Here is a 57,671-nt window from a genome sequence, read left to right on the forward strand (position 1 = left end):
CGTTTTCAATCGCCGGCTGCGCCGGGGCGCTGGTCAGGACGCTGAAGTCCCACGCCGCATCCGCCGTGCCGCTTACCTGCGGGCCTTCATTGCCCGCCGCGTCCACCGCCGCGACCGTCAGGGCGTGTGCCCCGCTGCTCATCGCGCTGTCCGGCGTCCAGCTCCACTTGCCGTCCGCCTCTACCGCTGCGCTGCCGATCAGCTTGCCACTGTCGTAGATATTGACGTAACTGATGTCTGCGGTAGTCGTGCCTGAGTAGGTCGGACGTGCATCGTCAGTGACAGAGCCATCTTCAATCTTGCCCTGTACCGGACCGACGTCATCTGTCAGTGTGATGCTGTCCGCCACCAAACCCGATGTCTGGTTATCCGGCACCGAGGTGTCAACGGTAAAGCTCCAGTCGCCGTCTGCCTGCGGGCCTTCGTTGCCCGCCGCGTCCACCGCCGCAACCGTCAGGTCGTGAGAGGTGCCGTCCGCCATATCCTGCTCCGGCGTCCAGCTCCACTTGCCGTCCGCGTCCACCGCTGCGCTGCCGACGAACTCGCCGTTGTCATAGATATTGACGTGATCGATGTCGGCGGTTGCGTCGCCGGAAAGAGTCGGCCGCGCGTCATCGGTGACCGAGCCGCTGGCAATCTCGCCGGTGATCGCACCGACGTCGTCCGTCAGGGTGATGCTGTCGATGACCAGGCCTGAGGTCTGGTTATCCGGCGGCGTGCTGTCGCCGGGGCCGTCGATCACAACGCTGTTGCTGTTGCCCGCCTCGTCGGTGGCTTCCACCACGACGTCTTTGGCGTCCACGCCCGCCGGATTCGGCTGGATGCTCCAGTGACCATCCGCGTCCGCCACCGTGCTGGTCACGCTGTCGCTGACCGGATCGGTGATCACGATCACCGCGCCCGGCTCTGCGTTACCGGCCAGCTCGTCCTCGGTGTTGTTCGTGATTTCCGGAGCCGCCGTGCTGGTGTCAACGGTAAAGCTCCAGTCGCCGTCTGCCTGCGGGCCTTCGTTGCCCGCCGCGTCCACCGCCGCAATCGTCAGGTCGTGGGAGGTGCCGTCCGCCATATCCTGCTCCGGCGTCCAGCTCCACTTGCCGTCCGCGTCCACCGCTGCGCTGCCGACGAGCTCGCCGTTATCATAGATATTGACGTGATCGATGTCGGCGGTTGCGTCGCCGGAGAAGGTTGGCCGTGCGTCGTCGGTGACCGAGCCGCTGGCAATCTCGCCGGTGATCGCACCGACGTCGTCGGTCAGGGTGATGCTGTCGATGACCAGGCCCGAGGTCTGGTTATCCGGCGGCGTGCTGTCTGTCGGGCCGTCGATCACAACGCTGTTGCTGTTGCCCGCCTCGTCGGTGGCTTCCACCACGACGTCTTTGGCGTCCACGCCCGCCGGATTCGGCTGGATGCTCCAGTGGCCGTCAGCATCCGCCACCGTGCTGGTCACGCTGTCGCTGACCGGATCGGTGATCACGATCACCGCGCCCGGCTCGGCGTTACCGGCCAGCTCGTCCTCGGTGTTGTTCGTGATTTCCGGAGCCGCCGTGCTGGTGTCAACGGTAAAGCTCCAGTCGCCGTCTGCCTGCGGGCCTTCGTTGCCCGCCGCATCCACCGCCGCAACCGTCAGGTCGTGAGAGGTGCCGTCCGCCATATCCTGCTCCGGCGTCCAGCTCCACTTGCCGTCCGCGTCCACCGCTGCGCTGCCGACGAGCTCGCCGTTGTCATAGATATTGACGTGATCGATGTCGGCGGTTGCGTCGCCGGAAAGGGTCGGCCGCGCGTCGTCGGTGACCGAGCCGCTGGCAATCTCGCCGGTGATCGCACCGACGTCGTCCGTCAGGGTGACTGAGTCACTGACAATGCCGGAGTTGATGTTATCTGGAGGAGTTATGTCCGGTCGGGAACCGTTGGACGGCGGAGAGACATTACCCGCAGGATCGACAACCACGATAGTTACGTCGGTATCCCCTTCATGGACAGGGTTAGGCTGGATACTCCAGTCACCATTTTCATCAACTACAACCGTGGTGGTTTCACCGGTACTGCCATCGGAAATAACCACAGTTGAACCAGGTTCTGCTTTACCTGAGATTTGTTCATCATCATTGCTATTTATAACCGCCGCTTCTGGCGAAGAGGTGTCAGTAAACTCTTCAGTCAGGCTACCGCTATTGCCCGCACTATCAGTTACCGTAACAGTGACGGTGCCATTTGGTTGTGAAGTCGGTGCTTCCACATACCAGTTACCTTCACTGTCCGTCTGGGTCGTGATCTGGGTGCCATCAGGCAGTTGAATGACAACCTGTGAGTCAGGGCTATTCGATGTTCCGGAAAACTCTGGACGACCATCATTATCACTGTCCGCAACAGGATCAAGTGTCACCGATACACTCTTAGCGGAAGAGTCATGGCCACTGCTACCACGCCCGGACGCACCAATAGCAACGCCGCCTGCCGCGCCGCCCAGCAGCATAAAAGGCAACCAACCAAAATTGTTATGACTGGCAGTCAGCGGATCGGCACTGGCATATCCTTCACCACCTAATACCTGTTCACCGCTCTGACCTTCAGTTAAAGCTGGCGGGTATTCAGCCACATCGCCGGAAGTCGGCACATATTCATAAAATTGACCGTTTTCGCCCAGCCCAATCAGATGAACGTTTTCATTATCATAATAATCTTCCAGTACAATATCAGGATGCTGAGAATCATCCTGGCTAAAGAAAAGCTGCAGATTATTGCCAACGCGCCTGGTTACAACCATTTGCGGAGCATGTCCTGTAGCGCTATCGATCAGTTCTATATTTAATGCACCCTGATGCGGAACTTTGATCGTTGTAGGATTTTCAGATTTTGTATCAACAGTGTATGAAGAGATAATACCCTTCACACCACGCAAGTTCACTTTCAACATAACAACCTTCTTAATTAACGAGGATTGATAAAATTCAATAGAAATAAGGCTTTCACAAACCCTTAATCTCTATATTCATATACTTCGAATAACCGTGATTTTATGACGAGATAATCTGCAATCCTGACATTGCTTCCAGCACAACTCTTGATTCTGGAGTCAGTGAACGGCATTATCAGAACTGATTAATAAAAAATATGGTGCCAGATTGCATCAATACAGTGAGTATGCAGCGCCCTGAGCTTTACTGCTTTTATCAGCTATCTTCACAGCATTGCTCTGAGCATGACTACTGTCAGAATTTAATAGTGAAGAAGCCACCGGGTGATTCAATAGTTTTGACTCGCCCGCTTCAGAACAAGAACGTTCATTCACTACACGCGATAACGTACGTGATTGTGCTTTGAGACTGGTTAAAACAGATTCAGCTTCCTTTGCAGGCACCAGACGCGCCGTGATTTTCTGCTGATCATTTACCGCTAACTGATAGTAATAGCGCTCACCTGATTTCAGCTCTGGTGTGGGTACTTCAATTTTTGCTGGCTGGACAAAATCATGCTGGCTGAACATAACGTCCAGTTTTTTCTGGCCAGGACACACACTAATTTCAGTCCCTCTATCACCTGACATTACGCTAGTATAGTATTGATTATTAACAAATACGTTAACGACGCGTTTTGATGCGGCAGGATTTTTTTCATCAATACGGTAGACAATAATGTGCGCACGCGGGTCGTGTATCTGCTCCGGCGCCTTGTCATTTTTGACTTCTTTAAACAACGATGGCGCAGGAGCGTTCTGCAATGGCGCCGCCTCAACATAATTGCAGTACAGGTAGCCTGTAAGTAATAAAACCATACTCAGCATTGCTCCCTGCATAAATTTAAAGGGACTATTCGATGCTTTGCATGTTAAACGTGAATTATTTTCCATATAACTCTCCTTAAGGTGCTTAATCACTATATTTAAAACACCTTATATCCGATGTTGAACAGGAGTTGACAACTCCTTAAAAAATAAAAAATGGGAAATTTAAACAGCGCAGAAGGGTGAGCCTACGCCTCTGGATAACGTTAAATCTCATTTACATTGATAACTCCTTTGTAAAGTTCAAGCAACGAGACATCATTGATAAATGCATTAAATTCTTTGTCTCCTTTCAGAGCGAACTTTCTCATCACATTATATTTATGTGCATAGATTGTTTTAACTGACAAATCTAACCTTTTTGCTGTCTGGATTACACTGTATCCTTTCTTCAAAAAACTAAGCACCTGAAGTTGCACCACGGTGATACGTGCAAATTCGCACCGTAAACAGTCTGAAGGCAGATATCCCATAACTCTTCCCTGAGTGTTTAACCAGGCCTTGGTTATTTTCTCAGTGATTAAACGTACCGAATCCCTTTTTGACACTTCAAGCAAAGATTGATAACAAAATGGTAACGGGTTTTTAATTTCCTCTCCGAAATCATCGGTAAATACCAATATGATACTGCCAGGCTTTCGCTCGCGATAAGCGGGTTGACACATATAAAGACGCCATTGCGAAACATTGATCAGGATGAAGTCAGCCTGCCGCAGGTTATGACTATCAAAACCTGATAAAAATTTTACTTCTGCATCAGATAGCAGTGCCTCCTCAATTACCTTTGATATGCCCAGTCTGAAGAAGTAATTGTCATCCGTACAAACCACATTAACATCCATTTTTTCCCTTCAGCATCACAAAATTCACGATGACAAATATTATATTCAGGTGAACTTACCGTTAATCAGTACCAATTCGCCTTTCTCTTTTAGTTCCTTGAGCACTCTGCAAATGGAACTTTTTGATAAATGAGAACTATTTTCAATAAGATATAGTGCTGAAAATCGTTTCTTTAAATGAGTCGGCAGTTTTTTCCATCTTTCAATCAAAGAAAGAACTTCATCATATGAGTTACTTTTTGGTAACTGAATGTAATTCATCAGATCAGAATACTGTCCTGATAAAATAGACATTGCGTCATTAAAAAGATCTTTCTCAAAAACCAATCGCCAGAACACGTCATAGTCAATGAAACTGACTTTTCCATAATCGACTCGTTCCAGATAGACTGGCGGCTCGTCTAAAGCTGGAGTGACGCCGACAACAAACGGAGCGGATAAGATATTCAAAACCTTATTCTCGCCTTTAAGTTTAAGTAAAAAATCGCCGTCAAGAATGAACATAACGCGACGTACATGATCTTTAGTCAAATGATAACGGCGCTTGCCTCTTGAAATTTCATCTGGATTAGCAATCTGCGTAAATCCTGCTAATGCATCGATGATCCGTTCATGATTTTCAGTCACTCTATACATATTAATTAACTCAATCTAACTGACGCATTGGTCAGTGATTAGCAACAATTCGTAAAATCAGTTTTTTATAGTCTCTTTCTCTTTCGCCTGGTGTACTCGCTTACCTGAGCTCGCCTCCATAACTCGGGCAGTTAAAAATAGTCTTTATCGGTTCCACTATAATAAAACCGTCCCAACAAAATTCAAAACCGCAATTACAAATAAATAAAGACATTCAGGCTAATAAAAGAAACAATAACCAGATCTTACACCATTCAAACGCTGTTTAGTTAGCACATAAATCTACTTTGTAGCACCTTACGGGCAGTGTTATAACTTTTTTCCTAAAAAAAGAATTTCCCATTACCATTTGAAAGATGATGTTATGAGCATGCTATTTTAAAAGCACGCATTTAAACACCTCTCTCAATTTCCCAGCATGGCTGAAAAGAAACAAATCAAATTGGCATCAATGTTAATGCTCCTTACTAAAGTTACGCTGTCAGGCAGCATTGCATGGAAGGAATTAAACCACGGCACCCATCGAACAGATACTTAAATTGATTATCTTTAAATATTTAGTTTTTTATCCTGACATATATGATTTAATTAGCTTAAATCACCAGAAACTGGCAAATGGGATTTTTCCCTTTTTAATTCCACTTCTCAAATGACATCACATTCAGGCAAGTGAAATCATTAACTCATGAATTTATGCACAAGCTTATTCATAGATAAATCAGTTTCACTGAACCGCGTTCATGGCATGCGCTTCCCGGATGCCAGATAATTTTAAGCATCAGGCATAAGCAGTGCTGTTAATGGTTAAATCCCGCATAAGAATAATGTACGCTCAAAAAATTCCAGAATACCAACAGCAGTTAATATTATGTAAAAATATAATAGCCATATCCTTGCTTACGATAACAAAAGAAGAATTATGGATGTTTTACTATTTCATTTTTTATGACCACCCATTCTAATAGCGCCGTTCGCTAGAAGCGGCATAAATAATAATATTGAAAAAATGATACATGGAGATATCGATGAGAGAGTTAACATCTTTTGAAATGCAAAACGTTTCAGGAGCAGGTTTTTTTGACTTTATTGGCGCTGTAGTTGTCGGTGCCGTTACGGGTATTAGTTCTTTTGGTCTTAAATGGGGAATGAGTGGCGGAAGCACCGGTGGCGTGTTAGGCGTTGGTATTGTCTCTGCCGGTGTAGGTCTGATTGTCGGCGCAGTCCTTGGTCTTGTTGATGGTGCTTTATATGGTGCTATGAATGGCTGGGATAGCACGGCAGGCTGGTTTAACGCGGTCGTTGAAAACCAGTTTGATCCTAATGCATCTGTAATTACAGCTTAAGGAAACAACATGCGTGAATTGAACAATAAAGAAATCGAAGGCGTTAGCGGTGGTTCATTAACTTCGGTGATCCTGGATTTCTTTAAGCAGCTAGGCGCAAGCTCAGAAGAGAAAACTGAATGGACGCGCCCAGACTCAATTCCAGCAGCGAACCCGGTTAGTGGGTCTGCCTTTGGCATGGGTATTGTTGGTGTCGCAGCAGCAGTCGTATTTGGATTGCTGATTTTCTAATTCTCTTGTGAGGAATGAATCCTCCAGGGAAGTGAACGATTATTAAATCGTTCATTAATTGATGTTATTAATTATTTTATACAAAGGAAAGTATATGAAAAAGTTATCTATGGTTGCTCTTGGTCTGATGCTGGCTGCTGCTCACGTTAATGCTGCTGAAGCTTCAGATGGCACCATTAACTTCACAGGAAATATTGCGTCTCAGACTTGTACTGTAAGCGTAAACGGCGGCGGCAGCACTGCAACCGTTACACTGCCTAAAGTAGCAAGTAGTATTTTAAGCACATCTGGTCAGACTGCAGGTAACACTCGCTTCACTATGGCGCTGAGCAATTGCTCAGCTACGACTGGTGACGTGTACGCTTACTTTGAACAAGGTGCCAACGTCAATGCTGATGGTCGTTTGACCAATACTGGTACTGCAACGAATGTTGACCTGCAGCTGCTGGATAGCGGAAATGGCGTGTTGAACGCGGGTAGCACTGAGCAGACCACCTCTCCAAAAACTGTCGCTCTGACTGCTGGTGCAGGTACTCTGACCTATTCTGCTCAGTACTATGCAACTGGTGCAGCTACTGCTGGTACCGTCTTATCAGCTGTGAACTATTCAATCAATTACCTGTAATTGATTATGGTGGGAGCATCTGTTCCCACCTCTCTTCCTCTATCATCATTTCTGTCAAAATCATGAAAAAAAAAAGTTTTAAATTTTTGATCTCCTGTCTGCTGGCTTTTACGGTGACCTCATCGGCTTTTGCCAGCGTGACGATTATCGGCACCCGGGTAATCTACCCCGCAACAGAAAAAGAAGTCACAGTCCGCTTAGATAACCATGGCAATCAACCTGCGCTGGTACAGGCCTGGATTGACAATGGAAATCCTGATGAAGCACTGGATAAAATAAACGTACCGTTTGTCTTGCTACCGCCTGTTTTCCGTATGGAGGCTAACAAAGGACAGACATTACGTATCGTTTATACCGGTTCAAACCTGCCCAAAGATAAAGAGTCGGTATTCTGGCTTAACGTACTCGACATCCCTCCTCGCGATAAAAGCCTTGCGAATCAAAATCAGTTGCAAATGGCTATTCGTAGCCGCATCAAAATTTTCTTTCGCCCAGCCCGGTTCGATGCGATGCAAGCCACAGAAGCAGCGTCGGGTCTTATCTGGCATCAAGGGGAGAAAGCGAATCAGCTGACAGCAACCAATAACTCTTCGTTTTACGTCAACGTTTCACAGATCAATGCCGAGGATAACGCGGGGCGAAAAGTAGTCAGTGAAAAGGGAGATATGCTTGCACCAGGCGAAACAAAAAGCTTCTCCCTAAAAGGATTGAACGCAAATCAAATAAAAACAAACTTTCATTATCAATATCTGGATGATTATGGCGCTGCACGCAATGTAGACGCCAAAATTAGTCAGTAACTTTGGTAACTCATCAGGGGTAATAATGATGGCAAGGATGATTAAAAATAATAAACCAACGGCAAAAATATTTTACCGATCTTTTCTGGCGCTTTTTTTAACTGCATCAACAGGCGCCGCATTTGCAGAAAATTCGTATGATTTTGACGAATCATTTGTGAAGAATTTACCGGGCGTTAAAGTTGATGTGGCCCGCTATGCAACCGGTAACCCTATTGATCCTGGTACTTATACGCTGGATATTTTCCTGAATGGTCGTCAGATTGGTCGGGAAAATGTTCAGGTCATTCGTGAAGGGGCGGGTACCAAAGCGTGCCTTTCCTATGATCTGGTCAAAAGCTTGTCACTTAAGGACACAGTTTTTAGCCCGGGACAAGCTGAAGATTTGCGCTCTGGTAAACAGTGTATGGCGCTGGAGGAGGTGGTTAAAGAGAGTCATGCAGCTATCAATTCTGCCGATATGCAGATGGATATCTCAATTCCGCAAATTTATCTGTTGCGATCTGCGCGCGGCTACGTTGCGCCAGAATTCTGGGATAAGGGTGAAACAGCACTTACGCTAACCTATAACACTAACTATTATCGCTCTGTAAATCACGGTCAGCCATATGACTCATTTTATGGCCGTGCGCTGGCGGGCTTTAACCTTGGCGGATGGATGTTCCGTCACGATGGTTCTCTCAGCTGGCAACGTCAAAAAAACAACGAGTATCATCATTACGATGCAATTAATACCTATGTCCAGCGTGATATTCCGCAAATAAAATCACGGCTGTTATTAGGTGAAGGTAATACCAGTGGCGAAATTTTCGATACGCTTTCTTTTCGTGGTGCGCAAATATCTACAGTTGACCAGATGTGGCCAGACTCTCAGCGAGGCTATGCACCAGAAATCCGCGGCGTAGCCCGAACCAACGCTCAGGTAACTGTATCGCAAAATGGCAACAAAATTTATGAAACGACGGTCTCACCAGGCCCTTTTAATATCACCGATCTTTATCCTACAGGCTACGGTGGTGATTTAGACGTGACCGTGAAAGAAGCTGACGGCGGTGAGACCCGTTTCTCAGTTCCTTACGCAGCGATGACGCGTCTGAAACGTCCGGGCATGACTTTTTATAGTCTGACCGGTGGTGTATCCCGAAAAGACAATATGGTTTATACACCTTCGGTCTATCAGGGCACTATTCAGCATGGTTTTAGCAATAGTCTGACCGGTTACTCAGGTATTCTGGGATCAGATAACTACACCTCTGTGCTGTTGGGAGGTGCATTTGGTTTACCTGTTGGTGCGATCTCACTGGATATTACTGGCGCTCAAACAAAATATGGTGATGAGAAAAAGCAAGGTGTAAGTTATCGGGCAACTTATAGTAAGAAGGTTTCTCAGACTAACACGAATTTTACTCTGGCGGCTTACCGCTTCTCATCATCCGGTTATTACAGTTTTGATAACGCATTACAAATCAATAACTATTATAAAAAAAATCATAAAAACAGTTCGTCAAATTATCTTTCGCGCCCCAAACAACGTTTTTCTATGACGGCAAGCCAAAATTTTGGGGAGTCATATGGGAATATCTATCTTACTGGTTTCGTTCAGGATTACTGGGATTCTGCCGGAACAAATACGCAATTTCAGCTGGGTTACAATAATACAATTGGTCGGGTCTCCTATACTTTATCAGCAAACCGATTATTATATTCAACCGGCGGGCATGACACTCAACTGTCACTCGACTTCTCGGTGCCAATTGGCAGCGATAGTCAAAGTTATGTAACCGGAAGTGCGACACATAATAAACAAGGTGTGAATGCACAAACAGCTGTCAATGGAGTTCTGGGTGAACATGACCAATATAACTATAACGTTGGAATAGCGCGCGATACTGATAATGAGAAGTCCGGTTCAGTTAGTGGGCAATACCGTTCGCCCTACAGTATGCTGACGGCGTCTTATACTAAAGGGGAAAACTATTATTCTGCCTCGGGTGGTATCAGCGGTGCGGTAGTCGCTTTACCTGATAGCATTAATTTCAGCGCTTATCAGTCTACGACTTATGCTGTTGTTACCGCAGAAGATGCAGAGGGCGCGCGTGTACTTGGCTATCCCAATATTGTGTTAAACGGCAGCGGCAAAGCTATTGTGCCAAACCTTAACCCGTACCGGATAAACGAACTGGCCATCGACCCAAAAGGAATTCCACTGGATGTTGAGCTTGAATCAACTCAGCAGCGCGTTATTCCTGTTGAGGGTGCAGTCGTCAGACTTGATTATAAAACCAGCAAAGGAAAGCCACTGTTAATTCGGGCTAATCAGCCGAACGGAAATGCCTTGCCATTTGGTGCAACGGTTAATGATGAAGACGGTAACCTTATCACCACTGTTTCACAGGGTGGTCAGATTTATGTGAGGTTAAATAAAGATGTCAGCCGCCTGCATATTTCCTGGGGTAAAGCAGCCAGTGATAAGTGTCTGGTTAACCTGGAGTCTGGTGTTGTTAATTCCAGTGAAAACAACACCCTTGCAAGGCTCACAACAACATGCAGCAGCGATCAATCAAAACCTGTTCGCTACGTGTCTAACGGCGAAATGAACAAAGATAATCAGGGTTAATCGGGTGACATTATGATGTTTATTAACTTAAGAAGGACACTGACCAGAATAGTCAGCATCATGATTATAGTATCTGGTTTCGTCATGCTAGCACCAATTAATGCGAACGCGGCAGATGATGTCACACTGACGTGCAAAAAATCTCTTTCTGATGCGGTATTAGATTTCCGCTCACTGGGGATAAACATTTCGGCAGCTGTTCCGGTTGGCACGGTCGTTTATAGTGGCAATTTAACAGTCACGTTCAAATGTGCCCTGGATAATCTGCAACAGTTTTTAGATGGATTAACAGCAGAGGTTTACTTAAAGCGTAAAACAATAGCTGAAGATGCACTTGGTTATGGATTGACCATTTATACCGGTTACGGTGGTGAAATGTCCACCGACGCTGCCAATATTCCTACCGGCAACAAGATCGCTACTTACGCGTTAACCAGTGGCGGTACAGTCGGTGCTTATACTGATGTCACATTGAATGTGCCTTTTCAGATTGTGCGGACGTCAAACTCGATGGCTGGCCCCAATTTGCTTCCGGACTATGTCAACGTATTTGATGTAGGCTCATTGGTATCAGGAAATGACCTGAAACTTTATGTCAGATATATTAAAAGCGGCATCACTGTGAGGGATCAAACCTGCTCAGCAGCAGGCGATGTTAACCCGAAGGTGTCATTAGGGAGTTACACAGCGAATACCAGTAGTGGGTTGGGTTCCGGTATTGGACAAACCAGCCCATCTACCGCTTTTAATCTTCAGCTTAACTGTGAGGCACTTCTTTCAGGTACCTTTGACGTTATGATGCAGTTGGATGGGGATGCGGCTGATGGGCTATCGGATGTCGGCGTAGTTTCTCTGAATTCGACCTCAACTGCCAGCGGAGTGGGTGTTCAGATTCTGAATGAAAGCCAGCAACCTGTTGCACTGGCAGCACCATACAGAGTTGCAGCTTATCCACTGTCGTCTGCATTGATAACAGTGCCCTTATATGCACGTTATTACCAGACTGCTGCCACAATAACTCCTGGTAGTGCTAACGCAGTTGCTACCTATACCATTAGTTATCAGTAACCATATGGGCTCTTCGGAGCCCTTTACCAGACTTTATAAACTGAGAAAGGATTTTATCAGTGGATAGGCCATTAAAAGGAAGGAGGTTTAAAGTTGGTGTCTCTGATGAGAGTCCTTTTATTTTTTATTCAATACAAAAAATACTCTCAACCGGATTTCACAACCTGGACATTGCAGCATACCCGGTAGAAGCAGAAAACCTTTTTGTAAAACTTAATAGCGATCCTCCTGATATATTAATTACTGATTTTTGCTTTAACTTTGAACGTAATGATTTGAACGGCGTTAGAAAACTAGAAGAAATTTACAACCATAATGCTAACCTTAAAATCATTATCTTTACGGCACAGAATAGCCCGGCCATTTTGAAAAGAATATTGCAAATTCCGGTAAATGCAATAGTGAGCAAACGTGATGATATACGGGATCTGGTAGAAGCTTTGCACTGGGTTTGCTCATCGAATTCTGAAATATTTTATTCAGAAAAGATGAAAGATCTGGCGCATTCTGCTTCAGAGGAGCCCGCACAGACTCTTTTATCACCCGCAGAAGTTGAAGTAATCAGACTTTTTGCTATCGGGTACAGTTTAATGGAGATAGCTAAAGCACGTAAACGTAGTATCAGTACGGTTGCAACGCAGAAATATAACGCCATGCGTAAACTTCAGCTGCAGTCTAATACTGATTTGATTAAATATGTCTTTGCCCAGCAACTCATTTAATTTCGGGCTTAATTTTTAAGAAACAGCGAGCATCATGAAATTTTATAATTTTAAAATTGCATTTATTGTACTGTCCTGCGTGCCATTTGGATCTTATGCGACCAGCTTACAGCAGGCTGCCCGAGCCGCATTAACCTATGACTCTGCATTGCAATCCAGCCAGATGACCAGTGAAGCCGATCAGCAAAAATACTGGCAGGGTATGGCCGGAATGTTGCCCACATTGACGCTCGAAGGAAACTGGGATCGTCAGGAACAGCCGGATAAAAAATATCAAAGTGGTGTAACAAATCACAGTTACGATCTCAGTGTCAGACAACCCCTGTTTGATATGAGTAAATATGCTGGCTGGCGTAAAGGCGTTGCTATTGCCAATACCGCTGAAGCCCAGTCAAAAAAAGCTGAAGAAAAGTTATTAAATGCGATCAGTAATGCCTACTTTTCGGTGCTCTATCAGCAGGAAGTTTTACAGGCTGCGAAAGCTGCCAGTCACAACTTCAAACAACAGCAGCAAAAACTGCAGGCCGGTATTCTGAATGGACAAAACACTCGTACAGAGCTGGATGAAGCTAAGGCCAATTACGCTCTTGCTCAGGCCAAAGAAATAGAGGCGAGTAGTCAGTTATTGCTGGCTGGAGAAGCATTTCGTCGCTTATCGGGTGTCAGCCCGGACACTGTCGAGCCGGTAAACTTTCAGTGCCTTAACGCTTCGCCCTACGCTTCTTTAACTGATGCGATTAATGCCAGCCAGCAACGTAACACTGAAATCAAAATTGCCCTGTTTCAGAATGATCAGGCCGATGCTGATGTATTGGCTGCAGATGGCGCACATATGCCTGTCGTGTCACTTTACGCCAGATATGGCAAAAACTGGAGCCGTAACGATAACGACGACAATTTACTTTATGATGCTATTTTTGGCACTAACTCTAAAAGTAATAATCTGCAGTATGGCGTTAACGTTTCTATTCCATTATTCGCGGGTGGCAGCCAGATTTCACAATCTTATGAAGCAGCCTATCGCCGTCAGGCAGCGAAATATTCCACCATGGAAGCACAACGCAAAGCGACTACAGATACACGTTCAGCATGGCTTAGTCTTACGAATGGAAAAGCGTTAATCAACGCGCAGAAAAATGCCGTCGAGTCTTCACGCGAAAAAGTGGTGTCTGTTCAATATGGCCGGGAAATGGGTTTCCGTACGGTAAATGATGAGCTTGATGCCCAGCAAAAATATTTTAGTGCGCTTAAAGATCAGGCTGAAGCTCGCTTCAATTACCTGAACGCCCTCATTAATCTGGCACAAAGTACCGGATCACTATCAATCGACATGCTGAATTTTTTTCAGTGCCGTTAATCCCTTACTCATGATGATTATATAAATGGAACAGTCACTATTCCGTCAGGAGGCACTTGATGCAGCCAACCGTGGAAACCTGGGCATTGTGGCACTCTATTGCCCACCTTATCGCTGGTTAGTTATTTCCGTTGTAGTGCTGATCACTGCCGCGACAGCGCTGTTTTTTATATTTGGCAGTTATACAAAATATGAATCCTCTACCGGAGAACTGCTGCCTAAAAATGGCATGCTGATCATTCCGCCCCCCGTAAGCGCTACGGTGGTCGATATTCCGGTAAAAGAGGGCCAGCATGTTGAAAAAGACGATGTGCTGATGGTGTTGTCATCAGAGGTTTCAACGCAGTTAGGTCAGACTCGTCAGGTTATTGCCGAGAATCTGAAAGGCCAGCGTGAAAGGCTTCAACAGGATCTGGTGACGCTTGAAAAGCTTCATCAGGTTGAAATGAAGGGCCTGACCGACACTATCGCCAGCCTGAAACTGCAACAGGAGCAGCTGAAGCTGCAATTGACACACCGTCGGAAACAGGTTTCCCTGGCGAAAATGCAGTTGGACAAGCTGGAAGCCATGCACAACGAAGGGTATGCCTCAAGCCGTCAGATGGAAGAGCAGGAGTCTAATCTGCTCGATAGCCAGGCGCGCTACCAGGAATATCAACGTCAGCTGTTGGACATCTCGCAAAAAATTGTTCAGACCGAGCAACAGCTGCATGAAAAACCGCTGGATGACGAGAAAAAGCGTAACGATATCGAGCGCCAACTGGCTGATAACCGTCAGTCGATGGCTGAAAATGAAGCGCGCCGCTCGTTTGAATTACGTGCGCCTAAAAGCGGGTATGTCGGCATGATTATGGTCAAAAATGGACAGATGCTCACCGCCGGTCAGTCAGCCATAGCAGTTTTGCCAAGCAATACTGAACTGGTCGCCCGCATCATGGTAAACACGCAGTCCATTGGTTTTATCCAACCGGGACAGCGGGTGGTGCTGCGCTATAAAGCGTTTCCTTATCAAAAGTTTGGTCAACAGTATGGAAAAGTTATCGAGGTTTCACGCACCGCTCTGTCTCCTCAGGAAGTCACTACGTTAACCGGCAAAAACAATATTCAGGAACAGCAGTACCGCGTGCTGGTCTCCCTGGACAAACAATCAATTACTGCTTATGCGCAGAATGAAAAACTCAAGCCGGGTATGGCGCTGGATGCTGATTTTATCGTCGACAAACGTCGTCTTTATGAATGGGTGCTGGAGCCAATTTTTGCGCTTGGACACAAAATCTCTCTCTGATTAAAAGGTCTGTTCTGTGTTGTTATTAGAGAAACTCAATTTTAAATGGTTTAACCGCCTGCCGATGATTCGTCAGTCACAGGCGACGGAATGTGGTCTTGCTTGTCTGGGGATGATTGCCAATTATCACGGTCATGAAATCGACATGATCACCCTGCGTCGCAGGTTCGCAACGTCGCTTAAGGGTGCAACACTTAGTGATGTCATTGCCATGGCACAACAACTCAATATGAGTTCCCGTGCGTTACGCGTTGATATGGAAGAGCTGTCTAAATTACGCATGCCCTGCATTCTGCACTGGGAATTGAACCATTTCGTTGTGCTAAAAAAAGTGCGTGGCAATAAGATCACGCTTCACGATCCTGCACGCGGCATTCGGGAACTGACATTTAAAGAAGCATCACCGGCGTTCACCGGCGTTGCACTGGAGCTGGTTCCCTCCTCCACTTTTGAGGTCAAAAAAGAAAAAGAAAGCATCTCGATGATGAAGCTGGTGGGCAGTGTGACAGGGGTGAAATCTGCCTTTGCTCAGGTGCTTATCCTGTCCATCGCTCTGGAACTTTTCGGCGTACTCTCCCCCTTCTTTATGCAGTGGGTGATGGATATGGTGCTGGTCTCCGCAGATTACTCGCTACTCTCCTTGCTCGGGATCGGCTTTATCATGATTGCGTTGTTTCAGACCATGATTACAGCGCTGCGCTCATGGGTGATGAGCTGGTTCTCAAGCCAGCTCAGCGTGCAGTGGACGGTCAATGTCTGTCACCATATGTTAAAGCTGCCACTTGAATGGTTCGAATCCCGTCACGTTGGTGACATCCTGTCCCGCTATGGCTCGCTGAACACCATCCAAAGTACGCTGACCAGCCGCTTCATTAGTACTGTGCTGGATGGGGTAATGTCGATCGTGACAGTAGTGATGCTGTTTATCTATAACGCTAAGCTTGCCTGGCTGGTAATTGGCCTTTTTGTCGCCTATGCACTGTTACGCTTCATGGCTTATGATCCTGTTCGCCGCGCCAACGAAGAGCAAATCATCAGTTCAGCCCGCACGCAATCTTCATTACTGGAAACGCTTCGCGGTATCCAGGCAGTAAAAACCAATAACAAGCAGGTGCCTCGTCTCTCCGCCTATATGAATTTCCTGGTGGATACGACCAACAAAGGCATTGTGATTCAGAAGCTTAACATTTTGTTTGGTTCCGCCCAGGGATTGCTCACTTCTGTAGGCAGGGTAGTACTGGTCTGGCTGGCTGCGCTGCAAGTACTGGATGGCAACTTCTCTGCAGGTATGCTTACCGCCTTTATTAGCTTCTCCGATCAGTTTATGAGCCGCGGTGCAGGTCTGATCAACGCCGTAATCGACTTCAGAATGCTGCGTATGCATGGTGAACGACTGGCCGATATCGTGTTGTCAGAAACTGAAGTCAGCTCAGAAGCCAGTCCGGTACTGGTGAGTAAAGATACGCATGATGAGACAGAAACGCCGCAGGATATCAAACTAACGGATATCCGCTTCCGCTATGCACCTACCGAACCCTGGGTAGTAAATGGTGCCAGTCTGGAAATTAAGGCTGGCGAAAGCGTTGCGATTGTCGGCCCTTCAGGTCAGGGAAAGACCACCATGGCCAAAATCATTCTGGGTCTGCTGCACCCGGAAGGTGGAACAATCACCGTGGGCGGAATGGACATTACCCAGACAGGACTTGAACACCATCGTAACCGCATCGGCTGTGTTATGCAGGATGACATCCTGTTCTCAGGCTCGATCAGTGAAAATATTAGCTTCTTTGATAATAATCCTGACCACGCAAAAATTACCCGTGTAGCACGCCTGGCGCAAATTCACGGCGATATCATGAAAATGCCGATGAACTATCAAAGCCTTGTCGGTGATATGGGATCGTTTCTCTCTGGCGGGCAGCTGCAGCGTATTCTGCTAGCTCGCGCCCTCTACCGCGAACCAAAAATACTGGTACTGGACGAAGCAACCAGTCATCTGGATATCTATAACGAAGCGCAGATCAACAATGCAATAAAGCAAATGAAAATCACCCGAATCATGATTGCACATCGCCCGGAAACCATAAGAAGTGCAGATAAAATCGTCCTGTTAAATAACGGTACGCTCAGTGAAGTTACCGCAGAGCAGTTATTTGGCCAGACAGAAAAAACTAAAAAAATGGAGATTACACATGGATAAAAATATTTGCCGGTTTAGCGAAGGTATGATTACTTTACCGGAAGGCTACTGCGAGCGAACCCTGAACACGCTGGCGGATCCCCGTTCAGCGATGCCACCCGTCACTATTTCTCGTGATAAACTGGCCAATCACAACAATCCAGAAGAATATATCAGCAGCCAGCTCGCTATTCTGCAGAGACAAATGAAAGACTGGCAACAGCAAGAAAATCAACCCGTGGTGTTGGGCGATAATCTGAGCACAGGCATCATGATTACTTATGATTTTCTGCGCCCGGATAATATCCGGCTTTATCAAAAACAGGCGATTTTCACCTTAAACCTGGAGGATGTATTAATTTTCTCTTTGTCAAAGGCTGCCCCCCTGACCGATGAAGAAATTCAGCTGTTTAATAATATCCTGAAGAGTTTCCAGAGCTGGCCCTGATGCTTTTCCTCAGCAAAGCCTGACGACATAACGCTAAAAGAAAAACCGGGCAGGATAAACCCTTCCCGGTTTCATGCATTCTGAACACCGCTAAATTAGCCGTTTACAGAGCTTAGTAACGCTGACAGGTAAAGAGATAGGAGATCGGCCCACCGATAATATAGGTATTTTTATCAATCTTATCGACATCCAACTGCAGATGCGTTGGATCCAGCGTGATCTCTGCTAACAACTTATTAAAGATGACATCAGGAGTAGTATCAGTATTCGAAGTGACAACTTTGCTGATCTGATACCGGTAAGTATCATCGGAAATTTTAGCGCCATTGATTAATGCAATCCTTCTGTTAAGAATAGTAACACCGTCATTGCTCGTTGCCTGCCCATTCAGCAAAAGATAGCCTGAATCCTTTTTATCAAAACGTAAATCCTGGGCAACAGCGAACTCATTTCGTTTATCATCATTACGACTGAGATCGTAACGGCTAAACGCTGAGCAGCGAAAAGGAAAATCTTTGGCCTGATGTGTTAAGTAATAAACCCCTGCAAAAGTCACCATTAATAGCGCAGCCAGCATGAAGATAATATTAATACCAATGCTCCGCTTCATCCCATTCTCCAGTCAAGATAATAAAAATTGTCGCATGAGATGATATGACCATCGCTATTAATTTTACACGATGAAAGAATCGTTCTTCCGAAATTCTTAGTAGTAAAAGAGGTGTTTTTATCAAAAATAATCCGGTGACCCGCATCGCAGGTTTGATTATTTTCCCTTAGAATTTGCACTATTTGCTTACCCAATGCCTGTCGTTCAACCTCATCCAGACCCTGCAATAATACTGCTTCGCAGCCACCTTCAAGTTTTATTGAACTCATTGGAATAATTTGCTCGTCAGGACGCGATACCGTGAAATACCAGAGCACCATGCCCAGCACTATCAGAGCAACAGAAGCAAACCAGTATCGCCGGGTGACGTTAACGGACGTAGCTGGCAGCTGATTACCGGGCGGAGTGGCAGGCAGGACAACGTTTTCAGCAGACCCTTCAGTTATACTTCCTTCCGATATGTCATCAGTTAAAACTTCCGTCACCCCCATGACCGGGGCTGATTGACGTTCAATTTTAATATCGGTATTCAGGCGTATACCAATTTTCGGGATGGTGATAATCAGATTTTCACAGCCATAAGCCGCGAGCGCCCTGCGCACAATACTCAGATATTGATTCAGATTACTATTCGATCCACGCAGGCCATATTTATCCCAGACCTCGGTCAGCAACGTATCACGCGCCAGTATTTCTCCCCCGGAATTCAGTAACTGCTCAAAAAGCCGACCTGAAGAAATACTGAGGCTCAGCGACTCCTGAGTAGGAATGTGGCTAAGCGTGCAGTCATCAGAATTGTAAGAAACCTGATCATCGATTATGTAAATCATTAAGAAATCACTGAATTTCCGCTCATTTATCGACAGTATAATTCAGCTTATATGAAGAAGCACTACAGACGCGTTAATCAGGCGATTAAGGAAATTTTTACAGATTAGCCAGCAAAACAGGCCGTGCAGAGTGCGTCACTGCCCGGCAGCTGGCTAATAATTTAAGAAACGACGAAGAATCATAAAGTTAGCGGCAATTTTTATGGCTGATTAGCGGCAGCAAACTCCGCATAATTACTTTGTGTAATGGTTTTATAGGGGATCCAGTTCAGTGATTCGACTTTCTGTTTATCCAGTAACGCTTTCACGACTTTCACAGCGCCTGTCGCCTGCCCTTTCGCATCCTGGAAAATAGTCAGCGTCATCTTTCCATTTTTGACGAACTGCTGACCATCAGGCGTGCCATCGATCCCGGCAACCAGAATGTGGCTGTTTTTCGCCTGATTCAGCGCCATAATAGCCCCGATAGCCATTTCATCATTATTGGCGGCGATTGCATCGATCGGTCGCTGATTAAGCAGCCAGCCCGAAACTACGTCTACCGCTTCATTACGCTGCCAGCGTGCAGTCTGTTTTTCGATTACCGCCATCTGCTTATATTTAGCGATCACCGCTTCAACGGCACGCGTCCGTTCCCGCGCTTCTTCATTTGATAATGCGCCCATTAAAATGGCGACATTGCCCCGATAGTTCATCTGTTTTGCCAGCGCTTCCATCTGCATCTCACCCCCCAGGGCAGAGTCAGAACCGACATAGGCCATACTGGACGGTAATTTCACTTCCGGTTTACGGTTAACAAACACCAGCGGAATGCCCGCCGCTTCTGCCGCTTTCACCATCGGCAGTACGCCCTGTGTATCGACCGGGTTGAGAATAATGGCATCCACGCCCTGATTGATAAAGTCTTCAACCTGCTGTACCTGAAGAGCTACATCCCCTTTGGCATCGACGAACTGCCCATCCATTTTCAGCGCTTTTATCTCATCCACCATCTGCGTCCGCAGAATCGATACGAAGTTAAGATCGAAATTAGCCAGTGCGACACCAATTTTAGGTGTTTTAGCCCAGGCGGTAACGCTGATCATCAGGCTGAGCAGCAGTGCTAACATTTTGGTTTTCATCGCGTAATCCTGTAGGGTTTATTATTGATAGAACCGCCGGGCAACAGGCAAATACCCGGCGGCAGAGCTCACAACGTAAAGTGATCGCGGAACTGTGCCAGGGCTGTTTCGCTGTCGCCTTCGGCCCAGCCCTCCAGCGCAACGACGCCGCAATAGCCGACCTGCTCCAGCGCACGGGCAATAGCGCGATAGTTAATTTCCCCGGTGCCAGGCTGCATGCGGCCCGGCACATCAGCCACCTGGATTTCACCGATAGCGGGGCCGCAGCGTCGTATCAGCTCTATCAGGTTGCCCTCTCCAATCTGGGCGTGATAGAGGTCCAGATTCATCTTCAGTGCCGGGCTGTTGACCGCTTCGACCAGCGCCAGCGTATCGGCAGCCCGTGCGAACGGCGTACCCGGATGATCAACCGCCAGATTCAGGTTTTCGAGAGTAAATACTCGCCCGGCCTGCTCGCCGAGCGCAGCGACACGCCGCAGGGTGTCGGCCGCTTTAAGCCACATCTCACCAGTGACCACCTCAACCGGACGAACCGCCTGGCCGTGAGCATCCAGCCCGGTGCCATGCAGATTCAGGCTCGGGCAGTTCAGACGATCTGCAATCGCCAGTGAGGTTTCTGCGCTATGCAGCAACTCTGCAATCTCATCATCATCAGTCAGGTTACCGTTGAGGTAGCCGGTCATGGAGGTAAAACGCGCACCTGTCGCCACCAACGCGTCGATATCTTTGTTGGCCCAGTTCCAGATCTCCACGCCAAATCCCAGCGCATGAATCCGCTCAACACGCGCGATAAAAGGCAGTTCGAGAAACACCATCTCCGCACAGACTGAAAGCTGATAACCGGCCATTAGCGTTCTCCCAACAGAATGGGTTTGCGTTGCTGCACCGATTCAATACAGGCCAGCGCAATTTCCAGCGCGTTACGCGCATCAGTGCCAGTAGCGCGCGGCGTGTCACCGTGCAGAATCGCGCGGGCGAATTCTGCCATTTCAGCAACATAGGCCTCACGCAGCAGATCGGTATCCATTCGAGACGTTGCGATGGCAATACCCTCGGCATGATAGCGCACACAGTTGTCCTGATTGATGTTGCCCGCCTGCAGCATACCTTTACTGCCAAAGACCTCACCGCGAACGTCATAACCGTAAACTGCCTGGAAGTTGGCTTCCGCAGTGGCAATGGCACCGTTATCAAAGCGGATGGTCACCACCGCGGTATCAAGTAATCCCTTATCTTTAAAATCGGGACGCACCAGCGCATCAGCCAGCGCATAGACCTCAACCGGCCGGGAACCCGGATTGAAGTGCAGCAGGGTGTCGAAGTCATGGATTAAGGTTTCAAGGAAGATGGTCCACTGCGGGATCGGGGCCGGATCGCGCAGGCCAGGGTCGCGTGTCACTGAACGGCTTAGCTGGGTGGTGCCATTGGTGCCTGCTCTGACAGCTTCAATAGCTGCGGCGAAGCCTGCACTGAATCGACGATTGAAGCCGACCTGCAACACAACGCCCGCATCCTGTGCGGCGGCAATAGCCCGATCTGCCTCATCCAGCGTTACCGCCATCGGTTTTTCGCAGAACACGTGCTTGCCAGCCCGGGCTGCAGCGATCACCAGTTCGGCGTGAGTGCGAGCCGGCGTAGCAATAGCAACGGCATCGATTTCGCTGTCATTGAGTAACGCCTGGATATCGGTATAGGCTTTCTCCACCCCCAGCCGGTCTGCCAGTTTCTGCGCTGCGCCGGGTTGCAGGTCGGCGACCGCTGTCAGCCGTGCCCCAGGCACCCGCAGCGCCAGATTCTCTGCATGAAAACTGCCCATGCGGCCAGCACCGATCAATCCCACTCGTACTGTTTTAAGGTTCATAACTGCTCCTGTTTTTTGTTGTCAGCCCAGTCAGGCTGAATAGGGTGTCCGGATGTCGCCTGCGCTTTGGCGGCAAAACGACGGGATTTTGAAAGCATCAGCGGCTCGATGTGCTCCAGTGAGATGCCTCGGGTTTCAGGCAGAAAACGTTTTACAAACCAGAAGGCCACCAGGCAGCCAGCGGCGCAGAGCATCAGTGGAAAAGCACCATGGAAGTGATCCATCAGCAAACGGCTACGGTTCATCATCGGGAAAGTCTGAGTAACGATGAAATTGGCGAGATACATCGAAGAAAAGGCGTAGCCCATCGCGACGGCACGAATCCGGTTGGGAAATATTTCAGAGATCAGTAGCCAGGCACCCAGACTCCATGACATACCAAAAATCAGTACGAACGCCACCAGGCCCACGACCGGCAGCAGGCCACCGATCTGCGCTATAAAAGCCCAGGCGGTAATCACCAGGCTGACAGCGCAACCCAGCGCTCCCCAGCGCAGCAGACGCGTCCGTCCCCAGCGATCCACTGCGTTCAGACAAAACGCTACTCCGACCAGCAGCGCCAGTCCGAGGAAAATGCTGTGATAGAGGGAGGTCTGTGTATCCGGTGAGATGTTCTGCAGCAGCGACGGTGCGTAATACAGCAGGATGTTGATGCCCGAAACCTGCTGCAGAATTGCAATCGCGCAGCCGATCAACAGGATGTAACGCATTCTGGCGTCGCGGAGCAGACGGGTTCCCTGCTGACGGGTAACAGAATCCGCGTCCGGCGCACTGATTTCTGCCAGCAGACGCCGCGCATGTTCAGGCGTCGAAAGCCGGGTCAGCACTGCCAGCGCGCGTTCACGCTTGCCGTTTAACGCCAGCCAGCGTGGTGATTCCGGCATAAAGGGCACCAGTGCCAGAAACAGCAGGCAAGGCACCACACCCGACGCCAGCATCCAGCGCCAGCCTTCACTGACTATCCAGGCATGGGGCATACCGCGTGCAATCAGGTAATTCACCACATAGACCGTGACCTGACCGCCAACCATCAGCATCTGCTGCAGCCCAAGCATGCGCCCTCGCCAGTCCTTAGGTGAGACCTCTGCGATATAGAGCGGCGTAATTGCCGACGCCATCCCGACCGCCAGGCCACCCACCAGCCGGTAAATCACAAACCCGGTTAGTGAATCTGCCAGCGCAGAACCCACCGCAGACACGGCAAACAACAGCGCGGTGATCACCAGTGTAGGTTTACGCCCGATCCGATCTGAGATCGCGCCGACACAGCCAGCGCCGACGATACAGCCGAGAATGACATTTGAAACAGCCCATCCACTTTGCCACGGCGTTAGCGCAAGGTGTTCCGTTAATGGCTCAATAACGCCGGAAATCACTGAGGCGTCATAACCGAGGATCACCCCGCTCAAGGAGGCGATGGAACAGATGAACAGCAACAACTTCAGATTATGTTTACGCATAACACCTTAACTTTCCCATTGTTTTTGACAGGTGAGAGTTAATGTCAGCGTTGCAAAGTGGATGCCAGTTTTAAAGCGGGCTTTTATGTGAACGCGCTCGCAGATGGCGCGTCCTGATTGAAAATAAAATTTACATGTCAACTTAACATGTCATTAAAATGGACATTCCATCGACCACGGGAGAGTGAAATGCAATCTCTGCATGATTTGCTGCCTAATAAAGAAGAGAGCGATGCCATATTCAGCCTGCCGGAAGGCGGTGATGCGGCACAGTGGGAAGCTCGGTTTGCCCAGGGCTGGCAGGCATTTAGCCAGGGTGAACAGCCGCGCTGGATACGCCGCAGTATTTTGCAGTCATGGAACCGCTCGCACGAACATGGCATCGATCCGGTATCTTTTGAGTACAGTGCCTCCGATCCAACGGAGCTGGCCGCCGTTCTGCGTCATAACAGTGAGCTGATTACTGTGGCGCATAGCGTGATGGAGAACCTGCTGGCTTACAATCCCGACGGTCATATCAATCTTACAGATGCGCAAGGCATCGTACTGAGTTTTTGCGGCAGCGACCTGACTCCGGTCGGCAGCATCCTGCGTGAGGAGGTGCTCGGCACCAACTGCACCGCGCGCTGCCTGCGAGAGCAGCGGCTGGTCTATGTACTCAGCGGAGAAAACTGGAAAATCGCGCTGCGTGAACGTAACCGGCAGTGCGCCGCAGCTCCTATCCGTGATGCCAGCGGTCGTATGACCGGCGTACTGACGCTGACCGCCACGCCTGACAATTTCAGTGCCCATACGCTGGGCACCGTGCAGGCTGCAGCAGAGGCAATTGGCCAGCAACTCACCTTACGCCGTCTGCTGGCCGAGCAGCAGTCGATACTGGAGACCCTGAATGAGGGCGTTGTGGTCTGCGACCGCGACGGGCGCATCAAAACCCTGAACCGCTACGCTCGTCAGATCTTTGCCGGTATTGATACCGACAACGCCCTGATCGATCAGGTGCTGCAGCCCCAGTCCGGTTCATTGCTCACACTGCCCTGCTGTAATGACCGCGAGATGGTGTTCCGCCCCGATGGCAGACCCAGTGTTTCATGCCTGGTCTCGCTGATGCCGGCACCGGACGGCGGTCGCATCCTGTCGCTGCGGGAAAATCAGCGCATCCGTGCCATTACCCGTCGTGTGCTCGGCGTCAGCGCCAGCTATACCTTTGAGATGATTCGTGGTCAGGCACCCACGCTGCAGAAGGCTCTTCAGGATGCCCGCGCCAGCAGTCGCAGTGACAGTACCGTTCTGCTGACCGGTGAAAGCGGAACCGGTAAAGAGCTGTTTGCTCAGGCGATCCACAATGCCAGCAGCCGGGCGCATGAGTCCTTTGTCGCGGTTAACTGCGGCGCACTGCCGCGTGACCTGGTGCAGAGTGAGCTATTCGGCTACGTCGATGGCGCGTTCACCGGCTCACGGCGCGGCGGTTCGGCAGGTAAATTTGAGCTGGCCGACGGTGGCACGCTGTTTCTGGATGAGATTGGCGAAATGCCACTGGAGGCACAGACCAGCCTGCTACGCGTGCTGCAGGAGAGTGAGGTGCTGCGCATCGGAGCGGCGCATCCGCTGAAAGTGGATGTCCGCATCGTGGCGGCAACCCATTGCGATCTGCTCAGTGCAGTGGAACAGGGTGCTTTCCGCCGTGACCTGTTCTATCGCCTCAATGTTATCTCCCTGACCATCCCTGCCCTGCGTGAACGCCAGAGCGACATTCCTGATCTGGTGAATACCTTCATTCACGCCCTGTGTCAGCGGCTGAATAAAACGCCTCCGCAGGTGAGCATTGAAGCAATGAACGCCCTGCAGGCATGGCACTGGCCCGGCAACGTGCGCGAGCTGGAAAATCTGGTCGAGCGGATCGTTAATCTTTGCCAGAGCAGCATCATCGACCTTGCCGATTTGCCGCCAGCGATGGTGACGCGCGCAGCCGAAAACAGACCAGCGGCCAGCAGCCTGTTGCAGGATAATGAACGAGCCTGCATCCTGCAGACCCTTCGCGCGCAGGGGGGTAATCTGCGGCAGTCCGCTAAGCTGCTGGGCATTTCTCGCACGGCGCTCTATAACAAGCTCAATCAGTGGAATATCTCTATAGATACGCTGCGCCAATAACCGGCTGGTGGCACTCAGCAACACCAGCATACATTCAGCCCGTTCAAAATATGGCTTTTGATCGCAACAGGGCCTAAAATGTGACCACCCTTAACAGTGGTCACTGAATTTTTTTCACCCACCTTTGATCTGCCAGGTTCTGACAATGACTCAATCCGTAACGGAAAATGGCACACGCGGCCCGGCCGGGCACAATGTGCGTGACCAGATTGTCGATGCTGCCATGCAGCACTTCGCGCATTATGGTTACGAAAAAACCACCGTCTCCGATCTCGCCCGTGCTATCGGCTTTTCCAAAGCGTATATCTACAAATTTTTTGAATCAAAACAGGCGATTGGCGAAGTGATCTGCTCCACCCGGCTTGCGATGATTATGCAGCACGTCGAAGTCGCTATCGCCGATGCGCCTGGAGCATCGGAACAACTGCGGCGACTGTTCCGCACGCTTTCCGTCACCGGCACTGAACTCTTTTTTCACGAACGTAAACTCTATGATATTGCTGCCGTCGCGTCGCGTGACCGCTGGCCGTCGGCGATGGCGCATGAAGAACGACTGCTCAGCCTGATTCAGCAGATCCTGCGCCGGGGGCGTGAAGCAGGTGAGTTTGAGCGTAAAACCCCGGCTGACGAAGCGGCGGAGGCAATCTATCGGGTGATCAAACCCTACGCCAGTCCGGTACTGCTGCAGTACAGCCTTGATGACGCTGAAGAAGCCTCTGCACAACTGGCAGCGCTGGTGTTACGTAGCCTTGCGCCCTGAACATTGCGCATGATGTGACTATTGACTTATTTAGTCACAAGAGCAACGATAGCACTCTGTCTGGTTATCGCTCAGGATTCTGATGCTGCTAAGCTTATCTCTCTCTGCTCTATTCCATCCCTGCGTTCGTCCATCGCACTATTCTACGCAGGGTCTCACCTTCCGCACTCAAGGCTTATATCCATTGTCTGCGGTAGCAATTCAATCACTGTCCGGACTCTCTACGGGAGCAAAATTATGAGTCACTTAGCCTCATCACAACGCATTGTCATTACCGGCGCGGGCATCGTCTCGCCACTGGGTTGTGGCATTGAAACCGTCTGGCGGCGATTAACAGCAGGAGAATCAGGTATACGTACCCTTCCCGATACGCTTACTGCTGGCACCGGTATTTCAGTAGGTGGCAGCGTGCCGGGCATCGATGAAGATCCGCTGGCAGGTTACGACCCCGAGGCGTTCATTGCGCCGAAAGAGCGTAAAAAGATGTCGCGCTTTATAGAATTCGCGCTGCTGGCAGCAGAAGAAGCGCTGAATCAGGCGGCCTGGCATCCTGAGAATGAGGCAGCGCGTGAACGTACTGCGACGATTATTGCTTCAGGCGTCGGCGGCTTTGGTGCCATTGCCGACGCGGTGCGCACCACCGATGCACGCGGCCCGCGCAGGCTCTCACCCTTTACAGCACCTTCGTTTCTGGCCAACATGGCCGCGGGTCATGTCTCGATCAAACACGGCTTCACCGGCCCGCTGGGTGCGCCCGTTACCGCCTGTGCGGCGGGAGTTCAGGCGATTGGTGACGCCGCAAGGTTAATAAGAAGCGGTGAAGCGGACATTGCTATCTGTGGCGGCACAGAAGCGGCGCTGGATCGCGTCACGCTGGGCTGTTTCGCGGCTGCACGTGCGCTATGTGTGGGCTATGAAGATCAGCCGCACCATGCCTCACGTCCGTTTGATCGTGACAGAAACGGCTTTGTGATGGCCGAAGGTGCAGGCCTGCTGGTGATTGAGTCGCTGGCTCATGCCGAAGCACGCGGTGCGACGCCGCTGGCGGAGATTGTCGGCTATGGCACCAGCGCCGATGCATACCACTTAACCGCGGGTCCGGAGGATGGCAGCGGGGCTGCGCGGGCGATGAGAACCGCCCTGCGTCAGGCGGGCATCAGCCCGGAAGACGTCCAGCATATCAACGCACACGCAACCTCAACTCAGGTTGGCGATCACGGTGAGCTGGCGGCTATTCGTGCAGTGTTTGGCGATGATTCGCAGGTCGCGATCGCCTCAACTAAATCCGCCACCGGCCATCTGCTGGGTGCGGCAGGCGGCGTTGAGGCGATATTCACCCTGATGGCGCTGCGGCAGCAGCTTATTCCGCCGACGCTGAACCTCCATCATCCCGATGAAGCCGCAGGCAATCTGAACCTGGTGGCGCTCAATGCACGTTCCACAGCGCTGACTTATGCCATGTCGAACGGTTTTGGTTTTGGCGGCGTCAACGCCAGTCTCCTGTTGCGTAAGTGGCAATGACTGCAGAGTGACGATTAAGCCCGCGCTGCCAGACACCCTCTCAGCGCGGGTAATACATCGGACGTCCTGAAAAATCATGCACAGCTGTTCCCTGTGTGCCGGGGTTTATCAAAACACCCTCTGTACAACACTCGCTTTATAAATCTGTACCTTTCCTGACAAAATTGCCTCCGCCAGACCTCCTGCCCTTTTTCTTTCAGCACTACAATTAATCGGATGAAAACAACCTCAGAGAACGTTAATGAAGATTGCAGCTTTCGATATTGGTGGTACCTCTTTAAAAATGGGCGTGATTGATGAGCAGGGAAATATTCTGACCAGTGAGAGTGCTGATATTTCCCATAATTCACGCGACAAAATACTTGATGAGATCCTGGCCTGGCTGGAGAAAAACCCCGGCTGTGCTGGCATCGCCGTCAGCACGCCCGGTTATATTGATGCAGAAGCCGGATATATCGCCATGGGTGGCACCATTCGGGACTTTGACCAGTTTCATCTGAGCCAGTGGCTGACGGAAAAAACCTCACTGCCTGCCACGGTCGAAAATGACGCCCATTGCGCCTTACTGGCTGAACAGTGGCTGGGCAAAGCAAAAAAGCTCAGTGATTTTCTGATGTTAACTATCGGCACAGGATTAGGCGGAGCGGCCTTCTGCAACGGCGCGCTGATCCGGGGCGGTCGTAATCGCGCGGGCGAGTTTGGTTGCCTGCTGACTTCGCGCCCCACCAGCAGCAATATTGAACGCCACACAATGAGCCAGAGCTGTACCATGACGGCGCTTCGGGAGAATTACAGCCAGCTCATCGAAAAATCTTCCGACGACGTCACGGGTAAAGATGTCTTTGACGCATACGATCGCAAAGAAGAAGCCGCGCAGCAGGTGGTGAATAAATTCTACCAGGATCTTGCAGCCTGCTTATATAACCTCTTCAGCGTGTTCGATCCGCAGATGATATTTATCGGTGGTGGAATTACCGAGCGGGAGCCGTTCCTCGAGGAACTGGCAGAGCAGCTGGCAAAATATGATCTTGATATCCGCATTGATACCGCGACCTACGGCAACGACTCCGGCATGTTGGGCGCAACCTGGAATTTCCTGCAGCGTCAGCCAGACAAATAATGACTTGTAGTTCAGGACGTATGCAGGTTACACCTTTCTGATAATTATGATGATTTATCTGGTGCAGTATTCAAAACGATAACCCGGTCATGACCGGGTTTACTCTTGTTTATATTAGTGTCGTATTTGCGCCAAATCGTCTGACGTCAGGCCGGTCATTTCTATGACAGTTTTACGATCAAGGCCGTTTTGTAGCATAGTGCGCGCAATTTTCAGGGTAGCTTCACGCTGTCCTTCAGTACGACCTTCACTGCGACCTTTCTCAATACCACGGCGCTCACCAAGCTCGATACCTTCTGCGCGCCCTTTTTCGATCCCTTTTTGTTCAAGCTGCTGTGCGATGGTCATCAGTGCGTCTCCGTGTTGTGGCACCCGCTGTGCCAGTTCGCGAACGAAAGCTTCGTAGTCAACTGACTCACCAGCCTGCAGTAAATAGTGTATCAGCGTCATCACCTGGGGTGAAGAAAGATAATCGGCCATGAGTAGCGTGACCAGATGGTCAGTCAGGCTTGCAATGTCGCGTTGATGAATATGTTTCTGCAAAAGCGTCAGGGCGGCCATACTGCGATGAGTCATGATCTCGTCATCAGGGATGACCGTAATGTCCACCAGCGGGAAGGCGCCTCTATAAAGACTTTCCGCCACTACCGGATCATCAAATTCGTCGAACCAGCGGGTCGACCACGGATAGGGAGTGCGCTTACCGGTATAGAACAGCACAGGTATGACTAAAGGCAGCTTTTTATGGCCAGCTTCAAGGTGGCGCTGCATAGCAGCTACCGCATAACGTATCAGGCGGAATGCCATATGCCTGTCAGGGGTGGATTGGTGTTCTATCAGAACATGAATATATCCGTCACCGGTTGAGGTTCTGAGACTATACAAAACGTCACTGAAGTATTGACGCAAATCGTCTTCAACAAATGATCCGGACTCAAGCTTCAGTGTGGTGAGATCGCAGATTTTAAGCAATTTCTCCGGAAGGTGGATCTGCATAAAATCTCTGGCAACATCCGGATGCGTAAGAAACTGTCGAAAAGTAGCATCATGAGGTGTAGCACTATTTTTATTTTTCATCACTTTAGCCCCTGTAAATTCCATGCGCTGCTACCACAGCGAAGAGGCTATCTTAATAGATCAGATTTTAATTTATAATATTTAAATCTTGCCCAATCTATATAGATTAACTACACCAATGCTCTTTTAAAAAATTTATTAGCAAGATGGATTACGACGCAATCTAAATTAACCACCTTGATTAATTTATATAGCGATAATTAAAACATCCGGATGCACCCGAAATTTCTTACGCTGACCATTAATGTCTGAACCGCTTTACGAAAAGTTAATTTTCTAATTAAGTTACGGCATAACCAGCCCGATCACGCTGTTTATACCGCAACAATCGCGTTAACACCGGGCGGTCATCATGCCCAGACACAGACACGCGTGTTGAGCGTCAGGATCAGCGCTGTAATGCTACCGACATACATTTAGCCCTCTCCCTATCCCCGTCCCGGCGCATCCAACAGGCTAAGCGCCACGCCTGTCAGGGTATAGACCACTACATACAACAGAATCAGTGCCGCAAGCAAAAGACGGTGGCTGCGCATCTCACTTTTCTTCATGGTGCCATTCAGAAGGTGTAGCTCAATGCCAGGGTGGCCGATGCGCCGTTGTGCCGTGCAACGATGGGGCTATCTGAAGCATGCTTATCCAGCCAGCTGTAGTCACCGATCACACTGGCCGCCCAGGCGGGTGTGAACTGATGGCTCCAGGTCAGGCTGGCGTCGGTGCCATAAAATCCACCCGCGGCGTCATAGCGTTCAAAACCACTGCGCGCACTTTGCTTGCGGTTAACGCCATACCAGGTATTCATATAACGCCCGTCGCCAAACAGTCCCGCCACCTGCAGTGCCACAGTATCGCTGCTGGTCTGCCAGGGGATCAGGGTCACGGAAGTCCGGTACTGCACGCCCTGACTATCACTTAATGGCAGCGTCGCTTTGCCCTCCAGCACCAGCCACGGCGTTACCGACCATCCCAGCGCCAGCGCGGTGTTCATCGTTGCGTCGATGTTCCCCATGCCTCTGAGCCGGTCATCCCCATCACGCCAGGATGAATTCTGGTCAGAACGGCCCAGCCCGTAGCCCAGCGTATGTTCCAGATACAGTCCATTATCTGCCTGCAGGTCATAGCCAATGCCTTTCTGTGAGTCTAAAAAGAAGGCCCCATCGCGTGCCTGGATCACCGGCATCAGCTGCCAGTGCTGCTTATCTGCGCCGCTATAGCGTGGTGCATTGATACCTGCAATACCCAGCGTGACGCTTGGCGGCGGCGTAGTCTCATCAGCCATGGCAGTCGCGGCACTGAATCCCAGCGAAAAACAGACCATGTGCAGCGTTATTTTTCCGGTTATCATCACGTTTCCTCATTATCACATCAGGTGCGGAGCTGAGGGGTTCAGAGCCGCGTCAATGGCCGGAGTATGCGAGGCGAGTGTCAATTAACGACCAGGGATTTATGAAGAAACAGTCAAGGTGATCCGAAAATGCAGTCAAAACGTGTACTGATTATTGAAGATGATGCTGATGCGGCGGGCGTACTTGAGGCCTACCTGAAACGTGAACATTATGAGGTCATGATTGCCGGTGATGGGCCAGGCGGGCTGGATGTCGCCAGACGCTGGCAGCCCGATCTGATCCTGCTGGATATCATGCTGCCCGGCATGAACGGCACTGAAGTGCTGGCAGCGCTGCGACGTCGTGACGATACCCCGGTGATCATGGTAACCGCGATGGGTGATGCGCCGGACCGCATCGGCGCACTGCGCTATGGCGCGGATGACTACGTGGTCAAACCCTATCATCCGGGCGAAGTGGTGGCGCGCGTTCAGGCAGTACTGCGCCGTAGCCAGCAGAGTCAGGTACCCGCTGCAGAAACCCTGCGCTGGGCGGGTTTAGTGGTGGACCCGGTGGCGCTCACCGCAGTGGTCGATAGCGACAGTGCTTCACCGCGCCGCCTCGATCTGACACCGACCGAATTTTCCCTGTTGGTCACCCTGATGCGCGCTCCGACGCGTCCGTTTACCCGCCTGTTTCTGCTGGAGCACTGTCTGCCGGAAAGCGATGCGCTTGAGCGGGTGGTCGATACCCACGTCTATAACCTGCGTCGCAAACTGGAAGCCGCGGGCATCTCTGATGTCTTACCGGCAGTGCGCAGCGTCGGTTACCGGTTCAGACAGCCATGAATAACGATACGCATACTTCATTGTGGCGCTGGATCTGCATCCGGGTGCTGTTTCTGGCGATTGGCAGCGTGGTGCTCATTGCCATCTGTATGTGGCTGCGCTTCGCAGTGCAGGCGTACTGGGTCTATTACCGGATGCCGCCCGCGCTGCTGGATGAGTTCACCCGGTTGCGCCACCACCCTGCCAGCGATCCTGTGCGCTTTCATCAGATTATGGACCAGTGGTGGGGCATCAACTTCTCCGATCCGTCGCTGGCCTCGTCGGACTGGCTTACCGTGATCGTGCTGGTCGTGGTAACGATTCCGTTTATGGTGCTGATGGCGCTGCGTTTCGCCCGTCCGCTGTCGGCGCAGTTCAGCCAGCTGGCTACCGCGGCGCGAGCGGTTTCAAAAGGCGAATTTGGCCGATCGGCGGTAATCGTAAAAGAAGCCCCACAGGAGCTGGTACGTTTTACTGAAGATTTTAATCAGATGACGCAGCAGCTGGCGCGTTACGAGCGTGAGCTGCGCACCTCGCATGTGGCGATGGCGCATGAGCTTCGCTCGCCACTTACGGCGGCGATGGGCCGCCTGCAGGGGATTCTGGATGGCGTCTTTCCTGCCGAACCGCAACAGCTGGCAATGATCATGAAGCAACTGACGCAGCTCAGTCGCCTGACAGACGAACTGCATCTCTTGTCGCTTGCGGATGCCGGGCAGCTTACCCTGAACCGCGAGTGGTTTAATCTCAGCGAGTTACTGCGCGAGCGCTCCGGCTGGCTTCTGCCGCAGGCAGAACAGGCGGGGATTGCCATCAGCGTGACATCACCCAACGATCTGCGGCTGTATGCCGATACCTTCCGGCTGGGCCAGGTAGTGACCATCATCTGTGAGAATGCAATGCGCTACGCTGCCGACGGTGGCGCGTTGCTGATCACGGCCAGCCAGAACGATCAGGCGATCATAATGACCTTCCGCGATTATGGTCAGGGTGTGGAGCCGGACTTCCTGCCGCAATTGTTTGACCGCTTTACCCGCGCTGACTCCTCACGCGCCCGCCACTCCGGCGGCAGCGGTCTGGGACTGTCGATTGCCAAAGCGATTGTCGAGGCGCACGGCGGGTCGCTTCACGCCACACTGCCCGCCGACGGCGGTCTGCTGATCGGGATAACGCTGCCGACGAGATAAATTGTTCTGGCTTGACCATTTCTTGATGGTTCATGGAACGTTTCTGGACACATGCCGGGTTCAATGAGCACAACTCATTAAAGGAACCCGGTTATGACAGACTTCTTATCGGATGCTGCCCGCCAGGTGTGGCGTCATCTCTTCGGTATTCACATCTTTGCGCCGATCATCTTCGTGCTGCTCGGGGTATTCATCATGACCGGTTGCCGGGACAATAGTTCTGCTCCGCCTACCGCCCCGCTCCGCCCGGTTAAATCGGTGATTACTCCACCGCTCAGCAGTGATGCATCGCTGGTGCTGACTGGCGAAATCCGCACTCATGAAGAGGTCGCGCTAGCCTTCAGACTGGATGGCCGGGTGGTGAGCCGTGCGGTTGAGCTGGGCGATCGCGTCAGCGCCGGGCAATCGCTGGCAGCGCTGGAAAATGATCAGTCACGCAATCAGCTAAGCAGCGCACGGGCCGATCTCGACAGCGCATGCGCCGCCGAACGGGTCGCCGCGCTTAACCTGCATCGGATGCGGCTGCTGATGCCCGGAGGGGCCATCGCCCGCAGCCAGCTGGACAGCGCCCAGGCGGACTGGCAGAGCGCACAGTCCCGCCGTCTCAGCAGCGAAGCGGCTCTGAAAAATGCCCAGGATAACCTCAGCTGGACTCAGCTGACTGCGCCTGCAGCAGGCCGGATCACCGCCATCACGGTTCAGCCAGGTCAGGTGGTCAGCGCCGGACAAAATGTGATGACGCTGGCAGCAGGGGATGCACGCGATGCGGTGTTTGACCTGACAACGCCTGCGCTGCTGCATCCTGATGATCGGACACCGCTGAAAGTGACGCTGCTCGCCGATCCCGGCGTGCAGGCCAGTGGCACAGTGCGTGACATCAGCCCGCAGGCCGATCCACAGACCCGCACATGGCGGCTGCGCATCTCACTGAATCAGCCGCCTGAGGCGATGGCACCCGGTGCCACAGTCATTGTCACCCTTCCCGATGCGCAGCCGCCGGTCATCGCCCTGCCCGCCAGCGCCCTGACCCGCTCCGCAGACAAACCCGCGCTGCTGGTCGTTGATGCGGCGTCACGCCTGCAGCTTCGTCCGGTAGTGCTGGCCCGCTTTAACGCGCAGCAAATCTTCGTCACTGCCGGGATCAAGCCGGGAGAGCGCGTCGTCACCGCCGGAGTCAGCACCCTGCAACCTGGCGAAAAAGTAGCGCTTTCGCAGGAGGCTCCATGAAAAAAACGTCTGGCTTTAACCTCTCCGGCTGGGCGCTGGCGCATCAGCAACTGGTGATCTTTTTCATGCTGCTGGTCATGGCGGCGGGTGTGCTGAGCTATGAACATCTGTCACGCAATGAAGACCCGGCGTTTACTATCAAAACCGCCGTAATATCAGCCCAATGGCCAGGCGCTGATGTGAACACCACGGTGCAACTGCTCACTGACGTACTGGAACAGAAAGTGCAGGAGATCCCGTCGCTGGATGCGGTTGAGAGCGAAACCCGCGCCGGACAAACCGTCATCTATGTCAACCTGCGCGATGACACGCCGCCCTCTCAGGTGGCCGGCATCTGGTACCAGCTGCGTAAAAAGATGCAGGATGTTGCCCCTTCACTGCCGCAGGGCGTGCAGGGTCCGGCCGTTAACGACGAATTTGATGACACCTTCGGCACCATTTATGGCTTCACGGCGGAGGGTTTTACCGCCAGAGAGCTACGCGACCGGGTCGATAACCTGCGTCGCAATCTGGCCAGTCTGCCCGACATCGGTAAAACCAGCCTGTTAGGTGTACAGGAGCAGCAGGTGGTTATCGCCTTTTCGCCGCGCAAGCTGAACGGCATGGGTCTCGATTTACAGCAGGTCAGCGACGCCATTAAAGCTCAGAACGATGTCGTCCCGGCGGGCAGCCTGCGTACCGACCGCGAGAATATTGCGCTGCGGGTCAGCGGCACCCTGACTTCGGTTGAAAATCTGCGGGCGATTACCCTGCATATCGGTGAGCGTTTTATTCCGCTGACCGATCTGGCCACCATCAGCCTGCAACCTGCCGAACCTCCGGCGCCGACGTTTAGAGTTAACGGCGTTCCGGCTATCGGGCTGGCGATCTCCATGGCCGGCAGCGGCAACATGATCGATTTCGGTCAGCAGCTCAGTCAGCGCATGCAGATGCTGGCCAGTCAGTTACCGCACGGTATTACTATGACCCGCGTGGCCGACCAGTCTTCCGTGGTGAAAAACGCGGTCAGCGGCTTTGTCCGGATACTGGGCGAAGCAGTCGTCATCGTGTTAGCCGTCTCCTTTGTCTCGCTGGGACTGCGTGCCGGTCTGGTCGTTGCGGCGGCGATCCCGCTGGTACTGGCAATGACCTTTACCGGCATGTTAATGGCAGGCATCGGACTCCAGCGCATCTCGCTTGGCGCGCTAATCATCGCGCTGGGGCTGCTGGTGGATGATGCCATGATCACCGTCGAGGCAATGGTGGCGCGACTGGAAGCGGGCGACAGCAAGTGGCAGGCCGCCACCTATGCGTTTAAAACCACCGCCTTTCCGATGCTGACCGGTACGCTGGTAATGATCGCCGGGTTCATTCCGGTCGGGTTCGCCGCCTCCAGTGCCGGAGAGTATTGCTACTCATTGTTTGTGGTGATCGCCCTGGCGCTGCTCTGCTCGTGGGTCGTCGCGGTCATCTTCTCTCCGCTCACCGGCTGCTGGCTGCTGTCGGCCAGGCACATCAAGGCCGATAAGCCGCCGGGCGTGCTGACGCGCAGCTATCACCGGCTGCTGGAGGTGATTCTGCGTCACCGGCTGGTGACGATTGGCACAGCGATGGCGGTGCTGCTGGTCAGCCTTTACGCCACCACTTTTATGCAGGGTGAGTTTTTCCCTGCATCGGATCGCCCCGAGCTGCTGGTCAGCCTGACGCTTCCCGCCAGTGCAGCCCAGGCTGAAACCACCCGCCGTACCGCACAGCTGGAACAGATGCTGCGCAACGATCGGGATGTGGCGAACTACACCAGCTACGTTGGCTCGGGCGCAATACGCTTTTATCTGCCGATGGATGTGCTGCTGGACAATGAAAACATCGCGCAGCTGGTGGTGGTGGCGAAAGATCTGGCGGCACGCGATCGGCTGCGCAGCAGGCTGGAGCAGAAGCTGGCGGTGGATTTCAGTGATATCACTACCCGGGTATCGCCGCTGGAGCTGGGGCCACCGGTCGGCTGGCCGCTGAAATATCGCATCACCGGCCCGGATAATGCCAGGGTGCGTCAGGCGGCCGATCGGCTGGCGGCGCTGATCGCCCGCTCATCGCTGACACGCGAGGTCAATCTTACCGCCGGAGAGCCAGAACGGGTCATGACGCTGGCGGTGAACCAGACCGCAGCCCGCGCAGCCGGACTCTCTTCCGAAACAATAGCCACCTCGCTGAATACTCTGATGTCCGGCAGCGTGGTGACCACCCTGCGCGATCGTAACCGCCTGATCGACGTCGTGCTGCGCAGCAATGACCCGGAGCGGCAGGACACTGACACACTGGCAGGATTGATGATCACCAATGCCAGCGGACAGAAAATCCCGCTGCGACAGGTGGCAACCCTGAACTGGGGAGTGGATGACCCGGTGATATGGCGACGTCAGCGGCTGGCTTACATCACCGTACAGACCGATATTGCGCCCGGTCAGCGGGCTGAACAGGTCTCGCAGCAGCTCGCACCAGCCGTCGCCGCCCTGCGCGCCTCGCTGCCGGCCGGATACGGTATTGAAGAAGGTGGCGTGGCGGCCGAATCGGACAAAGGCAACGGTTCAGTGTTTGCTCTGCTGCCGGTAACAATCTGCGTCATGCTGGTCTTGCTGATGATTCAGCTGCAACGCTTCTCCGGCATGCTGCTGGCGCTGAGCATGGCACCGTTTGGCCTGCCCGGCATCGTATCCGCAATGCTGCCGGCTGGCACACCGCTGGGGTTCGTGGCGCTGCTGGGGATTATTGCCCTGGCGGGAATCATCATCCGCAACGCGGTAATCATGATCAGTGAAGTCGATGCGAATAGCCGGGCCGGACTGTCCGCGGGTGAGGCAATCCGGCAGGCTGCCCATCACCGTGCACGTCCCATTCTGCTGACTGCCTGTGCGGCAATACTCGGCATGATCCCCATCGCCCATCAGGTTTTCTGGGGGCCCATGGCACTGGCGATTATTGGCGGTCTGATCAGCGGTACGCTGGTAACGCTCACGGTGCTGCCCGCCGCGTTAAGTCTGTTGATGCAGCGCGGCTCACGTTAAAACAACACCCGGCGATCCCGTGCTGAGAACGGCGGGATCGCCGGAAAGGATCAGTTCATCACCTCGACCAGAATCAGCGGGCACTTTCTGACTTTGCAGGCCTGACTGTAGGCTAGCGAGCAGACCGAGCAGAGATCGCGCACGTCAGACTGGTACTCATACTCCATGAAATAGCGGAACTGGCCGCCCGCAGAATCTGTTCTCCAGAATCGCTGCGGCTCCAGAATTTCATCCAGTTGCCTGAATGTCAGGGCTGACGGGTTGTGAAACCCGACTCTTACGCGGTATGTAGTCATGCACCGATTATTGGCATCCCGGTCCCTGGCCGCCAGTTGGTTATTGTTTTCAGTTCAATAGCTGGCGCTTATCAACCCGCTTCGCCTGGTGCGGCAGGCTGTTCTGCCAGCAGCGCCAGCAGGTGCAGTACTGCTTTTGACGGGTGAAGCCGACGCCAGGCAAAGGCAACATCCGTAAATAGCGTGTTGTTTTCGATATCGCAGAAGCTGACCCCGGGGTTATCGACGCAGCGCATCGACTCCGGCACCAGCGCAATCCCGCAGCCCGCCGCCACCATGCCCAGCGACGTAGTGATCTGTGGAGCCTGCTGAAAAGTGTGGCGCGAAAAGCCCGCCCGCAGACAGGCAGTGACAATCAACTCATACAGGCTGGGCGAGACGTCGCGCGGGAAGATCACCAGGGTTTCTTCCGCCAGCGCGGATAGTGCCACGGTGGGTGTGCCGCTGAGGGGATGGCAGCGCGGCAGCGCAATCAGCATTTTCTCGGTGGAGATGACGCGCAGATTAAATGACTTGCTGCTTTCACACGGCAGCCGGATAAAAGCGGCATCCAGTAATCCCTCCTGTAAATCCTGCATCAGCAGAGACATATTCTCTTCGCGGGTCAGAAGCTCCATCGCCGGATAACGTTCTTTAAACTGGCGGATCAGGGTGAAGATGCGTGGATTAAACGCCACCGAGCTGGCAAAGCCCAGCGACAGCTGACCACTGATCCCGCGCGCAATACCGCGTGCGTTCTCCAGCGCCTGATCGGCCAGTTGCACAATCTGCCGGGCATCCGCCAGAAACGCTTCGCCCGCTTCGGTGAGTTCCACTCCGCGCGTCAGGCGCTTCAGCAACGGTGTGCCAATTTCCTGCTCCAGCCGCAGTATCTGCTGACTCAGCGGCGGCTGCGATATGCCCAGTATCTCGGCGGCACGAGTGAAGTGAAGCGTCTCGGCTACGGCAACAAAATAACGCAGGTGGCGAAGTTCCATATCAAAAACGTCTCAAAGTTAACAGGTTTCGCTATTGGACCCACCGACTGAATCGGTTCACCATTAGGTTAACACGGCTTAACGGTTAATCGATGAGGCATCAAATGAGCAATTGTGTAACTGATTGTTCCTGTGAGGATCAACTAAAACATACTGTCCTGAAGCTTTCACAGGATGCACCAGAAAGCGTTATCTATCAGACCTCTTTAATGAGTGCGCTGCTGAGCGGCGTTTACGACGGCAATGTCCGTATTGCCGACCTGCTGCGTAAAGGGGATTTCGGCCTGGGTACCTTTAACCGGCTGGATGGCGAGATGATCGCGTTTGACAGCAAGGTCTATCAGCTGCACGCCGACGGCAGCGCGCACCCGGCCGATCCGGCGCAGAAAACTCCGTTCGCCGTGATGACCTTTTTTAAACCGCAGCATATGTATGAATTTGACCGGCCGATGTCGCGTGAGGCGATCCATCAGGTGATCGACAACGAAATCACCTCCGATAACCAGTTCTGCGCGCTGCGCATCAGCGGTCGTTTCAGTCGCGTCGAGACCCGCACCGTGCCATGCCAGTGTCGTCCCTATCGCTCAATGCCGGAAGTGCTGGGCGATCAGCCGACCTTTGCCTTCAGCCAGCGCGCGGGCGAACTGATCGGATTCCGTACACCGCAATATATGCAGGGCATTAACGTTGCGGGCTATCACGAACATTTTATTACCGACGACCGCGAAGGCGGCGGCCACATTCTCGACTATGCGCTGGAACAGGGCACCCTGACCTTTGGTGCCATCAGCAAGCTGGTCGTGGATTTGCCGCAGGACAGCGATTTTCTCAATGCCGACCTGAACCCCGCCAATCTTGACGCCGCGATTCGTGCGGTAGAAAGCTAATCAGAGGAATGACGATGAAAACTCCAACCGATACCACACTCTGGACTTGTGGCGCTGACCTGGTGGTGGCGCAACTTGAGGCACAGGGCGTCCGCCACGTCTTTGGCATTCCTGGCGCAAAAATTGATAAAGTCTTCGACTCACTGCTGGATTCCTCCATCCAGACCATCCCGGTTCGCCACGAAGCTAACGCTGCATTTATGGCCGCCGCAGTGGGCCGCCTTACCGGCAATGCGGGCGTGGCGCTGGTCACCTCCGGGCCGGGCTGCTCCAACCTGATCACCGGCATGGCCACCGCCACCAGCGAAGGCGATCCGGTGGTGGCTATCGGCGGTCAGGTGAAGCGCTCCGACAGCGCCAAGCAGGTTCATCAGAGCATGGACACGGTTTCAATGTTTCGCCCAATCACTAAATATGCGGTTGAGGTCACCGACCCCGCTGCACTTTCTGAATGCCTGTCGAATGCGTTTCGCCACGCCGAACATGGCCGGGGCGGCGGTGCCTTTATCAGCCTGCCACAGGATATTGTCGATCAGCCGGTTACCGGCAAAGCGTTGAGCAGCAAAGGCCGCCCTGTACTGGGCGCCGCACCTGACTCAATGATCGACGCCGTCAGCGAGGCCATCGCCGGGGCTAAAAATCCGGTCATCCTGCTGGGATTAATGGCGAGCCAGACAGAGAACAGCGAAGCGATTCATGAGCTGCTGACACGCAGTCACATTCCGGTTACCAGCACCTATCAGGCAGCAGGAGCGGTCAGACAGGATCACTTCTCACGCTTCGCCGGGCGCGTCGGGCTGTTTAACAACCAGGCGGGCGACAGGCTGCTGCAACAGGCTGACCTGATCGTCACCATCGGCTACAGCCCGGTGGAATATGAACCGGCGATGTGGAACAGCGGTAACGCCACCCTGATTCATATCGACGTAATACCCGCTGAGACCGACAACCGCTATCTGCCGGACGCAGAACTGGTGGGTGATATCGCGGCCACAGTGCGTAAACTCGCCGCGCGCATCACTGCCCCACTCCAGCTGACCCCGGAAGCCGCCACCATCCTTGAGGATCGTCAGCAGCAGCGCAAATTGCTGGCGATGCAGGGTGCCAGCCTCAATCAGTTTGCTCTGCATCCGCTGCGCATTGTCCGCGCCATGCAGGACATTATTAACAGTGACGTCAGCCTTACCGTCGATATGGGCAGCTTCCACATCTGGATCGCCCGCTACCTCTACAGCTTCCGCGCCCGTCAGATCATGATCTCCAACGGTCAGCAGACGATGGGTGTGGCCCTGCCGTGGGCGATTGGTGCCTGGCTGGTCGAGCCGCAGCGCAAAGTGGTTTCAGTTTCCGGCGATGGTGGTTTCCTGCAATCCAGCATGGAGCTGGAAACTGCCGTCCGCTTAAAAGCCAACATTCTGCACATCGTCTGGGTCGATAACGCCTACAACATGGTGGCGATGCAGGAAGAGAAAAAATATCACCGCGTCTCGGGCGTCAATTTTGGGCCGGTCGATTTCAAAGCCTATGCCGAAGCGTTTGGGGCAGCGGGCTTTGCGGTGACCAGTGCGGCAGAGCTGGAGCCGACGCTGCGTAAAGCGATGGATGTTCAGGGGCCCGCCGTGGTCGCGGTGCCGGTCGATTACACCGACAACCCGCTGCTGATGGGTCAGCTGCATCTGAGCCAGCTTCTTTAATTTCTCAAAAAGGAAATCATGATGAAAAACAGAGTGGCATTTGTGACCGGCGCAGGCCAGGGCATTGGTGAAGCGATCGCCCTGCGTCTGGCGAAAGATGGACTGGCGGTTGCAGTAGCCGATTTTAATCAGGAGACCGCACGCCAGGTCGCGGAGAAGATCAACCAGCAGGGTGGCAAAGCGATTGCGCTGAAAGTCGATGTCTCGCAACGTGATCAGGTGATAGAAGCGGTAGAAGAGGCGCGCCGCACGCTGGGCGGCTTTGACGTCATCGTCAATAATGCCGGTATTGCGCCCTCCACGCCGATTGCTGAGATCACCGAAGCGGTGGTCGACAAGGTCTACAACGTCAATGTCAAAGGAGTGATCTGGGGCATGCAGGCCGCGATTAAAGCGTTTGCTGCAGAAGGTCACGGCGGCAAAATCATCAACGCCTGTTCTCAGGCGGGTCATGTCGGTAATCCGGAGCTGGCAGTTTACAGCTCCAGTAAGTTTGCCGTGCGCGGCCTGACGCAGACCGCTGCGCGCGATCTGGCACCTGCCGGCATCACGGTTAACGCCTTCTGCCCTGGCATTGTCAGAACACCGATGTGGGAAGAGATCGACCGCCAGATCTCTGAAGCAGCCGGCAAGCCCGCCGGCTACGGCACCGAGGAATTTGCGAAACGCATTACGCTGGGACGTCTTTCTGAACCGGAAGATGTGGCTGCCTGCGTCGCCTACCTGGCCAGTCCCGATTCCGATTACATGACCGGTCAGTCGCTGTTGATTGATGGCGGCATGGTGTTTAACTGATCTTCGTTCGCCTGCTGCGTCATCGCGTGGCAGGCGTTTTTCCTGACCGGGTTGAACCGTTAATTTTTTTTATCTGAAAAGCGGTTAACCATCAGCCTCTTGACCGTCTGCCCCCGTATTTCCTGCCTTTTTGTCGCCACAGAGATTAAAGCTGCTTATCACCCTGCCGATAAAACAGAGACTCCTCTCCCTGTTCGAAGCGACCATGTTAACGATCAACCATAACGAAACCGCCGCGATTACGAACAAAACGCGGTACAGCACTGACTCTGTTCTGGGACGAACGGTTGAACGGTTATCATCAGGGATGAGAATTAACAGTGCCAAAGATGACGCGGCAGGTCAGGCGATTGCCAACCGCATGACGGCCAATATTAATGCCGATGCGGTGGTAGCGCGTGGCCTCAATGACGCCATCAGCTATTCCCAGACCGCCAGTGGCGGCCTTGGCAGCATCGTCGATCTGCTGATCCAGGCGCGCACCCTGTCGGTCCAGGCAGCCAACGGCACGCTGTCGGACGCCGATCGACAGAGCATCAACGGCCAGTATCAGCAGATTATGGCAGGCATCAATGAAGTGGCAGACCACACTGAGATTTTTGGCCGCTATCCACTGGCGACGAATAATCCCGATCTACCGCCTGCGAAGCTGGGTAACGTTGACCCTATCAACACGAAGTTTCCGGTGCCGGGCAAGAATTACTCCTTTACCTCTGGCGTGATCCCGCTGGCCTATATCCCGGCAGGCTCGACAGCGATAAGCATCACGATTGATTCGCTGGGTATGGATGACGATCTCCAGCTCTTTACCCGCGACGGTAAGCACCTGGTCGGTACACCACTGGACGGCAGTGCGCCTGATTACACCTGGGCCAGCAAAAGCATCACTAATGCGGCTACCGCGGATAGTCGCCTGCTGACCAGCAGTAACGGATTTGCCAGCGGTGCGGCTTATGACAGCTCGCAGTTGCTGGAGGGCGGCCCGAGCTGGACGCTGGCGGGCAGTAACAGCAGCACCTACAACGGTATGAACATCACTTACAGCGGTGACGGCGATCGCTATGAGGATGTCGCCAGCGGCGATTTCAACAACGGCACCATCACCAGTAACCGGCTTGAGCGCATCACGCTGGATACCGTCAGCGAGGATTTGATTGTGGTGGTGGTGGGCAATGGCTCCTTCACCGGTAATCTGACCTGGGGAAATCTGCCGGAACCCAAAGGTGTGCCTGCGACGCCGCCGAAGAAGAGCGAACCTATGGAGGTGGTCACCAGCGCCGATTACGGTCAGCCGATCCAGTCGGATACTATTCCGGCAACGCCATCGGATACCAAAACGCTGGGGCTGAACAACACAACGCTGCTTACAGAGGGCGATATCTCAACCACCATGAAAGCACTGGATAGCGCGCTCGAGAAGATCAGCGGTTATCAGTCGACCTATGGCGCAAAGATCAACCGTTACGAATCGAACCGTAATGTGTTATCGCAGCAGGGCGTGGATACCTCAGCGGCTCGCAGCCGCATACAGGATGCGGACTATGCTGAAGAAGCAAGCCAGCTGGCACGCAGCCAGATTATTCAGCAGGGTCAGACGGCCGTCAGCAAAATGGCGAATAAAACCCCTGAGATGATTATTCAGCTGTTAGGCAGCTAATAACGTTAACTGGCTGAGCATCATGGCTCAGCCGGTTACCCTGTTTCTCCACCACTCTACTACCCGCCTGATTCAGCCTCAGCTGGCTCGAAACCCCGGTTACACTTCGACACCCTTTGATCTCAGTCACACAATCTCGTTTAAGAACCGTTTAAAGATGATCATGATCACCCTTCTTTGTTAAAGAAATGCTAAATACTGACAACTATTTATTATCATCTTTGAATGCAGGGTTAATTAAAACAACAGGTTAATCATTACCACGCTAAGTAATTACCTGAATTTTCCTGCCGGTATGTAACTTTTTCATTACTTTTCCGCCATTGCGAGGGCTGTTAATTTGCTGACGATACTGGGTTTTTCCATGGTTGTTTGCTTCATGTATCTGATCATGACCAAACGCATGTCAGCCTTGATTGCGCTGATCCTGATACCAACCATATTTGCGCTGATTGGCGGTTTTTACGCAGGTCTGGGCGCCATGATGCTGGACGGCGTCAAAAAGCTGGCCCCTACCGGCGTGATGCTGACCTTCTCCATTCTCTATTTCGGTCTGATGATCGATGCCGGATTGTTTGACCCACTGGTGCGCTTTATTCTTCGGATGGTGCGCGGTGACCCCCTGAAAGTGCTGGTCGGAACGGCGGTACTAACGCTGCTGGTTTCTCTGGATGGTGACAGCTCTACCACTTACATGATTGCCATTGCCGCATTCCTGCCGCTCTATCACCGGCTGGGCATGAACGTGCTGATGATGACCTGTCTGGTGAACCTTGCCAGCGGCATCATGAACCTCTCCCCTTGGGGTGGCCCGACAGCCCGTGCCGCGGCGGCACTGCGCATTGACGCCCTCGATATCTTTATTCCGATGCTGCCAGCCATGCTGCTGGCCTGTGCCAGCCTGGTGGCAATGGCGGTGCTGTTTGGCCTGCGTGAGCGTAAGCGTCTTGGCGTGATGACCATGAAAGATCACCATCTCGACAACATTGAGCTGGGGCTGGGCGATGCCGAAGAGTGCGCAGCCAATCGCCGTCCGAAAATGTTCTGGCCTAACTTCATCCTGACCACCGTGCTGCTGGTGCTGCTGGTGATTGGTTTAATGCCGATTCAGATCCTGTTTATGCTGGCGTTTGCGATTGCGGTGATGCTCAACTATCCCACGCTGGAGGAGCAGAAAGCCCGCATCAGCTCCCATGCCGGTAACGTGCTGGCGGTGACCGCATTAATTTTTGCCGCCGGTATTTTCACCGGCATTCTCTCCGGCACCGGCATGGTTGACGCCATGGCGAAGAGTCTGCTGGCTGTGATCCCGCCCAGCTTCGGCCCTTTCCTGGCGGTGTTCACCGCGTTGGTCAGTCTGCCGTTTACCTTCTTTATGTCGAATGATGCCTTTTACTTCGGCATTCTGCCGGTTATCGCCCAGACGGCGGCCAGCTACGGCATTACCGCAGAAGAGATTGCCCGCGCTTCTATTGTCGGCCAGCCATTCCACCTGCTGAGTCCGCTGGTGCCGTCAGTCTACCTGCTGGTGGGTCTGGCGAAAGTCGACATCGGCGACCACCAGCGCTTTGCAATTAAGTGGGGGATTCTGGTCAGTCTGGTGCTGATGGCAGGCGGTCTGCTGACCGGTGCTTTCCCGCTGTTCCACACCTGATAATCCTATGCTTTCTGGCGGATAACCGGCAATTTTGCCCGGTTATCCGCTTCACCGCTCCGCCTACTGCGTCATCCCTCTCTACACTCTATAGCCAGGCTGATGTGCTACGCGCCGGACAGGCCGTAGTCTCTCAGAGATATCCCCATTGCCCCTATGGAGGCCCGATGAAAATTCACCACCTTAACTGTGGCTGTATGTGTCCGCTGGGCGGCGCGTTCTATGATGGATTCAGTAAAGACCTGAAAGCACATCTGGTCTGTCACTGTCTGTTGATTGAGACGGATCGCGACGGGCTGGTGCTGGTGGATACCGGCTTTGGTCGCCTGGATATCCATGCGCCCGGCAGCCGCCTGTCCGGCTTTTTCCGCGCATTAAACAATATTCAGCGCCGTGATGATCTCACCGCACTGTCACAGGTTACGTCACTGGGTTTCCGGGCTGAGGATGTGCGGCATATTATTCTGACCCATCTCGACTTTGATCATGCTGGCGGACTGACCGATTTTCCGCAGGCGCGAATCCATCTGTTGCAGCAGGAGGTTGATACCGCGCATCAGCGTCATAGCTGGCTGTCACGGGAACGTTACCGGCCCGGACAATGGGGTGGGATCAGCAACTGGGAGACCTATCAGCCGCAGGGAGAAAAGTGGTTTGGTTTTGAGGCGGTTAATCGCCTGCGTGACTTACCGCCGGAGATTTTGCTGGTGCCGCTGGCGGGCCATACGCCGGGTCACGCGGGTATCGCGATTCAGCAACCCGATGGCTGGCTGCTGCACGGCGGCGATGCCTGGTTTTACCGCGGCGAAATGCGGCAGCAGACGCGACACTGCACGCCGGGACTGCGCTTTTACCAGTGGATGATGGGCATGGATAACGTGGCCAGACGACACAATCAGCAGCGACTGCGTGAGCTCTCCTGCCAGCGCGGCGGCGAAATCACCTTTTTTTGCAGTCATGATGCCCGTGAGCTGGATGCATTACAGGTTAATGCGCCGCTGCGCTGATGAGATAAAAGGTTTGTTTTGGCGATGAGGAAAGCCGCTTCGGGGCGAGAACTATACCGTCTCGTCCCGCAATAATGATGCTACGATCCCTGGATGCAGAGGAACGCCGGAAACATCTGTAGTTTCTCGCGCCTTATGCAGATCACATGCGGCCTGCATGGATAACCAGAGCCGTGCCGCATACCCAGGCCCGCCTCCAGCCGTACAGCCATTTCCGGGCTGACGGAGGCTTTACCGCTAGCCACTTTGCTAAGCGAAGCTGCGGAAACGCCCAGCTGTTTAGCCAGACTGCGCAGGCTGATGTCGTTATCTTCGAGATATTCCGCTATCAGGCCACCAGGGTGTGGCGGATTAAACATTGCCATCAGTGATAATCCTCAAGGTTGAGATTTGACGGGCTTTGAAGCCAGCCCCTGAGCCCTCAGACTACATCACCTTCAGCGGAAGATATCTCTACCGCCCGCTTACTCCGGATCGCCCGCCCTCTTTTTCAGCTGTGCGGAAAGCCAGGGTGCAGTCAGACTCTCTTCAGATGCGCTGACCTCTTCCGGTGAGCCGCAGGAGACAACCCTTCCTCCTTTAAGACCCGAGCCGGGACCCAGATCAATCACCCAGTCCGCCTCTGCCACTATGCGCATGTTGTGTTCCGCCATAATTACGGTATGACCACGCTTCACCAGTTCATCCAGCACTACCAGCAGCTTATCCATGTCAGACGGGTGCAATCCTGTCGACGGTTCATCAAGCAGATAAAGCGTGGGCGTACGCTGGACCCGCTGCAGCTCCCAGGCAAGCTTGATACGCTGGCACTCGCCGCCAGAGAGTTCAGTGGCGGGCTGACCCAGCGTCAGATATCCCAGCCCCAGCGACGTTAGTGCCTTAAGCGAACGCTGGATCCCGTCATGCCCATGAAACACCTCAGTGGCGTCGTCCACGGTCAGATCAAGCACATCCGCTATCGTCAGGTTGTTCCACTTTACCTCCAGCGTTTCGGGGTTATAACGGCTACCCGCGCAGACGGAACAGGTTGCGGTAGCGCTCGGCATGAAGAGCAGCTCAATCGAAATCTGTCCCTGCCCTTCACAGGCAGGACAGCGTCCGGCTGGCAGATTAAAGGAAAACCGGCTGGCGCTGAAGCCTTTGGCTTTCGCCGCGTCGGTGTCTGCAAACAGCCTGCGGACGATATCGAAAAATCCGGTGTAAGTGGCCAGATTTGAGCGTGGTGTCCGGCCGATAGGACGCTGATCGATTCTGACCAATCGGCCGATGGCGTCACTTCCGCTGACAACCTGACCCTTAACGTGCGGCACCAGATCCTCTTCCTCGCCCTCCTCGATGTCAGGCGTTTTGTCAAAACGTCCGAGCATTTCCGGAAGCACGCGATTCAGCAACGTCGATTTTCCGGAGCCGGACACGCCGGTGACGGCCGTCATTCTCCCCAGAGGGATGGCGATATCCACTCCGGCAATATTGTTGCAATAGACCTGTTCAAAGCAGAGCCAGCTCTCTGCGGGCCGGCGCTGGCGCAGCCCGGTATAGTTTCGTGAGAAAAGATAGCCCGAGGTGGGTGACGCACTGACTTCTTCAAGCCCTGCTGGTTCGCCGTTATAGACGATCTCGCCGCCATGCGTTCCCGGGCCGGGGCCGACCTCAATGAGCCAGTCTGCCTCGGCGATGAGGTCAATATTATGTTCGACGACCACCAGCGAATTACCGGCACGCACCAGGTTCTTCAGGGATGCGAGCAGCGATTTGACATCATCGGGATGCAGCCCGGCTGACGGCTCATCCAGCACATAAAGCACGCCAAACAGCCGCGATATCAGCTGGGTGGCCAGACGCACGCGCTGCAGCTCGCCGGATGAGAGTACGGTGGTACGGCGTCCCGGCGCCAGATGACCCAGACCCAGCGTTTCCAGCTGCTCAAGCCGCATACAGATATCCGACGCCATCCGGATGACCGCCTCACGCAGTGCCGCCTCTGCCGGCAGGTCCGGTGATGCGCCACGCGCATAAGGCTTCAGCAGTTCAGCGAGCTCAGAGACCGACAGCTCACTCAGGCTGGCAATGTCATGACCGGCAAAGGTCACGGACAGCGCATCCCGGTTTAGCCTTTTACCGTGGCATTCAGAACAGGGAGTGACCGTCACAAAGCGCGCCAGCCGTTTCTTCGTCGTCTCGCTGCCACCCGAATAACTCTGCAGCACGATTTTTGCTGCACTGGTGTACGTGCCGGTATAAGCCGGCTCTTCGCCCGCCGCCAGCGCGTTTTCGCGCTGCTCAGCATTCAGACCGACAAAAATCGGCACCGATGGCTGTTCGTCAGTCAGCAGTATCCACTGCTGATCACGGGCTGAAAGCGTATTCCAGGGCGCATCAACATCGTAGCCGAGCGTCTCAAGGATGCTGCGCAGATTTTTGTTATGCCAGCCTCTGGGCCAGGAAGCGATAGCTCCCTGGCGGATGCTCAGTGAGCTATCCGGCACCATCGACTCGGTTTTAACGGTGTGCACTCTTCCCAGTCCCTGGCAATGCGGACAGGCACCTTCAGGATTGTTAGGCGAGAAAAAATCGGCGGTCATAAAGGGAACGCCTTCAGGCCTTACGCCCGCACGGGAAAACAGCAGACGCAGCGTGACAGAAATCCGGGTGAGGCTGCCCACCGTTGAACGCTCCTGCGCGCCAGCCCGGCTCTGCTGAAGCGCCACCGCGGGTGGAAGTCCGTCAATATTATCCACATCCGGTGCAGCAGCCTGATCGATCAGACGACGCGCATGTGGCGACACCGACTCGATAAACCGGCGCTGGGCTTCCGCATAGAGGGTATCAAAGGCGAGGGACGATTTACCGGAGCCTGAAACCCCGGTGAACACCACCATGGCGTTGCGGGGAAATCGCAACGAAACATCTTTGAGATTATGTGTTCTTGCACCCTGTACCGAGATATAAGGATCAATGTGCTCATCAGCGAGGTAATGATCGGCGTTGCGTTGTTCTGTCATGATTTCCCTGATTGATAATGCACGGCAGATTCACGATCGCCTGCCGTTAATGACTAAAAATTGCAGATGCTAATCCGGCGTTCAGGCTATCCGGCCCGCTTTGGGAATAGAAACAACAGCAAGGGTAGTCAGGGATCGCGGTCTGCACAACGCGAGGGGGGTTCATCGCTTCGTGGCAGCACAGACTGGTAACCAGCATGTACAGGAAGCCTTCTTATCTCTTAAGAAAACCCTGGAGCAAACTTAAATAAGGCAAAGCCATCACTAGCAAATCGCTTATGTGACTCTGATGTAGATTCCTGTGGTATCGATAAATGCAGGTCTATGTAAGGTATGGATATAGACAATGGGAAATGTTTAATACCCCAGGAACCTTTCTATAACCTTTATCTCTCTATGGCCAGGTATGCACCCCAGAGTGCCTGATGACGCCCCGCTCCCGTTATTCAGCGCGCTGACGGCATAAAAAATCATTTAAGACATAAGGATAGCGAAACCATGCCCATTTCTGAAATGATGCCGCGAGTGCGTGCATGGAGATGAGGTGAAATTACCGTTTTTTATTATCCTGTCCCAGACCGTCAGGTTGTCAAGCATGAACGCGCGAGGTATTGTTTAAAAAGCATCAGGATGATGAATGAAGTGAACTTGTGGGAGCTGGCAGTGGATACGACTGAAGAACTCAATAACACCTATTTCTACGCAGGTAGACCGAACCTCACCGCTGGTGAGCTCTTTTTCATGATTTTCTGTGAAGAAGTCGCTGAACAGCTGGGCATTGATGACTTCGGAGCGATCGTGGCCATCCTGTCTGGACGTAATGTCCTGACTACCCGCACCAAACCGCGCGATGCTCTCAAGGGTACCTCCTATGCCTCACGGGCAGCACGCAGAGTATTCCCTAACGCCAAGTTTCCTTTCGGCATACAGCTCCCCACCATCGTAGGGGGATACCCGCCCCGGACCGCGCGTATCCTTTTTACGCATAAGCTCAGCACCTTTGTTGGTCGGGCGATACCCGTCGTGGGCTGGGTGATTCTGGCAAGAGACGTTGCCGATATCAGTTTCAATTCGGTCAGACTGTACAATGCCATCGCTCGCGGGGAGGATAAGTTATGGTAGATGACACACAGGCACGCGTAATGGCACTCATTGAGCCGTGGAACGGCCGATCGCTGCTTACGTTCCGGAAAAAAACACTCACGCCAGAGATGTCGCTTAATCAGGACATGAAGCTTGACCCGGAGGACGCTGCGGAATGCCTTCAGAACGTCTTCGATGCGTTTGGAATGGATTCTGATCTGGTGACTTTCAGCCTCTACTATCCAAAAAACCCGCGCGAGGCCATCCCTCTTACTATCGGGATGGTAATCGAGTCAGCCCGTGCCAGGCGATGGTGCTATGACTGATATGACCTGCTCCCCGTTGATTAGTACACCCCGATGTTAGTAATGTCTTCATAAGCCACATGAGGGCATCCCCATGAAGAAGCGTTTTCCTACGAACAGATCATCAGTATCCTCCGCGAGGCCGAAGCCGGGGTTTCTGCACGGGAACTCTGCCGTAAGTATGCTATTTCAGACGCTACTTTCTACACCTGGCGCAAGAAGTTTGGCGGCATGGAAGTCCCTGAGGTAAAGCGGCTTAAGTTACTTGAAGAGGAGAACGTCCGCCTTAAGAAGCTGCTCGCCGAAGCCATGCTGGATAAGGAGGCGCTTCAGGTGGCTTTGGGTCGAAAGTTCTGACGACAGACCAGAAGCGGGAAGCCGTGGAAGTCATATGTGATGCAACGGGTCTGTCGCAACGTCGTGCCTGCAGGCTGGCAGGTCTGTCTCTTTCAACCTGCCGTTATTCAGCTCAGCGTCCGGCTGCTGACGCGCAGCTATCTCTACGCATCACAGAGCTGGCACCTGAACGCCGTCGCTTTGGTTACCGGCGGATCTGGCAGTTATTGCGTCGTGAGGGCCTTCACGTCAACCACAAGCGGGTATACCGCATTTATCACCTTAACGGCCTGAGTGTGAAGCGCAGACGACGTCGTAAGGGTCTGGCGACTGAGCGGCTTCCGCTGCTTCGCCCGGATGCGCCCAATCTGACCTGGTCAATGGATTTCGTCATGGATGAACTGGCCACCGGTCGCAGGATCAAGTGCCTTAACTGCGTCGATGACTTCACAAAGGAATGCCTGACTGTCACTGTTGCCTTTGGGATTTCAGGCGTGCAGGTCACGCATATTCTGGACAGTATTGCGCTGTTTCGCGGATATCCGGCTACGATAAGAACTGACCAGGGGCCGGAGTTTAACTGTAGAGCACTTGACCAATGGGCCTTTGAGCATTGCGTGGAGCTGCGGCTTATTCAGCCCGGTAAACCGACACAGAACGGATTTATTGAGAGTTTTAAGTGACGCTTTCGCGATGAATGCCTGAATGAACACTGGTTCAGCGATATTGTTCATGCCCGGAAAATCATTAATGACTGGCGGCAGGACTATAACGAGTCCAGACCTCATTCATCGCTGAATTACCAGACGCCGTCTGAATTTGCAGCAGGCTGGAGAAATGGAAAATCAGAAGGTGAACAAACCGACATTACTAACTGATCGTTGTATCTAATACTAGGGGCAGGTCACGAATAACGTACACACACTTAAGACGAGAGCTCTATACAACTTTCAATGTGGCCATTCTCCGTCAACGGGTGTCAGGTCTAAGTGATGCCATTAAATTGCCTACAGAATTTCAGTGTGATTTATGAAAAAAACCCGTCTGCGACGGGTTTTCAGGCATAGAAGGCGACAATCACCGCTCCGGTATTACGGCTTTTTAAACTTGTCTTCGACTTTCTCTTTCGCTTCCGCGATTTTATCACCGGCCTTTTCCGCGAAACCCTCTTTATGCGCTGGCTCGCTGCCTGGCGTTACCGGACGGGTGTCGTGGTCAGCGCGGGCCTGACGTGTGCTTTCAAGCAACGGATCGGCCACAGTACGATTCCCGGTCAGCCGGTCTGCGCCGAGAGGATCTGTACTGGCATGGTCAATATCCACTTCCTGACGGCGTACCGAATCGTTGATAGTTTCAACCCGATCGCTTGTCTCTTTGCGTAACACCACCTCTTCAATGATCTCCGCGGTCTTATTAATCACGGGCTGCTCATGCGTCTCTTCCACTTCGACAGTTTTTTCAGACCAGTCAACATGGGTGGGTGAACCTGATTCATTCACCGGACGACGGAAGATTGCGGCGTGCTGCTCATGCAGCGAGACATTTTCTGAGACCTGATCGGTGACAGTGTAGCGACGAACGCGGGTTGAACCTTCACTGACCAGACGTTTACCCACTTCCAGTCGCTCCTCGGCCAGACGCAGTACATCCTCGTCACTTTCGTCACCGGTCAGGGCAGTACGGGCAGCGCCACGATGGGCAGGATCGGTAGAGAGCGGATCGACGGCGGCATTATCCTGAAGCGTTCCACTGGCAGGTGCAGTCAGACCATCACTGGTCGCGTAACCGGGCGCGTAATCATCGGGCAGCGCCGCACTGCGCTCGGTAAGTTCTTCATGTGCATCAAGGATGCCCAGGGCGCGAGGTAACTCATCTTCATCGGCCCGCAGCGACAGCACTACTCCGCCGGTTCGCATCGCGTCTTCATACACTTCGGCCTGATCCTCCTCCAGCGTATTGCCGAACAGGCGTTGCCAGAAGCCAGGGTGGCGGGCCTCCTGACCTTCGGTACGCAAACGATCACCGGAGATGATATCAATGTCATCATCCAGGAACCCGGCCTTGATCAGGTTACGCTTTGCACCCTCTGCCAGTGAGATATTGCTGAACATTGTTACGATTGTTTCACGCGCCATGTTGTGTTCCTCGGTGATGGATTCGGACGGCTCTGAATAGGGTGTTCGGGTCAGGTGAGCATGCTGTTTGCGCAGGGAAACAACCTGTTCTGTCGCTTCTTCACTGACAACTTTGCGGATATGCCACTCCTCTTTCAGCACCAGATGACGAACGATCTCGATTTCCTCTTCAACGACAGGAATGATCAGAACGCCATTTTCTTCACGGATCTCCGGCATCTCAGCCAGCCGTTCCGATTTAGGAATGCGTTCTATTTCCGCCGTCTGATGCCGGAGCATCAGCGCAATCTTCTGCTGATGCTCAGTGACCTGTCGGGTAACCCTGACATGACCGTCGATGACCCGCTGTTTCGAGACCTCAACGGTTTCCTCCGCCAGGCTTAGCACCTGGTCGCTACCCTCTGACCCTGGTTTTTCAGGAGGTTGATTGTTCATGTTTAACCTGCCTGTGATACAGAGCGATCATTTGTACTTTTCTTTACCTTGAGCATAAGTCACTGCTTTTCGGTTAGTTAAAGCCTGGCACAAACAATGCCAAAAGACAGTAAAAAGCAGAAAAAAGCCATTATAAGAAGATAACGTGGTGCTAAAATCGGATAAGCGGTACGGCAGATAAAAATCAGATAACGAAGCGGCAGACAGTGAAATCTCTTTTATCGCATACGCAAAAAGAGGATCAATCAGGTGTTAACCCGACCTGAAGTGAATCAGGCATATCGGGTCAGGGGTTGAGCCATTCGCTTTCCTGCAACTCGCCGTTAGCCGAATAGCGAAACAGGGCGCGCTGATTTTCGTTTCGCTGAAGCTGATAGGCGTCCAGCACACTGGCCTGCAAAATCACCACGCCAAAACGGGATTCCCCGGTTTCCGCTGCCGTCGCGTCAGACGTCTCGTTAGCCGTTGTCCGCGCTTCCCCAGGAGGTCCGCCGGTGTAAGTCTGCCGCGTGTGCTGCGGTAACGCACGCCAGGCTGCCCGGGCAACATCACTTCCCGCCGCATAACACGCAACCCGCCCTGCCAGCCGTAACTGCAGGCGACGCTGATGGCAATATCCCAGCACGGTGACCTGCGGATTCGCCGCCATCTCCTGCCACTTCGGGCTGCGAACATCCGTATGAAATGTCAGCATCCGGCGGTCGTCGGCACACTTGCGCAGAACCACGGTGCGCGCCTGAGGTTGTAGCAGAGCATCGACCGTACAGAGCATCAGATAACGAAATCCACCCTGTGGATCGGTTGCAGATTCCTGCAGCGCAGCCCAGGCTCCAGTTTCAAACGTTTTCAATTCCATGGGGATTACTCTCATCAGGATCAATTTTCAGCCATCTGGCTAAAAGCGTAGCAATGAAGTGGGCAGAAGGCCTGACAGCGCAGCGATAAGAGCAAATGTGGCAGCGGGAGCTGGACAATGCACGAGAGCAGGAGCTGGTGAAATAGCGTCGGGATTGCGGGATACCTCGCAGAGCGGCAAAAGCGCGTCCCGCCAGTCAGCCACTCTGTGTTATTTTGCGCCATCGCCACAGAGATCCGATCCGCAGGGAGTTGCACGATGACAACTGAAGAGTCTGCTAAAGTACCGGCTGAAATACCGCTGAAAGTCACCTCGCCGCGCCTGACTTATCGGCCACTTCGGCAGGAAGACTGGCCCTTCTATCTGGCAGTCAGTCAGGATAGATCGGTGATGCAGTACATCAGCGATCCGCGCAGCGCTGAAGAGATCAGAACCCACTCATTTGATGTCCGCCTGCCCGCCTGGTACAAGGGCTGCAGGCACTGGCTCTGTCTGGTTATCGGAGAAAAAACATCCGGTGCTCCGGCTGGCTTTTGCGGGTTTATCGATCGTGGAGAGGGTATTGCGGAGTTTGGCTTTATTCTGGCCGCAGATGCGCAGGGCAAAGGCTACGGCAGCGAGTCTCTGCATGCCATTATCACCTTCTGCTTTGAGCAACAGGAATACCGCAAACTGATCGCGACGGTGACGGCAGGCAATGCGGCCTCACGCCGGACCCTGATTTCAGCGGGCTTTGTGCAGGAGGGGACGTTGCGGCAGAACTTTTTCCTCAACGGCCAGTGGCAGGATGACTGGATCTTCGGCTTGCTGAAACAGGAATACCAGCCCGCACACTCACCCTGAGGCGCAGACCATCAGCGTCGGGCATCCTCCGCTCCGTTCGCCACAATCAGACCGATTAGCGTGGCGTAACGTCATAACCGCTGGCGATAGCGATAGCGGGCGCACAGTACTCCTCTCCGCACAGCATCGCCTCAAAGTCCGCCGGCGTCAGTGGCTGGCACAGGCCATTGCCCTGCATAATGTCGCATCCGGCGGCCGTAACAAAAGCGATCTGCTCTTTATCTTCCACGCCTTCGGCGGCCACCCGGATACCCAGGCTTTTGCCGAGCGCGGTAATGGCCCGGAACATCATACGCACCCGCATGCTGGAATCCAGCTCGTGCGTCATCGACTTATCGATTTTAAAACCCGTCACAACACTGTAGCGCAGCAGGTTAATCGCCCCCAGCGTACGCCCGTAATGATCGATAACGAACGAAGCTCCCGTTCGGCGTACGGCGTCAACCTGGACCGGCATATCCTGCATCAGCACGGCCAGCAGTGGCTCATCCACTTCCAGCTCAACAAAACCGGCATCGCCTCCGGCACTCTCACGTATTACCGTCTCCAGGCTGTTCCCTGCAAGCTGGCGCGGAAACAGGTTAATGCTGACGCGAAGCTGAGGAGAGCGAACCTGCCACTGCCGGACCTGTGCCAGAGCACTGCGGATGATCCATTCACCCAGCGTGACTGAAAGCGGACTTTTAACCAGCATGCCGATAAATTCAGCCGGCAACAGCAGCCCGCGCGTCGGATGCTGCCAGCGCACCAGTGTCTCGCAGCCAATAAGCTTTCCGCTTTCAACGTCGTAGCGGGGCTGATAGTAAAGAGTGAACTGCTGCTGCCGCACCGCCGTTTCCAGTTCGCGCTCAAAACGGCGCCGCTGCTGCTCCGCTTCACGAAACGCGGGCATAAACAGCATGCTGCAGCCTTTACCCGACGCTTTGGCGCGATAGAGCGCCAGATCAGCGGCGGACATCACCGAAGAGGGATCCCTGCCGTGCTCCGGATAGGAGGCGATGCCGGTGCTGGCACCGACCACCACCGGTGAGTCGTGATAGCGGAACGGCGTCTGAACGGCCGCAATCAGTTTCTCCGCCGTGATCGCCGCCTCTGCGCTGCCGCCCGCTAACAGGATCACAAATTCATCACCGCCCAGGCGCGCAGCCGTCACGGCACTGGCGCACACCGCACGAATCTGTTCGGCAACGTGGCACAATAACGCATCGCCTGCAGCATGCCCCAGCGTATCGTTAACCTCTTTAAAACCATCGAGATCGGTCATCAGTAACGTATAGGGGACGCCCGCCCTGGTCAGCTGGCCGACCTGATCCATAAACGCGCTGCGGCTGGCGAGACGTGTCAGCATATCCAGTGAGGCCAGCTCACAGAGCCGCGCCTCACTCTCATAGCGGGCCGTGACATCGCGGATGATCATGCCCACCAGCCGTTCGCCCTCTTCACGCCAGCCCGAAAAAGAGACCTCTGCCGGAAATTCACGACCTTCACGCGTAACACCCCATATCTGCAAAGAGCGTGGGTGCGAGATAGCTGCTTCGTCAGAGGTAATCCGGACCAGTTCATTACGGTAGTCAGTCTGACAGCGAGCAGGGATCAGCTCGCTGATATACTGGCCGCGCATCTCCTCTGCGCTGTAGCCGAACAGCGCGGTGGCGGCCGG

47 protein-coding genes and 2 pseudogenes (1 of these 49 running past the window's edge) are annotated in these 57,671 nt (G+C 53.0%); 29 read left to right on the forward strand and 20 right to left on the reverse strand.

Annotated elements, in window-relative coordinates; translation table 11 throughout:
- The 4 genes from LC417_RS20155 to LC417_RS20170 all read right to left on the reverse strand — a co-directional run.
- A partial coding sequence (locus LC417_RS20155) for an Ig-like domain-containing protein (protein WP_223566283.1) occupies nt 1–2,764 on the reverse strand: 2,764 nt, incomplete at its 3' end.
- 363 nt (nt 2,765–3,127) lie between these two features.
- Nucleotides 3,128–3,847 (reverse strand): hypothetical protein, encoded by a 720-nt coding sequence (locus LC417_RS20160; protein ID WP_223566284.1) that lies wholly within the window; start codon nt 3,845–3,847, stop codon nt 3,128–3,130.
- 140 nt (nt 3,848–3,987) lie between these two features.
- Complete coding sequence (locus LC417_RS20165) at nt 3,988–4,623, reverse strand: helix-turn-helix transcriptional regulator (protein ID WP_223566285.1); 636 nt, start codon at nt 4,621–4,623, stop codon at nt 3,988–3,990.
- Nucleotides 4,624–4,668: 45 nt separating this feature from the next.
- Entirely contained in the window at nt 4,669–5,259 is a 591-nt protein-coding gene (locus LC417_RS20170; RefSeq protein ID WP_033770258.1) for a helix-turn-helix domain-containing protein, read from the reverse strand.
- A 1,025-nt stretch (nt 5,260–6,284) separates the two neighbouring features.
- On the opposite strand from LC417_RS20170, the gene LC417_RS20175 reads away from it, so the two are divergent.
- The 11 genes from LC417_RS20175 (at nt 6,285) to LC417_RS20225 (ending at nt 17,934) form a co-directional block, all read left to right on the forward strand.
- On the forward strand, nt 6,285–6,602 hold the full coding sequence (locus LC417_RS20175) for a hypothetical protein (protein ID WP_010256762.1): 318 nt from the start codon (nt 6,285–6,287) through the stop codon (nt 6,600–6,602).
- A 9-nt stretch (nt 6,603–6,611) separates the two neighbouring features.
- Nucleotides 6,612–6,833, forward strand: a complete 222-nt coding sequence (locus LC417_RS20180) for a hypothetical protein (protein WP_010256766.1) — start codon at nt 6,612–6,614, stop codon at nt 6,831–6,833.
- A gap of 94 nt (nt 6,834–6,927) precedes the next feature.
- Nucleotides 6,928–7,458 (forward strand): fimbrial protein, encoded by a 531-nt coding sequence (locus LC417_RS20185; RefSeq protein ID WP_010256772.1) that lies wholly within the window; start codon nt 6,928–6,930, stop codon nt 7,456–7,458.
- A gap of 62 nt (nt 7,459–7,520) precedes the next feature.
- Nucleotides 7,521–8,258, forward strand: a complete 738-nt coding sequence (locus LC417_RS20190) for a molecular chaperone (RefSeq protein WP_033759838.1) — start codon at nt 7,521–7,523, stop codon at nt 8,256–8,258.
- Nucleotides 8,259–8,283: 25 nt separating this feature from the next.
- On the forward strand, nt 8,284–10,875 hold the full coding sequence (locus LC417_RS20195; protein ID WP_223566286.1) for a fimbria/pilus outer membrane usher protein: 2,592 nt from the start codon (nt 8,284–8,286) through the stop codon (nt 10,873–10,875).
- A gap of 12 nt (nt 10,876–10,887) precedes the next feature.
- A complete protein-coding gene (locus LC417_RS20200; RefSeq protein WP_223566287.1) occupies nt 10,888–11,943 on the forward strand; it encodes a fimbrial protein in 1,056 nt (351 codons plus the stop codon).
- A gap of 59 nt (nt 11,944–12,002) precedes the next feature.
- On the forward strand, nt 12,003–12,665 hold the full coding sequence (locus LC417_RS22550) for a response regulator transcription factor (protein ID WP_010256781.1): 663 nt from the start codon (nt 12,003–12,005) through the stop codon (nt 12,663–12,665).
- 34 nt (nt 12,666–12,699) lie between these two features.
- Nucleotides 12,700–14,022: a TolC family outer membrane protein gene (locus LC417_RS20210; RefSeq protein ID WP_223566288.1), complete on the forward strand. Its 1,323-nt coding sequence runs from the start codon at nt 12,700–12,702 to the stop codon at nt 14,020–14,022.
- 136 nt (nt 14,023–14,158) lie between these two features.
- Complete coding sequence (locus LC417_RS20215) at nt 14,159–15,307, forward strand: HlyD family secretion protein (RefSeq protein ID WP_223566289.1); 1,149 nt, start codon at nt 14,159–14,161, stop codon at nt 15,305–15,307.
- A 16-nt stretch (nt 15,308–15,323) separates the two neighbouring features.
- Entirely contained in the window at nt 15,324–17,507 is a 2,184-nt protein-coding gene (locus LC417_RS20220; protein ID WP_072101312.1) for a peptidase domain-containing ABC transporter, read from the forward strand.
- The gene (locus tag LC417_RS20225) at nt 17,500–17,934 is read left to right on the forward strand and encodes a DcrB-related protein (protein WP_163800186.1); all 435 of its coding nucleotides are present in this window, start codon (nt 17,500–17,502) and stop codon (nt 17,932–17,934) included. The genes LC417_RS20220 and LC417_RS20225 overlap by 8 nt, the downstream gene beginning before the upstream one ends.
- 112 nt (nt 17,935–18,046) lie before the next feature.
- Here the strand turns inward: LC417_RS20225 and LC417_RS20230 are convergent, their stop codons facing one another.
- From LC417_RS20230 to LC417_RS20255, 6 genes are all read right to left on the reverse strand, one after another.
- Entirely contained in the window at nt 18,047–18,544 is a 498-nt protein-coding gene (locus LC417_RS20230; RefSeq protein ID WP_223566290.1) for a FidL-like protein, read from the reverse strand.
- Nucleotides 18,541–19,374, reverse strand: coding sequence for a winged helix-turn-helix domain-containing protein (locus LC417_RS20235; RefSeq protein ID WP_010256802.1), 834 nt, complete (start codon nt 19,372–19,374; stop codon nt 18,541–18,543). The genes LC417_RS20230 and LC417_RS20235 overlap by 4 nt, the downstream gene beginning before the upstream one ends.
- Nucleotides 19,375–19,574: 200 nt before the next feature.
- Nucleotides 19,575–20,495 (reverse strand): substrate-binding domain-containing protein, encoded by a 921-nt coding sequence (locus LC417_RS20240; RefSeq protein WP_010256805.1) that lies wholly within the window; start codon nt 20,493–20,495, stop codon nt 19,575–19,577.
- A 68-nt stretch (nt 20,496–20,563) separates the two neighbouring features.
- Nucleotides 20,564–21,343 (reverse strand): TIM barrel protein, encoded by a 780-nt coding sequence (locus LC417_RS20245; RefSeq protein WP_010256807.1) that lies wholly within the window; start codon nt 21,341–21,343, stop codon nt 20,564–20,566.
- Nucleotides 21,343–22,356, reverse strand: coding sequence for a Gfo/Idh/MocA family oxidoreductase (locus LC417_RS20250; RefSeq protein WP_033759856.1), 1,014 nt, complete (start codon nt 22,354–22,356; stop codon nt 21,343–21,345). The genes LC417_RS20245 and LC417_RS20250 overlap by 1 nt, the downstream gene beginning before the upstream one ends.
- A complete protein-coding gene (locus LC417_RS20255; protein WP_010256816.1) occupies nt 22,353–23,816 on the reverse strand; it encodes a sugar porter family MFS transporter in 1,464 nt (487 codons plus the stop codon). Before LC417_RS20255 ends, LC417_RS20250 begins: the two co-directional genes overlap by 4 nt.
- Nucleotides 23,817–24,005: 189 nt before the next feature.
- Between LC417_RS20255 and LC417_RS20260 the strand changes: the two genes are divergently transcribed.
- The 4 genes from LC417_RS20260 to LC417_RS20275 all read left to right on the forward strand — a co-directional run bounded on the left by LC417_RS20260 (nt 24,006) and on the right by LC417_RS20275 (nt 29,365).
- Nucleotides 24,006–25,964, forward strand: a complete 1,959-nt coding sequence (locus tag LC417_RS20260) for a sigma-54-dependent Fis family transcriptional regulator (protein ID WP_223566291.1) — start codon at nt 24,006–24,008, stop codon at nt 25,962–25,964.
- A 145-nt stretch (nt 25,965–26,109) separates the two neighbouring features.
- On the forward strand, nt 26,110–26,724 hold the full coding sequence (locus LC417_RS20265) for a TetR/AcrR family transcriptional regulator (RefSeq protein ID WP_010671991.1): 615 nt from the start codon (nt 26,110–26,112) through the stop codon (nt 26,722–26,724).
- Nucleotides 26,725–26,961: 237 nt separating this feature from the next.
- Complete coding sequence (gene fabF, locus LC417_RS20270) at nt 26,962–28,245, forward strand: beta-ketoacyl-ACP synthase II (RefSeq protein WP_223566292.1); 1,284 nt, start codon at nt 26,962–26,964, stop codon at nt 28,243–28,245.
- Nucleotides 28,246–28,486: 241 nt separating this feature from the next.
- A complete protein-coding gene (locus LC417_RS20275; RefSeq protein WP_010256830.1) occupies nt 28,487–29,365 on the forward strand; it encodes an ROK family protein in 879 nt (292 codons plus the stop codon).
- A gap of 114 nt (nt 29,366–29,479) precedes the next feature.
- Here the strand turns inward: LC417_RS20275 and LC417_RS20280 are convergent, their stop codons facing one another.
- From LC417_RS20280 to LC417_RS20285, 3 genes are all read right to left on the reverse strand, one after another.
- Nucleotides 29,480–30,442, reverse strand: a complete 963-nt coding sequence (locus LC417_RS20280) for an Rpn family recombination-promoting nuclease/putative transposase (protein WP_050680281.1) — start codon at nt 30,440–30,442, stop codon at nt 29,480–29,482.
- A gap of 428 nt (nt 30,443–30,870) precedes the next feature.
- Nucleotides 30,871–30,993: a hypothetical protein gene (locus LC417_RS22455; RefSeq protein WP_254920079.1), complete on the reverse strand. Its 123-nt coding sequence runs from the start codon at nt 30,991–30,993 to the stop codon at nt 30,871–30,873.
- 8 nt (nt 30,994–31,001) lie between these two features.
- Nucleotides 31,002–31,787 (reverse strand): MipA/OmpV family protein, encoded by a 786-nt coding sequence (locus LC417_RS20285; RefSeq protein WP_182505138.1) that lies wholly within the window; start codon nt 31,785–31,787, stop codon nt 31,002–31,004.
- A 129-nt stretch (nt 31,788–31,916) separates the two neighbouring features.
- Between LC417_RS20285 and LC417_RS20290 the strand changes: the two genes are divergently transcribed.
- The 4 genes from LC417_RS20290 (at nt 31,917) to LC417_RS20305 (ending at nt 38,049) form a co-directional block, all read left to right on the forward strand.
- Nucleotides 31,917–32,615: a response regulator gene (locus tag LC417_RS20290; RefSeq protein ID WP_122459998.1), complete on the forward strand. Its 699-nt coding sequence runs from the start codon at nt 31,917–31,919 to the stop codon at nt 32,613–32,615.
- A complete protein-coding gene (locus LC417_RS20295; RefSeq protein ID WP_187501808.1) occupies nt 32,612–33,781 on the forward strand; it encodes a cell wall metabolism sensor histidine kinase WalK in 1,170 nt (389 codons plus the stop codon). The genes LC417_RS20290 and LC417_RS20295 overlap by 4 nt, the downstream gene beginning before the upstream one ends.
- A gap of 93 nt (nt 33,782–33,874) precedes the next feature.
- Entirely contained in the window at nt 33,875–35,008 is a 1,134-nt protein-coding gene (locus LC417_RS20300; protein ID WP_223566293.1) for an efflux RND transporter periplasmic adaptor subunit, read from the forward strand.
- Nucleotides 35,005–38,049, forward strand: coding sequence for an efflux RND transporter permease subunit (locus tag LC417_RS20305; RefSeq protein ID WP_223566294.1), 3,045 nt, complete (start codon nt 35,005–35,007; stop codon nt 38,047–38,049). Before LC417_RS20300 ends, LC417_RS20305 begins: the two co-directional genes overlap by 4 nt.
- A 50-nt stretch (nt 38,050–38,099) precedes the next feature.
- Here LC417_RS20305 and LC417_RS20310 read toward each other — a convergent pair whose 3' ends face one another.
- Complete coding sequence (locus tag LC417_RS20310; protein ID WP_010256845.1) at nt 38,100–38,345, reverse strand: hypothetical protein; 246 nt, start codon at nt 38,343–38,345, stop codon at nt 38,100–38,102.
- A gap of 71 nt (nt 38,346–38,416) precedes the next feature.
- The gene (locus LC417_RS20315; RefSeq protein WP_010671982.1) at nt 38,417–39,322 is read right to left on the reverse strand and encodes a LysR family transcriptional regulator; all 906 of its coding nucleotides are present in this window, start codon (nt 39,320–39,322) and stop codon (nt 38,417–38,419) included.
- Between the two features lie 104 nt (nt 39,323–39,426).
- On the opposite strand from LC417_RS20315, the gene budA reads away from it, so the two are divergent.
- The 6 genes from budA to LC417_RS20345 all read left to right on the forward strand — a co-directional run bounded on the left by budA (nt 39,427) and on the right by LC417_RS20345 (nt 47,016).
- Complete coding sequence (gene budA, locus LC417_RS20320; protein ID WP_050680278.1) at nt 39,427–40,209, forward strand: acetolactate decarboxylase; 783 nt, start codon at nt 39,427–39,429, stop codon at nt 40,207–40,209.
- A gap of 14 nt (nt 40,210–40,223) precedes the next feature.
- Nucleotides 40,224–41,903, forward strand: a complete 1,680-nt coding sequence (gene alsS / locus LC417_RS20325) for an acetolactate synthase AlsS (RefSeq protein WP_010256852.1) — start codon at nt 40,224–40,226, stop codon at nt 41,901–41,903.
- A gap of 21 nt (nt 41,904–41,924) precedes the next feature.
- Nucleotides 41,925–42,698, forward strand: coding sequence for a (S)-acetoin forming diacetyl reductase (locus tag LC417_RS20330; protein ID WP_050680277.1), 774 nt, complete (start codon nt 41,925–41,927; stop codon nt 42,696–42,698).
- A 205-nt stretch (nt 42,699–42,903) separates the two neighbouring features.
- On the forward strand, nt 42,904–44,355 hold the full coding sequence (locus tag LC417_RS20335; protein WP_031292258.1) for a flagellin: 1,452 nt from the start codon (nt 42,904–42,906) through the stop codon (nt 44,353–44,355).
- A gap of 340 nt (nt 44,356–44,695) precedes the next feature.
- Complete coding sequence (locus tag LC417_RS20340) at nt 44,696–46,009, forward strand: CitMHS family transporter (protein WP_031292261.1); 1,314 nt, start codon at nt 44,696–44,698, stop codon at nt 46,007–46,009.
- 167 nt (nt 46,010–46,176) lie between these two features.
- A complete protein-coding gene (locus tag LC417_RS20345; RefSeq protein WP_223566295.1) occupies nt 46,177–47,016 on the forward strand; it encodes an MBL fold metallo-hydrolase in 840 nt (279 codons plus the stop codon).
- A 51-nt stretch (nt 47,017–47,067) separates the two neighbouring features.
- Here LC417_RS20345 and LC417_RS20350 read toward each other — a convergent pair.
- Together LC417_RS20350 and LC417_RS20355 are read right to left on the reverse strand one after the other, a co-directional pair.
- Nucleotides 47,068–47,381: pseudogene (locus LC417_RS20350) on the reverse strand (HigA family addiction module antitoxin).
- A 99-nt stretch (nt 47,382–47,480) separates the two neighbouring features.
- Nucleotides 47,481–50,018: an excinuclease ABC subunit UvrA gene (locus LC417_RS20355; RefSeq protein ID WP_223566296.1), complete on the reverse strand. Its 2,538-nt coding sequence runs from the start codon at nt 50,016–50,018 to the stop codon at nt 47,481–47,483.
- Nucleotides 50,019–50,681: 663 nt separating this feature from the next.
- Between LC417_RS20355 and LC417_RS20360 the strand changes: the two genes are divergently transcribed.
- The 3 genes and pseudogenes from LC417_RS20360 (at nt 50,682) to LC417_RS20370 (ending at nt 52,620) form a co-directional block, all read left to right on the forward strand.
- Nucleotides 50,682–51,140 carry an STM2901 family protein gene (locus tag LC417_RS20360; RefSeq protein WP_031292265.1) on the forward strand — a complete coding sequence of 153 codons (459 nt, stop codon included), beginning with the start codon at nt 50,682–50,684 and terminating at the stop codon, nt 51,138–51,140.
- Complete coding sequence (locus LC417_RS20365; protein WP_022624214.1) at nt 51,134–51,427, forward strand: DUF1493 family protein; 294 nt, start codon at nt 51,134–51,136, stop codon at nt 51,425–51,427. Before LC417_RS20360 ends, LC417_RS20365 begins: the two co-directional genes overlap by 7 nt.
- Before the next feature lie 99 nt (nt 51,428–51,526).
- Nucleotides 51,527–52,620: pseudogene (locus LC417_RS20370) on the forward strand (IS3 family transposase).
- A 213-nt stretch (nt 52,621–52,833) separates the two neighbouring features.
- Here the strand turns inward: LC417_RS20370 and LC417_RS20375 are convergent.
- Both LC417_RS20375 and LC417_RS20380 read right to left on the reverse strand, forming a co-directional pair.
- Nucleotides 52,834–54,312: a YsnF/AvaK domain-containing protein gene (locus LC417_RS20375; RefSeq protein ID WP_033759886.1), complete on the reverse strand. Its 1,479-nt coding sequence runs from the start codon at nt 54,310–54,312 to the stop codon at nt 52,834–52,836.
- Nucleotides 54,313–54,598: 286 nt separating this feature from the next.
- Entirely contained in the window at nt 54,599–55,168 is a 570-nt protein-coding gene (locus LC417_RS20380; protein WP_033786394.1) for a pyridoxamine 5'-phosphate oxidase family protein, read from the reverse strand.
- A gap of 258 nt (nt 55,169–55,426) precedes the next feature.
- Between LC417_RS20380 and LC417_RS20385 the strand changes: the two genes are divergently transcribed.
- Nucleotides 55,427–56,011, forward strand: coding sequence for a GNAT family N-acetyltransferase (locus LC417_RS20385; protein WP_010671972.1), 585 nt, complete (start codon nt 55,427–55,429; stop codon nt 56,009–56,011).
- 55 nt (nt 56,012–56,066) lie between these two features.
- Here the strand turns inward: LC417_RS20385 and LC417_RS20390 are convergent, their stop codons facing one another.
- On the reverse strand, nt 56,067–57,671 hold the 3' portion of the coding sequence (locus LC417_RS20390) for a bifunctional diguanylate cyclase/phosphodiesterase (protein WP_158150243.1). It continues 531 nt past the right edge of the window; only the last 1,605 of its 2,136 coding nucleotides appear in the window; the start codon falls outside the window, past its right edge — the gene reads right to left on this strand; the stop codon is at nt 56,067–56,069.

It is taken from the genome of Pantoea sp. OVA07A, from assembly GCF_019969975.1.
Lineage (GTDB): Bacteria > Pseudomonadota > Gammaproteobacteria > Enterobacterales > Enterobacteriaceae > Pantoea > Pantoea agglomerans.

Bases quoted from the DNA above. Each gene is read 5' to 3' on its own strand.
- LC417_RS20240 (WP_010256805.1), bottom strand. From the start codon at position 20,495: ATGAAAACCAAAATGTTAGCACTGCTGCTCAGCCTGATGATCAGCGTT.
- LC417_RS20180 (WP_010256766.1), top strand. From the start codon at position 6,612: ATGCGTGAATTGAACAATAAAGAAATCGAAGGCGTTAGCGGTGGTTCA.
- LC417_RS20245 (WP_010256807.1), bottom strand. From the start codon at position 21,343: ATGGCCGGTTATCAGCTTTCAGTCTGTGCGGAGATGGTGTTTCTCGAA.
- LC417_RS20165 (WP_223566285.1), bottom strand. From the start codon at position 4,623: ATGGATGTTAATGTGGTTTGTACGGATGACAATTACTTCTTCAGACTG.
- LC417_RS20275 (WP_010256830.1), top strand. From the start codon at position 28,487: ATGAAGATTGCAGCTTTCGATATTGGTGGTACCTCTTTAAAAATGGGC.
- LC417_RS20235 (WP_010256802.1), bottom strand. From the start codon at position 19,374: ATGATTTACATAATCGATGATCAGGTTTCTTACAATTCTGATGACTGC.
- LC417_RS20290 (WP_122459998.1), top strand. From the start codon at position 31,917: ATGCAGTCAAAACGTGTACTGATTATTGAAGATGATGCTGATGCGGCG.
- LC417_RS20330 (WP_050680277.1), top strand. From the start codon at position 41,925: ATGAAAAACAGAGTGGCATTTGTGACCGGCGCAGGCCAGGGCATTGGT.
- LC417_RS20265 (WP_010671991.1), top strand. From the start codon at position 26,110: ATGACTCAATCCGTAACGGAAAATGGCACACGCGGCCCGGCCGGGCAC.
- LC417_RS20375 (WP_033759886.1), bottom strand. From the start codon at position 54,312: ATGAACAATCAACCTCCTGAAAAACCAGGGTCAGAGGGTAGCGACCAG.
- LC417_RS20345 (WP_223566295.1), top strand. From the start codon at position 46,177: ATGAAAATTCACCACCTTAACTGTGGCTGTATGTGTCCGCTGGGCGGC.
- LC417_RS20285 (WP_182505138.1), bottom strand. From the start codon at position 31,787: ATGATAACCGGAAAAATAACGCTGCACATGGTCTGTTTTTCGCTGGGA.
- LC417_RS20175 (WP_010256762.1), top strand. From the start codon at position 6,285: ATGAGAGAGTTAACATCTTTTGAAATGCAAAACGTTTCAGGAGCAGGT.
- LC417_RS20170 (WP_033770258.1), bottom strand. From the start codon at position 5,259: ATGTATAGAGTGACTGAAAATCATGAACGGATCATCGATGCATTAGCA.
- LC417_RS20305 (WP_223566294.1), top strand. From the start codon at position 35,005: ATGAAAAAAACGTCTGGCTTTAACCTCTCCGGCTGGGCGCTGGCGCAT.
- LC417_RS20260 (WP_223566291.1), top strand. From the start codon at position 24,006: ATGCAATCTCTGCATGATTTGCTGCCTAATAAAGAAGAGAGCGATGCC.
- LC417_RS20210 (WP_223566288.1), top strand. From the start codon at position 12,700: ATGAAATTTTATAATTTTAAAATTGCATTTATTGTACTGTCCTGCGTG.
- LC417_RS22455 (WP_254920079.1), bottom strand. From the start codon at position 30,993: ATGAAGAAAAGTGAGATGCGCAGCCACCGTCTTTTGCTTGCGGCACTG.
- LC417_RS20385 (WP_010671972.1), top strand. From the start codon at position 55,427: ATGACAACTGAAGAGTCTGCTAAAGTACCGGCTGAAATACCGCTGAAA.
- LC417_RS20200 (WP_223566287.1), top strand. From the start codon at position 10,888: ATGATGTTTATTAACTTAAGAAGGACACTGACCAGAATAGTCAGCATC.
- LC417_RS20195 (WP_223566286.1), top strand. From the start codon at position 8,284: ATGATGGCAAGGATGATTAAAAATAATAAACCAACGGCAAAAATATTT.
- LC417_RS20300 (WP_223566293.1), top strand. From the start codon at position 33,875: ATGACAGACTTCTTATCGGATGCTGCCCGCCAGGTGTGGCGTCATCTC.
- fabF (WP_223566292.1), top strand. From the start codon at position 26,962: ATGAGTCACTTAGCCTCATCACAACGCATTGTCATTACCGGCGCGGGC.
- LC417_RS20160 (WP_223566284.1), bottom strand. From the start codon at position 3,847: ATGGAAAATAATTCACGTTTAACATGCAAAGCATCGAATAGTCCCTTT.
- LC417_RS20190 (WP_033759838.1), top strand. From the start codon at position 7,521: ATGAAAAAAAAAAGTTTTAAATTTTTGATCTCCTGTCTGCTGGCTTTT.
- alsS (WP_010256852.1), top strand. From the start codon at position 40,224: ATGAAAACTCCAACCGATACCACACTCTGGACTTGTGGCGCTGACCTG.
- LC417_RS20315 (WP_010671982.1), bottom strand. From the start codon at position 39,322: ATGGAACTTCGCCACCTGCGTTATTTTGTTGCCGTAGCCGAGACGCTT.
- LC417_RS20185 (WP_010256772.1), top strand. From the start codon at position 6,928: ATGAAAAAGTTATCTATGGTTGCTCTTGGTCTGATGCTGGCTGCTGCT.
- LC417_RS20365 (WP_022624214.1), top strand. From the start codon at position 51,134: ATGGTAGATGACACACAGGCACGCGTAATGGCACTCATTGAGCCGTGG.
- LC417_RS20380 (WP_033786394.1), bottom strand. From the start codon at position 55,168: ATGGAATTGAAAACGTTTGAAACTGGAGCCTGGGCTGCGCTGCAGGAA.
- LC417_RS20355 (WP_223566296.1), bottom strand. From the start codon at position 50,018: ATGACAGAACAACGCAACGCCGATCATTACCTCGCTGATGAGCACATT.
- LC417_RS20335 (WP_031292258.1), top strand. From the start codon at position 42,904: ATGTTAACGATCAACCATAACGAAACCGCCGCGATTACGAACAAAACG.
- LC417_RS20225 (WP_163800186.1), top strand. From the start codon at position 17,500: ATGGATAAAAATATTTGCCGGTTTAGCGAAGGTATGATTACTTTACCG.
- LC417_RS20280 (WP_050680281.1), bottom strand. From the start codon at position 30,442: ATGAAAAATAAAAATAGTGCTACACCTCATGATGCTACTTTTCGACAG.
- LC417_RS20230 (WP_223566290.1), bottom strand. From the start codon at position 18,544: ATGAAGCGGAGCATTGGTATTAATATTATCTTCATGCTGGCTGCGCTA.
- LC417_RS20255 (WP_010256816.1), bottom strand. From the start codon at position 23,816: ATGCGTAAACATAATCTGAAGTTGTTGCTGTTCATCTGTTCCATCGCC.
- LC417_RS20295 (WP_187501808.1), top strand. From the start codon at position 32,612: ATGAATAACGATACGCATACTTCATTGTGGCGCTGGATCTGCATCCGG.
- LC417_RS20310 (WP_010256845.1), bottom strand. From the start codon at position 38,345: ATGACTACATACCGCGTAAGAGTCGGGTTTCACAACCCGTCAGCCCTG.
- budA (WP_050680278.1), top strand. From the start codon at position 39,427: ATGAGCAATTGTGTAACTGATTGTTCCTGTGAGGATCAACTAAAACAT.
- LC417_RS20250 (WP_033759856.1), bottom strand. From the start codon at position 22,356: ATGAACCTTAAAACAGTACGAGTGGGATTGATCGGTGCTGGCCGCATG.